Consider the following 57,671-nt stretch of genomic DNA (forward strand, 5'->3'; position numbering starts at 1 on the left):
GCGTCGCCGTCGCCATGGGCGCGCCCGCGCTGCTGTGGGGGCTCGCCGTCGGGGCGCTCCTGATGGTGCGCGGCGCCTTCCGTGCCGGGCCGTCGGGCGGCGCGGGGGCCGGCGCGGCGCGCACCACGAGCCTGTGGGCCGAGGTCGGCGAGGGCCTGCGCTTCCTCTGGCGGCGTCCCGTGCTGCGCACGCTCGCCCTCATGGTCGGCGTCTCCAACCTCGCCGAGTCCGCGATGATGGCTGTCTTCGTGCTGTGGGCCGTCGGCCCCGACTCGCCGCTGGGCCTGTCGGAGCCGGGGTACGGCGCCCTCATGACCTCCGTCGCCGTCGGGGCCGTGATCGGCTCCCTCTGCGCGGCCCGGGTGGCGGACCGCCTCGGCCGCACGCTCGCCCTGGCGCTGTGCATCCTCGTCGCCGCCGCGTCGCACGCCGTCCCGGCGCTGACCACGAGCGTCCTCGTCGTCGCGGGCGTGTGGGCGCTCGCCGGTGCCGGCATCGCCGTGTGGAACGTCGTCACGGTGTCGCTGCGCCAGCGGCTCACCCCCGACCACCTCCTCGGCCGGCTCAACAGCGCCTACCGGCTGCTCGCGTGGGGCACCATGCCCGTCGGCGCGCTGCTCGGCGGGCTGGTCGCGCAGCGCGTCGGGCTCGTGTGGGTGTTCGCCGTCGCCACGGCCCTCGACCTCGTGCTGCTGCTGTGCCTGCCGGTCCTGCGCGAGCGCCACCTGCGCGCGGCCGAGCGGGAGGCCGGCACGGCCCCCCACCCGGCCGACGAGGACGGCCCGGCGCAGGCGCCCCGGCCCGCCGAGGGGACCGTCAGCGCGACCCCGTGAGCGCCGCGTCCACCGCGGCGAGGAAGTCGTCCAGGTCGTCCGGGGTGCGCGACGTGACGAGCGTCCAGCCGCCCGCGTCGTCGCTCACCACCGACCGGTCCACCCACTCGCCGCCCGCGTTGCGGACGTCCGTGCGCAGCGACGGGTACGACGTCAGCGTCTTGCCCCCGAGCACGCCCGCCTCGACCAGCGCCCACGGGCCGTGGCAGATCGCGGCCACCGGGCGACCGTCGGCCGTGAAGGCCTGCACGAGCGCGGGGGCGTCGTCCTGCAGGCGCAGGCTGTCGGCGTTGATGGTGCCGCCGGGCAGCAGCAGCAGGTCGTAGCCGGACGCGTCCACGGCCGACAGGACGACGTCGGGGTCGACGCTCTCGCCCGGGTCCTTGTCGCCGACGAGGGTCTGGATCGGGCCGTCCTCGACGGCGGCGACGTCGACCTGGGCGCCGGCGTCGCGCAGGTGCCGCACGGGCACGACCAGCTCGTCCTGCTCGACGCCGTAGTTGGTGACGACGGCGAGCACGCGGCGGCCGGTGAGGTCGGTGTCGGGCATGTCCTCGCTCCTTCGGGGTGGGGTGCGATGTCCCTGCCACGTTAGGTCGGGGCGGCTCGGGTCGCCGGGCGAGGACGCCCGGCCCGGCCCGGTCGTCGAAATCGGGGACCCTCGCGCGTCAGACCCGTGCGGGGCACAGTGGGTGCCTCCCGACGAGAGGGGACCGCCATGGCCGACGCACGCACGTACCTGGTGATGCTGTGGGGCGACGAGGCGCCGTGGGTGGCCGCGACGCCCGAGCAGCGCGCCGCCGCCTTCGCCGACCACGGCCGCTTCTCGGACGCCTGCGCGGCCGGCGGGCACGAGATCCTCGGTGGCGAGGAGCTGGACACGGCCCGTACCTCGACCCTCGTGCGCCCGGGCGGCGACGGCACCGAGGTCGTCGACGGCCCGTACACGGAGACGGTCGAGCAGCTCGGCGGGTTCTACCTGGTCCGCACGGCCGACCTCGCGGGCCTGCAGGCCCTCGTGCCGATCATCATGGACGGCGGGACGGTCGAGATCCGGCCCGTCGTGCCGTACGTGGAGGAGGGGTCCTGACGCAGGCACGGGCGGACGTCGACGCCGCGCTCGCGGAGGCGTGGCGCGCGCACTGGTCGCACGTCGTCGCGCTGCTCGTCGGGCAGTTCGCGAGCCCGGACCTCGCCGAGGACGGCGCGGCGGACGCGTTCGAGGCGGCGGCGCGCACGTGGCCGGTCGACGGCGTGCCCACCCGGCCCGGTGCCTGGCTGCTCACGGCGGCGCGGCGCCGGGTCCTCGACCGGCTGCGCACCCAGGCGGTGCACCGGCGCAAGGAACCGCTCATGGTCGTCGACGCGCAGGTGCGCGCGCTGGCCGCGGCGGCGGTGGACCCGGGCGCGCACGTCGCCGACGAGCAGCTGCGCCTCGTGCTGGCGTGCTGCCACCCGGCGCTGGCGCCCGCCGACCGCGTGACGCTGACGCTGCGGTTCGTGGTCGGGCTCGGGACGGCGGACATCGCGCGGCTGCAGCTGGTGCAGCACTCCGCGATGTCGGCCCGGTTGACGCGCGCGAAGAAGCGGCTCGCGACGTCGGGCATCCCGTTCTCCGTGCCGGCCGCGGACCGGCTCGAGGAGCGGCTCGACGCGGTCGCGACGGTGCTGTACCTCGTGTTCACGGCCGGCTACCAGCCGGCCGAGGCGCCCGGCGGCCTGCGCGTCGACCTCGCCGACCAGGCGATCCGCCTCACGCGCGAGCTCGACGGGCTGCTCGGCGGGCGGCCCGGCCTGCGGGCGCTGCGCGCGCTGATGCTGCTGCAGCACTCCCGCCGCGACGCGCGCCTCGACGCCGACGGGCGCATCGTCCTGCTGCCCGACCAGGACCGGACCCGCTGGTACGCCGACGAGATCGCGGAGGGGCTCGGGCTCGTGCGCGCGCTGCCGCCGCTCGACGGACTGGCGGAGGACCACCGTCTGCAGGCGCTGGTCGCGGCAGAGCACGCGTCGGCACCGACGGCGGCCGCCACGCGGTGGGACGTCGTCGCCGGGCTGTACGGGGCGCTCGAGCGGCGCACGGGGTCGCCGGTCGTGCGGCTCGCCCGGGCCGTCGCCGTCGCCGAGGCCGCGGGCCCGGCGGCGGGACTCGCCCTGCTGGACGGTCTCGACGACGCCCTCGCGCACCACCACCGGCTCCCCGCGGTCCGGGGTGAGCTGCTGCTGCGCGCGGGCCGGCCGGCGGACGCCGTCGCGGAGCTGACGCGCGCGCTCGCGCTCGTGCCCGACACGGCGGAGCGCACCCACCTGACCGAGCGGCTGGACGCGGCGCGCGCGGCGGCGCGCCGGACGGGCAAGGGCTGAGCGCGAGCCCGGGCCCCCGCGTCGGCCCGCGTCAGCCCGCGACGAGCAGCACCAGCAGGGCGAGGTTGAGCAGGACGACGAGCGCGACCACGACCCACAGCACGGCCTGCAGCCACGGGCCGTTGCGGTCGGCGCCCATGAGCTCGCGGTCGCGGCCGAGCCGCACCAGCGGCACCAGCGCGAACGGGATGCCGAAGCTCAGCACGACCTGGCTGAGCACGAGCGTCCACGTCGGGTCGGCGCCGAGGGCGAGCAGCAGCACGGCGGGGACGATCGTCACCGCGCGGCGCACGAGGAGCGGCACCTTCTTGTGGACCAGGCCCTCCATGATCGCCGCGCCCGCGTAGGCGCCGACGGACGTGGAGGCGAGGCCCGAGGCGAGCAGGCCGACGGCGAACGCGATGCCGATGCCCGGCCCCAGCGCATCGACGATCGCGGCGTGCGCGCCCTCGATCGAGTCGGTGCCCGCGGTGCCCTGCAGCCCGGCTGCGGCCAGCAGCAGGAGACCGAGGTTCACCGCGCCGGCGACCGCGAGCGCCGTGGCGACGTCCCACCGGGTGGCGCGCAGCAGCAGGCGCCGGCCGTCGCCGGCGGGGGCGTGCCCGTGCCGGTCGCGCACGAGCGCGGAGTGCACGTAGATGGCGTGCGGCATGACGGTCGCGCCGAGCATGCTCGCGGCCAGCAGCACGGAGTCGGTGCCGGCGAACCGCGGCACGAGGCCGCCGAGCATGCCGCCCGGGTCCGGCGGGTCGACGGCGAGGCCGCAGAGGAACCCGACCGTGATGACGCCGAGCAGCGTGACGACGACGACCTCGAACCGCCGCTGCCCGAACCGGTCCTGCGTGACGAGCAGCGCCATCGACGCGACCCCGACGACCAGCCCGCCCAGCGGCAGCGGCACCCCGAACAGCAGGTGGAGGGCGATCGCGCCGCCCACGACCTCGGCCACGTCGGTGGCGGCGGCGACGAGCTCGGCCTGGGCCCAGAACGCGAGGCGCGGCCCGCGGCGCAGCCGGCTGCCGAGCACGTCGGGCAACGACCGGCCGGTGACGAGGCCGAGCTTCGCGGACTGGTACTGGACGAGCACGGCCATGACGTTCGCGGCCACCAGCACCCACAGCAGCAGGTACCCGTACCGCGCGCCGGCGGTGAGGTTCGCGGCGACGTTGCCCGGGTCGACGTAGGCGACGGCGGCCACGAACGCGGGGCCGAGCAGCACGGGCACGCCGCGGCCGGGGCGCGCCCGCCCGGTGGGGCGGCTCGGCTCCTCGACGGCGGGCAAGGCCACGGCTCCCCCTGAAGTTCGGTTGACCGAACTCTAGCGCGCGGAAAACCGAAAGTCAGCGGCGAGCGGCGTGGGCGGGACGTCGTTCAGGCGGCCACCGCGCGCTCCCACGCGTCGCCCTCGACGCGCCGGAACCCCACCCGCGCCAGGTACGGCGCCGAGCCCGGCGGCGCCGTCGGCACCACGAGCCGGTCGAGCCCGTGGGCCGCGAACACGTCCGTGCCCCGGTACACGAACTCCCCCGGCGTGAAGTCGCGGAAGCGCGGCGTGACCCAGTCGAGCAGCACGACACCGGTGCCGCCCCCGAGTCGCGCACCAGCACCACGCCGACCGTCTCGTCGCCGCGCACCACGAGGAACGCCAGCTCGTCGCCGTCGCCGGGGCCGACGTCGCGCGCGGGCACGGCCCGGTGCCGGGCGACGTCGTCCGCGTGCACCGCGAGCACGTGCCGCAGGTAGGCGTCGTCGGGTGCGACCTCGACCACCGCGTACACGCGGGCGTCACCGCGCTCGCGGCGCAGGCGCCACAGCCAGTACACGTTGACCAGGGAGATCGCACCGTTCATGGCCACGAACGCCCAGATCCCGAACACCGCGTTGTACGCCGTCGCGAGCAGCGACCCGACCAGGTTCAGCACGCGGAAGCGCCACACGCGCGCCTGCATCAGGGACACCACGACCAGCACGGAGCCGGCCCAGCCGACGACCTCGAGCCACACCACCGGCGCACCCTACGGCGGCGTGACCCGCGCCACACGCCGCCGCGCCCGCACCCGGCGCCGGCCGCGCCGCCGGCCCCGCCGCCGAGTTCGCCCCGTCCGCGCCGAGGTCGCCGGTCCCGGGCGGCGATCTCGGCACCGAACCGGCGAACTCGCGGGCGGGGGTGCGGGGGTGGGGCGGGCGGGGGCGGGAGTGGGGTGGCAAATGGGTCGACGGGGTCGCCGCGGCGCGTGGACAGTGGCAGGCATGGCGAGCACCACCACGACCTGGACCCTCCGCGAGCTGCCGCTCGTCCTCACCCCGCAGGACGCCGACGCCTGGCTGCAGACCGGCCTCGTGCGGGCCCGCAACGCGGTGATCCGCGCGGAGTGGGGCAACGACGACTTCGCGGGCACCGAGCGCGAGGCGTTCTCGGACCTGCAGCACCAGACGTACACGCGCCGCCGCCGGGTCGTCGCCGTGCTCGACGGCGCCGAGGACGACCCCGCGCGCGTCGTGGGCTACGCGCGCCTCGAGCTGTTCCTGAAGGAGAACACGCACACGGGCTACGCCGACGTCGGCGTGCTGCCCGAGCACCGCGGGCAGGGCATCGGCACCGCGCTGCACGAGGCCGCACTGCGCCTCGCCCGCGCCGACGGGCGCACCCGGCTCATGACCGAGACCGACCACGCCGTCGAGCCGCCGGCCGGTCCCGGCGCCCGCACCGCGTCCACCGGCTCGGGTCGCGTCCCCGCCGACGAGCCGTCCGTGCGGTTCGCGCAGGCCCACGGCTGGACCCTGGAGCAGGTGGTGCGGCACTCGCGCCTGCACCTGCCGGTCGACCCCGACGTGCTCGCGACGCACCGGGCGGCCGCGCGCGAGCGCGCCGGCGCGGACTACCGCGTCGTGTCGTGGCAGGACCTGTGCCCCGACGAGTGGGTCGACCAGTTCGCGCTGCTCAACACGCGCATGAGCACGGCCGTCCCGCTCGGCGGCCTGGACGTGCAGGAGGACGTCTGGGACGCCGCCCGCGTCCGCGCCACCGAGCAGCAGCACCTCGGACGCGGCGAGCACCTGGTGAGGTCGGCCGTCGAGCACGTGCCGAGCGGCACGCTCGTCGCGTACTCGAGTCTCGTGGTGCCGGGGCACAGCGACGAGTTCGTGTGGCAGGGCGACACGCTCGTGCTGACGGAGCACCGCGGCCGGCGGCTCGGGATGCTCGTGAAGGTCGCGCAGCTCGACCTGCTCGCGCGCGTGCGTCCGCAGGTCCGGCGCATCAGCACGTGGAACGCCGAGGAGAACAGCTTCATGCTCGCCATCAACGTCGCGCTCGGGTTCCGCCCGGAGGGCTGCGTCGGGGAGTGGCAGGCGCAGCTCTGACCGAGGGCTGAGCGAGGACGCTCGCGCGGGTCAGCTGCTCGCGGGCGGGTCAGCTGCTCGAGCTCCCGGGTGCGCGCAGCTCCTCGACCAGGCGGCGCATGTGGTCGCTGAGCTCGCTGAGCGCGCGGCCGAAGGCGTCGTCGGACTGCTCGGCGGCCGCGTCGAGCCGGTCGATCGCGGACTCGAGCCGGTCGGCGGCGGCGTCGCGGCGGTCCTGCGAGCCTCTCTCGCGCACGTCGAACGCGTCGTCGATGGCGTCCTCCGCGTCGTCGAGGGCCGGCTCGGCGATGTCGCGCACGGCCCGGTCCGCCCCGTCGAGCTCGCCCTCGATCTCGTCGATCCGCGCCTCGAACTCCTCCTCGCGCACCTGGTCCTCGCCCAGGTCCTCGGGGACGACCGTGGACGCCACGGTGTTCGCGGGTGCGGCGTCGTCGTCCGAGCAGCCCGCCAGGAGCAGGCCCCCCGCGGCGACCGCGGTGACGGCGGTGATCATCCCTCGGCGCATGGTGTCTCCTCGGACGGGGTGTACGTCCGAGTCTGGGAGGAGATGCCCGTCTCCGCGCGACGGGGCACGGATCCCCGCCGCGCGCGTCCACCCCGTCGGGCCGCGACGCGGCGGTCAGGAGGTGGTCGGCGCCCCGCCCCACCAGCCGGCCCAGCGGCGGCGCGCCTCCGCGAGCGTCGCCTCGTCGAGGCCGAACGTCGACAGGACCGCGGACACGCGGCCGTGCGGCGGGTGGTGCCCGGCCGGCTCCAGCATGAGCACCAGCAGCGACTCGATGGGGTGCAGGCGGATGCCGACCTGGTGGGCCGTCCGGTACACGACGGTGCCGCCGACGCGTGACCCGTCGGGGCGCGTGACCTCGACGTGCGCGCCGACCGGCAGGCCCCGCACGCCGTGCAGCCCGGCCCGGAAGAGCAGGGGGTCGTGGCGGTCCCCGGCGTCGAGCCCGAGCACCGACAGCGCCACGCGGTCCTCCCCGGGGTGCCGCTCGAGCGCGAACCGCAGCTGCTGGAGGAAGGCGATCCAGCCCTCGTCGACCTCGTCGTAGAGGCCGTCGTAGGGGGCCAGCGCGTCGTGGCCGCGGCGCGTGAGCGCCACCTGCGTGCGGCCCGGCGCGTCCGCCCGCGACGTGACGGTGAGGACCTCGTGGTGCGGCCACGTGAGGGTGCGCGTCGTGACGCCGTCCGCCTCCTCGACGTGCTCGCGGGGGCCGTCGACGAAGATCTGCCGGATCTCGTCGTCGAGCCCGTCGTAGTCCCAGCCGAACCACCGGCGCACGAGCCGCGGGTCACGCAGGTGCGCCCACACGTCCTCCACCGGGGCGGCGACGTCGACGGTCACGGTCTCGCGGGTCTCCAGCGTCATCGCTGCTCACTTCCGTCGCGGGTCACGAACCGGCGTGCTGCTCCGACGTTACCCATGCACCGGGCAGCGACGCGAGGGCGGCGGCGTCGGCACGCAGCGGCACCGGCGTCCCGGGCTCGCAGGACCAGCCGGCGGGGGCGAGCGCCGTCACCCGGCCCACGCCGGGCACGTCGACGACGACCTCCGTGCGGCCACGGCGCGAGCGCAGCACCGCGACCGTGCCGGTCGGCGCCCCGGCGCGTGGCCCGTCGCCCACCGCGACGACGAACGCGCCGGCCGCGAGCGCGAGCGTCGTGCCCGCGGTCGGGGCGGGGTCGAGCACGGCGACGAGCGCCCGGGCCCCCGGTGCCGCCGCGGCGGCGTCGGCGGGCACGTCGACGAACGCCTCGTACCCGAGGAACTCCGCGACGCGGCGCGAGGCCGGCCGCGACCACAGGGCCGCGGGGGCCGCGACCTGCAGCAGGCGCCCGGCGTCCATGACGGCGACGCGGTCGGCCACGGCGAACGCCTCGTCGTGGTCGTGCGTGACGAACAGCGCGGTGGTGCCGGTGGCGACCAGGACGTCGCGCAGGTCGAGCGCCAGGCGCTCGCGCAGGGACCGGTCGAGGGCGGAGAGCGGCTCGTCGAGCAGGAGCAGACGGGGCCGGGGGGCGAGGGCGCGCGCGAGGGCGACGCGCTGCCGCTCGCCGCCGGACAGGGTCGCGACGTCGCGGCGCTGCGTGCCGGGCAGGCCGACGAGGTCGAGCAGCTCGGCGACGCGCGCGCCGCGCTCGGCGCGGGGGCGGCCGGCCAGGCCGTAGGCGACGTTGCCCGCGACGTCGAGGTGCCCGAAGAGCTGCCCGTCCTGGAACAGCAGGCCGAAGCCGCGCCGGTGCACGGGCACGCCGGTCACGCCGACCCCGTCCCAGGCGACGTCGCCGCCGGCGAGCGGCTCGAGCCCGGCGACCGCCCGCAGCAGCGAGGACTTGCCGCACCCGGACGGCCCGAGCAGCGCGACGACCTCCCCGACGGGCACGTCGAGCGACACCGCGTCGACCGCCGGCCGGTCGGCCCCCGGGTACCGCACGACGACGTCGACGACGCCGAGCCCGTCACTCATGACCGCTCCTCCGACCCGCTCACCACGAGCTCCCCACGCCCGGCGGGCGCAGCCGCTCGCACACCGCCACGATCCCCGCGGTCAGGGCCGCGAGCAGCACCGACGCCGCGAGCGCCGTGCCGTAGTTGTCGACGCCCGGCCGCCCGAGCAGCCGGAAGATCACGACCGGCAGCGTCGGGTCCTCGGGCCGGGCCAGGAACGACGTCGCGCCGAACTCCCCCAGCGACGCCGCGAACGCGAACCCGAGCGCCAGGCCGACCGACCGGACCGCGACGGCGAGGTCGACGGTCCGCAGCACCCGGCCCGGCGACGCCCCCAGCGTCGCCGCGGCCTCGCGCAGCCGCGGGTCGATGGCCCGCAGGACCGGCAGGACCGTCCGCACGACGAGCGGCACCGCCACGACGGCCTGCGCGACCGGCACCAGCACGCCCGAGGTGCGCAGGTCGAGCGGCAGCCCGAAGGGCCGGTCCATCGAGACGAGGAAGCCGAACCCGACGGTCACGGCGGACACGCCGAGCGGCAGCATGAACAGCGCATCGAGGCCCGCGACGGCGCGGCGCCCGGCGGTCCGGCGGGGCCGCCGGGAGACGACGAGGGCGACGAGCCCGCCGACGACCAGCGCCAGGACGGTCGCGTCGAGCGCGACGCGCAGGGACGTCACGGTCGCCTCCCAGGGGCTGACGCGCAGCACGTCCGCCGGCTGCGCCAGCCGCGCGTAGTTCGCGAGCCCCCAGCCGTCGGGCGTCCGCAGCGACCGGACAACGAGGTTGACGAGCGGCAGCGCGAGCAGCCCGAGCGCGGTGACCGCCGTGACGACGACCGCGACGCGGTCCAGCGGGTCGCGCAGGCGCACGGGGTGCGCGGCGTCGACCGGCTCGGTGAGGGCGAGCGCCCGCTCCGTCCGGGCCCGCGCCCGGCCCGCGAGCGCGAGGGCGGCGACCACGACGACGAGCTGCACGACCGACAGCACCGCGGCGGCGCGCAGGTCGAGGAACTGCGTCGTCTGCACCCAGATCTCGGTCTCCACGGTCCCGAACTGCCGCCCGCCGAGCACGAGCACCGTGCCGAACGCGGTCGCGCAGAACAGGAACGTCAGGGACGCGGCCGACGCGATCGCGGGTGCGAGCGCCGGCAGCGTCACGGTCCGGAACGCCCGCCACGGCGATGCGCCCAGGGAGCGCGCGGCCTGCTCGGCGCGCGGGTCGAGCCGCTCCCACAGCCCGCCGACGGTCCGCACGACCACGGCGTAGTTGAAGAACACGAGCGCGAGGACGATCGCCGTCCGCGTGCCGTCGAGCCCGAGCCCGCCGAGCAGCCCGCCCTCGACGAGCAGCGAGCGGAACGCGACACCCACCACGACCGTCGGCAGCACGAACGGCACGGTGACGAACGCCCGCAGCGCGCCGCGCCCGCGGAACGTGCACCGGTGCAGCAGGTACGCGCCCGGCACGCCGAGCAGCACCGCGCCGAGCGTGCCGAGCGTGGCCTGCGTCAGGGTCTGCCCGACGATCCGCCACGTGCGCGGGCGGGACAGCACGTCGGCGAACCCGCCGAGGTCGAGCGCGCCGTCGGTGACGAACCCGCGCCCGACGATCGCGGCGACCGGCCAGGCGAAGAACACGCCGAGGAACAGCAGCGGCACCGCGACCGCCGCGGCCCACGCCAGGACGCGCCCGAGCGGCACCCCGCCGACGCCCGGCCGGTGGGCCGGTGCGGCGGGGCGCGTGCGCCCGAGCGTCGTCGTCATCCTCGGTCCGTCCGGTCCGTCAGCCCACGACCGCGTCGGACCACTGCGTCAGCCACTCCTCGCGGTGCGCGTCGACGTCGGCCGCGGGCACCTCGAACGGCTGCTCGGCCAGCGGCGCCCACCGGGCCCACTCCGCGGGGAGCTCGACGGCGGTGCTCACCGGGTACACGTACATCGACCCCGGCAGGTCGGCCTGCACGTCGTCGGAGAGCAGGAAGTCGATGAGCTGCGCGGCACCCTCCGGGTTGTCCGCACCGGCCAGCACGCCGGCGTACTCGACCTGGCGGAAGCACGTGTCGAGCAGGGCGCGCGTCGTCGGCTCGGTGCCGCCGTCGGGCACGGTGAAGGGCGGCGACGACGCGTAGGACAGGACGACGGGCCGCGGCCCGTCGCCCCCGCCGGCGGTGAAGTCGGTGTAGTACGCCTCGCTCCAGCCGTCGGCGACGGCGAGCCCGTTCTCCCGCAGGCCCGTCCAGTAGTCGAGCCAGCCGTCCTCGCCGAACGCGCCGACGGTCGCGAGCAGGAAGGCCAGGCCCGGCGACGAGGTGACGGGGTCGGGCACGACGACGAGGTCGCGGTACGCCGGGTCGAGCAGGCTCTCGAGCGTCGACGGCTCGGGCACCCCGCGCTCGGCGAACCACGCGGTGTCGACGTTCATGCACACGTCGGAGTAGTCGACCGCCACCAGGGCGCCGTCGTCGTCCCCCTCGACCGCGTACGCCGCGGCGTCCTCGGCGGCCGGCGCCGTCACGTCGGCGGGCACGACGACCCCCTCGTCGAGCGCGCGCGTCGCGAACGTCGTGTCGAGGCCGTAGACGACGTCGCCGAGCGGTGCGTCCTTGGTGAGCACGAGCTGGTTGGCCAGCGCGCCGGAGTCGGCCTGCTGCACGACCTCGACGCTCAGGCCGGAGTCCTGCTCGAACTGCTCGAGCAGTCCCTCCGTGAGCGCGAAGGACTCGTGCGTGACGAGCGTGACGGTGTCGGCGCCGGCGCTCGGTCCGGCCGACGCGTCGTCGCCGCCGACGGCCGAGCAGGCGGTCAGCGCGAGGGCCGTGACGCCGGCGAGGGCGGCGCCGCGGGCACCGGTACGGGTGCGGGGGGTCATGTGGTCGTGTCCTCCGTCGTCGGCGGAGGGGTCCCCGCCGACGGGCGCACCCGCGGGCACGCACGACCGGCGGGGAAAGAGATGCCCGACTCCCTACGCCGGTATCAACCGGATCAGGTTCGAGGGTCTGCGGTGGTCCGCACTCTCAGCGTCCAGCCCGTGCGTGCGGCCGACGCTCCCCTGTCGTTCACGGCCGATCCTAGCCCTCCGCCGGACCGCCCGGACGCGCGTCCGGGACCGGCGCGCGGTCACCGGACTGCGGACCGGGCCGCACCCGGTTAGCGTCGTCCCCCTGGGCCGGACACGGCGCACGACCGAGGAGGACGCGTGGCAGAGAAGAACACGTCGATGGTGGCGAAGGTCGTCGGGATGGGCGTGACGCTCGGTGCCGCCTGGCTCGCGCACAAGCTGGTGGACACGGCGTGGGAGAAGGCGCGCGGGCACAAGCCGCCGTCGCCGGACTCGACCGACGAGGACGTGAACTTCTCCGAGGTCGTCGCGGCCGCCGTCATCTCGAGCGCCCTCGTCGCCCTCTCGCGCGTGCTGGCCACGCGCGGCACCGCCAAGCTCGTCGCCCGGTAGGCGCGTCGGCGTCGTCCGGCGTGGTCCGCGTCAGCGTGGTCCCCGTCAGGCGTGGTCCTCCCGCGCGGACCACTCCTGCGTCTGCGTGAGCCGGAACAGGTAGACGAGGGGCGGCGCGACCACCAGTGCCGCCAGGGCGGCCACGAGCACCAGCGCCCGCAGCGTCGCCGGTGCGCCCGCGGCCTCCGCGACGGTCAGCTGGTCGACGAGCAGCCACGGGTACTGCGCGACCGCCCACCCGCCGAGCACCGCCGCGACGGCGACGACGGCCGCCACGCGCGCGGTCGCGAACCGCCGCCGCAGCAGGAGCCACAGCGCGCCGAACCCCGCCACCATCGACAGCACCACGAGCGGGCCGGCGCGTCCGACGAGCCCCTCCGTGAGCGTCGGCGCGTCCGAGGAGATCGGGTACAGCGCGCCGAGGACCAGCGCTCCCGTGACCGCACCGACCACCAGGGCGCGGCGGCGGAGCCGCTCGGTGAGGGCGTCCCACCCCGCGCGCGCGGCGTCGGCGGTGAGGAAGGTCCCCGCGAGGAAGACGCTCGTGCTGACGGCGAGCACGCCGGCGATCAGGGGGGTCGGGGCCACCCACGACGCGACGAGGTCGCCGCGCCCGCCCGCGGGCACCCGCCCGGACGCGATCGCGCCCGCGACGGTGCCGAGGAAGAACGGCGCGATGAGCGAGGACGCGGCGAAGACCGCACCGAACAGGCGCGCCTGCGAGACGGTCGCGGAGTACTTCCGGAACGCGAAGCTCGCGCCGCGCAGCACGATCCCCAGCAGCGCCAGCAGCAGCGGGACGACGAGCGTGGTCATGACGGCGGTGAAGGCGCGCGGGAAGGCGGTCCACGCCATGACGAGCACGTAGATCAGCCAGACGTGGTTGGCCTCCCAGACGGGGCCGATGCTGTGGTCGATCAGCGTGCGCAGCCGCGCTCCGCGCTGCGCCCCGCCGGCGGTGAGGTCGTAGAAGCCGGCGCCGAAGTCCGCCCCGCCGAGCAGCGCGTACGCGACGACGCCCACGAGCAGCGCACCCGCGACCACGTCGGGCAGCGTCATCGCTCCTCCTCGCCCGCGTCGACGGACCGGCGCTGCGGGCCGTACGGGCTCGGCAGGTCCTCCTCGCCCTCGCGCCACCGGCGCGCCATCGACCTGAGCACCACGACGGCCCCGACCGTCAGGCCCGTGTACACGACGACGCTGCCCGTGAGCATCGACCACAGCCACGGGTTGTCGCCGGCGGCGTCGGCGGTCCGCAGCACGTCGTAGACCACCCACGGCTGACGGCCCACCTCCGTCGCGACCCAGCCGGCCTCGAGCGCGACCACGGCGAGCGGGCCGCACACGGCGGCGACGCGCAGGAACCACCGGCGCTGCGTGAGGTCGTGCCCGCGGCGCCGGGCCACCCAGAACAGCAGGACCAGCAGCACGAGCGCCGAGCCGATCCCGACCATCGTCTGGAACGCCCAGTGCGTCAGGTTCACGGGCGGCCGGTCCTCCACCGGGAACGTCTCCAGCCCGCGCACGGGTGCGGTGAGCGAGCCGCGCGCGATCAGGGACCCGAGCACGGGGATGTCGAGGGCACCGCGCACCTGACCGTCGACGAGCACGCCGCCGAGGCGCAGCGGGGCCGGGCTCTCCGTGGTGAGGGCGAGCTCGAACGCGGCGAGCTTCGCCGGCTGGCGGTCGCTCAGCCCGGCGCCCAGCACGTGCCCCACGACCGGCTGCAGGACGGCCGCCACGCTCGCGAAGACGAACGGGACGAGGAAGCCGAGCCGGTGCCGGGCGTCCCGCCGGCCCCGCAGCATGCCCACCGCGTAGACGCCCGAGACGGTGAACCCGACGACCATGAACGCCGCGACCCACATGTGCGCGAACTGCAGCACCGACAGGTCGTTGAACATCGCGGCCCACGGGTCGACGTCGGTGACCTCGCCGTCGACGACCCGGAAGCCCGCCGGCGCGTTCATCCAGGCGTTGACGGCGACCACGCAGAACGTGCCGACCACACCCGCCACCGCCATCGGCACGAGCATGAGCAGGTGCACCCGCGGCGGCAGCCGGCCCCACCCGTACAGGTAGATGCCGAGGAAGATCGCCTCGGTGAAGAACGCGAGCCCCTCGAGCGCGAACGGGAGCCCGAGCACGTCCCCGAACGGGCCCATCAGGCCGGGCCACAGCAGCCCCATCTCGAAGCTCAGCACCGTGCCCGACACCGCGCCGATCGCGAACAGGACGGCCGACACCGTGGCCCACCGGTGCGCGAGCGTCAGCGCGACCGCGTCGTCGCGGTGGACCCCGCGCCAGTGCAGGACCAGGATCATCGACGGGAAGGCGACCCCGAAGCAGGCCAGGACGATGTGCCACCCCAGCGACAGCGCCATCTGCTGGCGTGCCGGGAGCAGACCCGCGGGGTCCGTCGCCGCGAGGAGGACGTCCACCGTCTCCACCCGATCGAACCTACGCCGACGGCGCGGTGCGGCCACCGGCGGGGCGATCGGCGTCCGCACCGCGAGACGCGCGGGCGGTCACGCCACCCGCGCGCCCCCGACGGCCTCAGTGCCCGGCGCCCAGGCGGCCCGCGAGCCGGTCCAGGCGCGCGGCGCTGTCGGCGTTGACGCCGACGAACTCGACCTGGGTCCCGCGCGCGGCGTACCGCTGGCGGATCGCGTCGAGCGCCGCGACCGTCGAGGCGTCCCACACGTGCGCGCGCGACAGGTCGATGACGACGCGCGCCGGGTCGCCCGCGTAGTCGAACCGGTGCACGAGGTCGTTCGAGAACGCGAAGAACAGCGCGCCCTCCACGGCGTAGACGCGCTCGCCGTCGTCGTCGGACGCGTCGAGGCGCGTGACCGTCGTCAGGTGCGCGACCCGCCGTGCGAACAGCACGGTCGCCACGAGCACCCCCACGCCCACGCCGTACGCGAGGTTGTGCGTCGTGACGGTGACGACGACGGTCGCGAGCATCACGGCCGTCTCGGAGCGCGGCATGCGGCGCAGCGTGCGCAGGGAGTGCCAGTCGAACGTGCCGACCGACACCATCACCATGACGGCCACGAGTGCGGCCATCGGCATGATCGCGACCACGTCGCCGAGCCCCACGACGAGCAGGAGCAGGAACACACCGGCGAGGAACGTAGAGATGCGGGTGCGGGCCCGCGACTCCTTCACGTTGATCATCGTCTGGCCGATCATCGCGCAGCCGCCCATGCCGCCGAAGAACCCGGTGACGACGTTCGCCACGCCCTGCCCCCACGCCTCGCGGGTCTTGTCGGAGTGCGTGTCGGTCACCTCGTCGACGAGCTTGGCCGTCATGAGGGACTCGAGCAGGCCGACGACCGCCATCGCGAGCGCGTACGGGAAGACGATCCGCAGCGTCTCCAGGGTCAGCGGCACGTCGGGGACCAGCAGCGAGGGCAGGCTCTCGGGCAGCGCGCCCTCGTCGCCGACGGTCGGCACCGCGATGCCGACGCCGACGGTGAGCAGCGTGAGCGCGACGATCGCCACCAGCGGCGCGGGGACGACGGTCGTGAGCCGCGGCAGCAGCACCATGATCGCGATGCCCGCGAGGACCAGCGGGTACACCACCCACGGCACGTCGACGAGGTGCGGCAGCTGCGACGTGAAGATGAGGATCGCCAGCGCGTTGACGAACCCGACCATGACGGACCGCGGGATGAACCGCATGAGGCGTGCGACGCCGGCCAGCCCGAGCACCACCTGCAGCACGCCCGCCACCACCACGGCGGCGATCAGGTAGTCGACGCCGTGCTCGCGCACGACCGGTGCGACGACGAGCGCCACGGCGCCGGTCGCCGCCGAGATCATGGCGGGCCGCCCACCCACGACCGCGATCGTCACGGCCATCGTGAACGACGCGAACAGGCCGAGGCGCGGGTCGACGCCGGCGATGATCGAGAACGCGATCGCCTCGGGGATCAGCGCGAGCGCGACGACGAGCCCGGCCAGCACCTCGGTGCGCAGCCGCGCGGGCGAGCGCAGCGCGCTGCGGACCGACCACGCCGCGTCCGCCTCGGGGGCGCCCTCGACGGGGACGGGGACGGGCGCGGGGTCGGCGAGGTGGGCCACGCCGGGGTCGGTCGCGGGCGCACCGGCGGGCCCGGTCGCCGTGGTTCGCGGCGCACCGGGCTGGGACGTCGTGTCGCGGGGGGCGTCGGCGGGCACGCGGGATCCGTTCGTTCGGGAGGGCGGCGGTGGGGGGCGGACCGGCTGCGGTCAGCGCGGCGTCGCCGGGCCGTGCGGCCCGGTGTCGTCGGCGGTCGGCGGCTCGGCGGGGCCCAGCTCGTCGGCCGTGCGCGCGTCCGCGGCGTGCAGGTCGCGCGTGAGCTCGTCGACGACGAGCAGGTCGTGCCGCACCTTGCCGGTGCGGTAGCCGGCGCGGCCGACCATGTGCGCCGCGACGGGCGCGGTGAGCATCTGGAAGACCACGACGAGCACCAGCGCCCACACGGCCCCGCCCTCGCGCAGCCGCAGCGCGAGCCCGACGAGCACGAGGATCAGCCCGAGCGTCTGCGGCTTGGTGCCCGCGTGCATGCGCGAGAGCAGGTCGGGGAAGCGCAGCACGCCGACGCCCGCCGCGAACACGAAGAACGCGCCGCCCAGCAGGCAGACGACGGAGACGACGTCCGCCGCGAGCGCCCAGTGGTCCGCGGTCATCCGCGCCTCCCCTCGTCCGTGCGCGTCATCGGACCTCGCCCTTCGCGCCGCCGCCGTGGTGCTCGTCGTCCGGCTCGGCCTCGAGCGTCTCGACGCTGCTCTCCGGCACGTGCGGACGACGGCGGCGCTCCTCCTCCTCGACCTCCTGGCGGCGGCGCTCCGCCTCCTCGGCCGCGACCTCCTCGCGCGTGCGCACGCGGCCCTCGCCCTCGGGCTCCACCGACGCGAACCGCGCGATCGTCACCGACCCCACGAAGCCGACGAGCGAGAGGACGACCAGGACCGGCACGACGTCGGCGCGGCGCTGCACGGACGCGTACAGCGCGACCGCGGCGACCATCGCGGTCACGACGATGTCGAGCGCGACCGTCCGGTCGAGCATGGACGGGCCCTTCTCGGCCCGGACGATCGCGAGCCCCGCACCGATCGTCAGCAGGGCGGCGCAGACGTACACGGTCACGTCGATCGGGGTCATCGCGTCACCTCCGCGGCCCGGGACCGCCCGGCCCCGCCCAGCGCGAGCCCCGCGTCGGCGAGCTCGGCGTCGGACGCCAGCGCACGCAGGATCCGCTCCTCCTGGGCGAGCACCGCACGGCGGGCGGCCTCGACGCCACCGGACGTCCGGACGTCGAGCACGTGCACGTACAGCCGGCCCGTGAGCCGGTGCGCCTCGACGATGAGCGACCCCGGGACGAGCGAGACGAGCTCGCTGGTCAGGGTCAGGTACAGGTCGGAGTGGCTGCGCAGCTGCACGCAGATCACCGCGCCGCGGGGCGTGTGCCGCGGGCGCAGCGCGACGAGGCTCACCTCGAACGACGCCCGCACGAGGTCGAGCAGGAACCGGCCGACCAGCACGGCGAGCGCCCCGGGGCGCACGCGCCCGTGGAAGTCGATGGGCGTCATGCGCAGCCCGGCGGTGACGAGCACGCCCAGCAGCGCGCCGTTGACGAGGTTGCCGAGGCTGATCTCGCCCCACAGCAGCACCCAGACGACGGTCAGCCACAGGACGGTCGGCCACTGGTTGCGCAGGGACGCGCGGCGGGGGTGCAGGCTCACGGGTCCACCTCCACGGCCGCGTCGGACCCGGGCTCGTCGTCGGTCTCGGCGACGTCGGCGGACTCACCCGCGCCGCGCATGCCGTCGGGCAGGACGGCCTCGACGTACGGCGTGCGCTCGATGAGGGTCGCGGCGGCGCGCTCCGTGTAGGAGTACAGCGGACCGGCGAACACGGTGAGCGCGAGCCCGACCGCGACGAGCGCACCCGCGGGCACGGTCATCGACCGCGGGAGGGTCGCGCCGGGCAGCTCCTCGGGCGGGGTCTGCCAGAACGCCTTGTTCCACGCCTTGACCAGCGCGTACAGCGTGAGCAGCGACGTCACGACCGAGCCCACGACGAGCGCGTAGGCCAGCGGCGTCGCCGCCTCGACCCCCGCCTCGAGCAGCCCCACCTTGCCGAGGAAGCCCGACATCGGCGGGATGCCGGCCAGGTTCATCGCGGGCACGAAGAACAGCACGGCGAGCACGGGCGCGAGCTTCGCCAGCCCGCCGAGGCGGTCGAGCGACGTCGTCCCGCCGTACCGCTCGATGAGCCCGACGACGAGGAACAGCGCGGTCTGCACGGTGATGTGGTGGACGACGTAGTAGATCGCGGCGGTCCACCCGGTCTCGGTGCCGAGCGCGATGCCGAACACCATGTACCCGATGTGGCTCACGAGCGTGAACGACAGGAGACGTTTGACGTCGTCCTGGGCGACCGCACCGAGGATGCCGACCAGCATCGTCGCGAGCGCGAGCCACAGCAGGACGTCGTCGACCCGGCCCTCGGGGAACAGCAGGCTCTGCGTGCGGATGATCGCGTAGACGCCGACCTTGGTGAGCAGGCCGGCGAACACGGCCGTGACCGGGGCGGGCGCGGTCGGGTACGAGTCCGGCAGCCACGCGGACAGCGGGAAGACGGCGGCCTTGATGCCGAACGCGAGCAGCAGCAGCACCTGCAGCACGAGCCGGACGCCGGGGTCGATCTCGGGCAGCCGGATCGCGAGCTGGGCGAGGTTCAGCGTGCCGGTCGCGGCGTAGATGCCGCCGATCGCGACGAGGAACAGCAGCGACGACAGGATCGCGACGATCACGTACACCGTGCCCGCACGGATGCGCTCACCCGTGCCGCTGAGCGTGATGAGCACGTACGACGCGGCGAGCAGGATCTCGAAGCCGACGTAGATGTTGAACAGGTCGCCCGAGAGGAACGCGTTCGCGACGCCTGCCGTCAGCACCAGGTACGTCGGGTGGTAGATCGAGATGGGCGCGTGGTCCTCGCCGTCCTGCTGGCCCTGCGCCAGCGAGTACAGCAGGACGCACAGGGTGACGGCGGACGACACCGTCAGCATGAGCGCGGACAGCCGGTCCACGACGAGGTCGATGCCGACCGGGGCGGCCCAGCCGCCGACGTCGACGACCAGCGGGCCGGCGTCCGCCAGCACCAGCAGGCCCGCCGAGATCAGCAGCACGAGCGACAGCACCGTCACGGTGACGATCCGCTGCAGCCGCGGCCGGCGCGCGAGCGCGAGCGTCAGGCCGGCACCCGAGAGGGGCAGCACGACGGGCAGCGGGACGAGCCAGCTCCAGTCGGTCGTCATCGCGCCACCTCGTGGTTGCGTCCGCCGTCGTCGCCGCGGGCGCCGCCGTCCTGCGCGGCCCCGTGGTCCGTGCCGGCGGTCGTGCCCGGTGCGCCCTGGTCGGTCTCGTCGCGCGTGGTCGCGGCCTCCTGGTCCAGGGTCTCGCCGTCGCTCTCCGTGTCGTCGTCGGCGAACGCCCGCTCGTCGCGCGCGGCGAGCCGGGCGATGCGGCGGTCCTCGACGTCGTCCTGCACCTCGTCGTGGCGGTGCAGCTGCCACGAGCGGTACGCCATGGCCAGCAGGAACGCCGTCAGGCCGAGCGTGATGACGATGGCCGTGAGCACGAGCGCCTGCGGCAGCGGGTCGGACATCTCCCCCTCGGGCGTCACGCCGATGAGCGGCGGCCCTCCCGCGGCGCCGCCGGCGACGAGGATGAGCAGGTTCGTGCCGTTGCCGAGCAGGACGACGCCCAGCAGCACGCGCGTGAGGCTGCGCTCGAGCACGAGGTACACGCCCGCGGTGAACAGCGCCGCGATCGTCACGACGAGCACGAGGTTCGGGCTCATGTCGATCACGGCACCACCTCCTCGCCGGACCCCCGGGGGACGGCCGTGCCGGCCGCCCGGACGGACACCGACTCCCCGGCGTCGAGGAGCGCGAGGTCGTCGCCGCCCTCGGCGTCCCCCGCGACGACGTCCTCGCCCGACTCGGCCCGGCGGTCGATCTCGGCGCCCAGGCTGCGCAGGATGTCGAGCACCAGGCCGAGGACCACGAGGTACACGCCCACGTCGAAGAACAGGCTGGTGACGAGCTTGACCTCGCCCCACACGGGCAGCGTGAACTCGACGATCCAGGACTGCAGCACAGTGCCGCCGAAGACGAGCGCGCCCAGGCCGACGCCGGCCGAGAGGAACAGACCCAGCCCCAGCAGCACGCCGGGCTGCACGGGAGCCGCCTCGCCGAGCTCGTACCGCCCGCCCGCGAGGTACCGCACGGCGAGCGCGATGCCCGTGACGAGGCCCGCGGCGAACCCGCCGCCGGGCTGGTTGTGCCCGCTGAACAGCAGGTAGACCGAGTAGACGATCATCGTGTGGAACAGCAGCCGCACGACGACCTCGAAGATGACCGACCGGCGCTGCGGCGCGAGCGTGCGGCCCGCCCGCAGCCACTCCCGGGCCCGCGATCCGGTGCCGACGCCCTGCCCGGGTGTGCCGGACGGGCTCGGCTCGGCGGCGTCGAGCGACGCGGCGGACGCGGCAGGGCGGCGCAGCGACGCCATCGGGTCGGGCACGCCGCCCCACACCGCGCGGTCGGCCGGGGCGTCCCGCTCGCGGAAGATGCGGCCCGAGCGCGCCGAGAGGAACACGAGGGACGCGACGCCCGTCGCCGCCACGAGCAGCACCGAGATCTCGCCCATCGTGTCCCACGCGCGGATGTCGACGAGGGTCACGTTGACGATGTTCTTGCCGCCGCCGAACTCGTACGCCTCCTCGGCGAAGTCGGCCGACACGGGTGCGTGCACGCGCGCCGACGGCGCCACGAGCGCGATGCCCGCGACGGTCACGCCGACCGCGAGGCCGACCGCCAGCCGCACGTACCGCGACACGGCGAGCGGGCGGTTGGAGAAGTACGGGGGCAGGCGCCGCAGCACGAGCACGAACACGACGAGCGTGACGGTCTCGACGAGGACCTGCGTGAGCGCGAGGTCCGGTGCGCCGTGCAGCAGGAACAGGCCGGCCACGGCGTACCCGCCGATGCCGAGCAGGATCACGGCCTTGAGGCGGCGCCGGGCGCGCGCGGTCAGCACCGCGGACGTGATGACGACCGCCGCGAACACGGCCTGCGCGGCGTGGTCCCACGGACGCACGGAGGCGGGCCACGACGTCCCGGACACGAGGGTGACGCCGACCGCGACGACCCACGTCACGAGGATGATCCCGAGGTACACCGGCAGCGACCCGCGCTGCGTGAGCGCGGTGACGTCCGCGGCGACGTCGTCGAGCCGGCGCATCGACCGGCGGTAGACGCGGTCGGCCTCGATGCGCCACCGGACGCGGTGCTGCCACCTCTCGACGCGGTCCCGGGCGAGGAAGAGCAGCGTGCCGACCGTCAGGACGCCGACGGTCAGCCACAGCGCCGGCGTGAGTCCCGCCCACAGCACGAGGTGCCCGGGCTCGCCGTGCGGGTACGTCGACGCGTACGGCAGCAGCAGGTCCTCGCCCAGCCCGGGCAGGAGCGCCACGAGCACGCCGAGCACGGCCAGCACGAGGGCGGGCCAGACCAGCAGCATCGACGGGTGCGTGATCCGCGCGGGCGTCGAGGACTCGGCGCCGCCGTCGGCCAGCGAGGTCGTCGTCGTCGCGCCGTGCGCGTCCTCCGTCTGCGCCGACGTCAGGACCGCGGACTTCGTCGCGAACGCGCCCCACCACAGGCGCAGCCCGTACGCGACGGTCAGCGCCGAGCCGACCACCACCGCGCCGAGCACCACCCAGCCGAGCGGGTCGCCCTCGGTGTGCAGGAGCGCCTCCAGCCCGGCCTCCTTGGCGACGTACCCGGCGAACGGCGGCAGCCCGATCATCGACGCGGTCGCCAGCGCGCCGGCGAGGGCCGTCCACGGCAGCTCCCGCCCCACGCCCGACAGCCGCCGCAGGTCACGCGTGCCGCACGCGGCGTCGACGATGCCGACGACGAGGAACAGGGCGGCCTTGAACATCGCGTGCGCGCCCAGCATCGCCAGCCCCGCGAGGGCCGCGCCCTGCGTGCCCTGGCCGACGAGCAGCACGATGAGGCCGAGCTGGCTGACCGTGCCGAACGCAAGGACGAGCTTGAGGTCGTGCTGGCGCAGCGCGCGGTACCCGCCCAGCAGCAGCGTGCCGCCGCCGAGCACGACGACCGTCCAGCGCCACACCGGCTGGTCGGCGTACGCGGGCGCGAACCGCGCGACGAGGTAGACGCCGGCCTTCACCATCGCCGCGGCGTGCAGGTACGCCGACACGGGGGTCGGCGCCGCCATCGCGGCGGGCAGCCAGAAGTGGAACGGGACGAGCGCGGACTTGGTGGCGGCGCCGGCGAGCAGGCACGCGACGGCCGCCACCACGAGCGGCCCCTCCTGCGGCGGGTCGGCCATGAGCCCGGACAGCGAGTAGGTCCCGGCCTCGTGCGCGAGCAGGAGGACGCCCACGAGCATCGCGAGCCCGCCGGCGGTGGTGATGATGATGGCCTGCATCGCCGCCCGGCGGCTGGCCTTGCGGTCCGCGTAGTGGCCGATGAGCAGGTACGACGTCACCGTCGTGAGCTCCCAGAACACGAACAGCAGGAGCATGTCGTCCGCGGTGACGAGCCCCAGCATGGACCCCGCGAAGGCCGTGAACACGCCGCCGAACCGGCCCAGCCCGGACGCCGTCGCCTTGAAGTAGGCCGAGCAGTAGACGAGCACGAGCGCGCCCACGCCGCCGACCACGATGGTCATCAGCCACGACAGCGTGTCGAGGCGGAACGAGAGGTCAAGCCCCAGCGCGGGGATCCACTCGACGACCTCGACCGGGCCGCGACCGTCCCGCACCGCCACGGTCTGCGTGAGCGCCCAGACCGCCGCCGACGCGGGCGCCAGCGCGAGCACGAGGAAGGCGCGGCGGCCCAGCCAGGTGACCAGCGAGGGCGCGACGAGGGCCGCTGCGAGGTGCACGGTCAGCAGCAGCAGCAACGTCCGGCTCTCCGTCCTGGTCGGGGGCGGCGGTCGGGGTCGGTGGTCGGGGTCGGTCGATGTGGCCCGGCCCGGCCGCACCCGCTCGGGGCGGGCGGCGCGGGGACCGCGCGGGGGGGAGCCGGCGGCCGGGGGTCGAAGGTGCGGCCATGCGCGGCGACGCGCGAGCGCCGTCGTGATGGGCAAGGGAACGTCGCGAGTCTACCAACCGCTCGCCGTGCTCCCGCCCGGGCCGGGCGCCACGCGGGGGCCGGACGGCCCGGCCCGCCGTCGGTGCCGCCCGTTACCGTGAGCCGCGTGAGCCCACTGCAGGTGGTGTGCGTCGTGCTGGCGTCGGTCGCGACGGCCGTCGGCGTCGCCGCGTTCGTGCGCGGCGTCGTCGTGATCGTGCGGACCGTGCGCACCGGCCGTGCCGCGCCCGGGCGGACCGCCCCGGTGGGTGCGCGGCTGCGCACGCTGCTGCGCGAGGTCGTCGGGCACGGGCGGTTCCGGCAGCGGCCGGCCGTGCGGGCGGCGCACTGGGTCGTCATGGTGTCGTTCCCCGTGCTGGTGGTGACGCTGCTGACCGGGTACGGCCAGCTGGTCGACCCGCGGTACGGGCTGCCGCTCGTCGGGCACTGGCTGCCGCTCGAGTGGGCGACCGAGGCGTTCGCGTGGCTCGGGCTCGTCGGCATCGCCTACCTGACGTACGTCCGGCTGCGCGCGCGCCCACGGCCCGCGGTGCCCGTGACGACGGGAGGGCCCGCCGAGGACGGTCCCGGAGCCGTCCCGCACGCGGGCGGCGACCCGCAGCCGGCCACCGCGCAGCAGCGCCGGTCCCGGTTCTTCCGCTCGAACATGCCGTGGGCGTACGTCGTCGAGGCCACGATCTGGCTGGTCGTGCTCGCGGTGCTCGCGCTGCGGGGGCTCGAGTACGCCCTCGGTGCGCAGGACGGCGAGCCGTGGGCGACGGCGCTGCACTTCCCGCTCACCGCGTGGTTCGGCGCGGCCTGGACGGGCGCACCGGCGTCCGCCCTCGAGGCGGCCGTGCTCGTCGTCGCGACCGTGAAGATCCTCGTGTCGATGGGCTGGTTCGTGTTCGTGGGCCTGTCGCCGACGGCCGGCATCGCGTGGCACCGGTTCCTCGCGGTCGTCAACGTGTACGCGCGGCGGGAGCCGGACGGCGCCCCGGCGCTCGGGCCGCTCGCCCCGCTGCGCGGCCCCGACGGGGCGCCGCTCGACCTCACCGCGGCGGACGACCTGCCCGACGACGTGCGCCTGGGCGCGGGCGCCGTCGAGGACCTCACGTGGAAGCAGCTGCTCGACACGTCCACCTGCACCGAGTGCGGCCGCTGCCAGGAGCAGTGCCCGGCGTGGGCGACCGGCAAGCCGCTCAACCCCAAGCTCGTCATGACCGCGCTGCGCGACCACGCCGCGGCCACGGCCCCGTACGTGACGGCGGCCCGCGCGGCCGGCGCCCCCGCCGAGGCGGCCGCGGACCCCCACCTCGGCCTGGACCTCGTCGGTGCGGGCGTCATCGACCCCGACGTGCTGTGGTCGTGCACCATGTGCGGCGCGTGCGTGCAGCAGTGCCCGGTCGACATCGAGCACGTCGACACGCTCGTCGACATCCGCCGCTACCAGGTGCTCATGGAGTCGGCCTTCCCCGCCGAGCTGGGCGGCACGTTCACCAAGATGGAGCGGCGCGGGAACCCGTGGGGCCTGCCGGCCCGGCAGCGGCTCGACTGGGCGAAGGGCCTGCCGTTCGACGTCCCGGTCGTCGGCGCGGACGTCGAGTCGGCCGCCGACGTCGACTACCTCTTCTGGGTCGGCTGCGCCGGCGCCTTCGAGGACCGCGCCAAGCGGACCACCCGGGCCGTCGCCGAGCTGCTGCACGTCGCGGGCGTGTCCTTTGCGGTGCTGGGCGACGGCGAGACCTGCACGGGCGACCCCGCGCGGCGCGCCGGCAACGAGCTGCTCTACCAGATGCTCGCGACGCAGAACGTGGAGACGCTCACCGAGGCCGGTGCGCAGCGGATCGTCGTCTCCTGCGCGCACTGCTTCAACACGATCGCGCGCGAGTACCCCGCGATGGGCGGCCGGTTCGAGGTCGTGCACCACACGCAGCTGCTCGACCGGCTCGTCGGCGAGGGGCGCCTGCGGTTCGCGCCCGGGACCGGCGACGACGGCACGGGCGCGACCGTGACCTACCACGACCCCTGCTACCTCGGCCGGCACAACGAGGTGTACTCCCCGCCGCGCGACCTCATCGCCGCGATCCCCGGCGTCGAGCTCGCCGAGATGCCGCGCAACCGCGAGACGTCGTTCTGCTGCGGCGCGGGCGGTGCGCGGATGTGGATGGAGGAGAGCATCGGCGAGCGGATCGGCACGGTGCGCGCCGCCGAGGCGGTCGCCACGGGCGCCGACGCGATCGCGACCGCGTGCCCGTTCTGCACGGTCATGCTGTCGGACGGCGTGGCGGCGACGACGCGGGCGGCGGAGGCGTCGCAGCCGGTGACGGCGCCCGCGACGGGCGACCCGCGCGGGACGCCGGCCCCGGGCCCGGCCGTCGCGCGCCCGGGCGTCCCGGAGGTCGCCGACATCGCCGTGCTCCTGCTCGACCGCGTCGAAGGCCGCCCGTCCGCCTGACGCCCCCTCTCCCGCTACCGCCGAGCGCACCCCTCGTGGGGCGAGCGCTGCCCTCGTGACGGGCGCGCTCGGCCGACGAGGGGCGCGCTCGTGGTCGTGGGAGCGGCCCAGCGGGCTCAGGCTCAGCGGGCTCAGGCGCGGCGTGTCACCGCCTCCCGGCGGGCCGCCGCCAGCGCGACCGCACCGAGCAGCACCGCGCTGACCAGCACCCACGCGAGGTGCACGGCCACCGGCTGAGTCGCCGCACCCGTGAACACCGCCACGTCCGACGCCGGCATGACGGCTCGGTACGCGAGCTGACCGAAGTGGAACGTGGGCAGGTACACCGCGAGGTCCCCGATCACGTCCGGCAGCTCCGAGAGCGGGAAGAAGAACCCCGATGCGAAGGCGAGCGGCAGGAACAGCAGGTTCGCGACCACCACGGCCGCGCGGGGCCGCGCCAGGTAGGCGATCGCGAACCCGAGCGTGCTGAACACCAGCACCCCGGCCGTCATGATCCCCGCGAACGCCGCCCACTGGGCGACGTCGAGCCGCACGCCGCCGGCGAGCGCCGCGAGCAGGCCCGTGCCCGCCACGACGAGCAGCGCGTGCACGGCCGCGGTCAGCGACGCGCCACCCAGGTACGCCGCCGTCGGGAACGGCGTCGCGCGCAGCGTGCGCAGCCACCCGCGGCCGCGGTCCTTCGCGACGTTCTCGCCGAACGTGAACAGCGCGAGGGACACCACCCCGTAGGCGGTCAGCGACACGAGCATGGCCAGACCGATGCGCGTGCCGCCCGGCAGCCGCGACGACGCGTTCGGCAGCCCGAACATCGCGTACAGCAGCACGGGCACCGCCACGGCGCCGACGGCGAACTCCGCGTTGCGGAACGACGAGCGCAGGTGCACCACGGCGGTGCGGGCCACGAGGCCGGCCGGCCCACCGGTGCGGCGCGGCCCGGGCACTCGCGGGTCGGGTCCGGCAGGCCGTCGCGGGTCGGGTCCGGCGGCCGACCGCCGCGCGGGCCCCGCCCCGTCGGGCTCGGTCGTGCGGTGCGCGGTGCTCATCGGTCCTCCCCGTCCGGTCCTGCGTGCGAGTGCTCCTGCGTGAGGGTCAGGAAGACCTGCTCGAGGTCGTCCCGGCCGTGCCGGGTGAGGTCGTCCGGCGTCGCGTCGGCACGCACGCGCCCGTCCGCGACGACGACGACGCGGTCCGCGACCCCCTGCGCCTCCGTGAGGTCGTGCGTCGCGAACAGGAGCGTGCCGCCGTCGGACACGGCCTCGCGGGCCCGCTCCCAGAACGCGCGCCGGGACGCGACGTCCATCGCCGCGGTGGGCTCGTCGAGCAGCAGCAGGTCGGGCGCGCCGACGAGCGCGAGGGCCAGCAGCAGCCGCTGCCGCTCGCCCCCGGACAGCGCGGTGACGACCTTCCCCGCGTGCCGCGCCAGGCGCGTGCGGTCCAGCACGTCGTCCGTCGCGTACGCCCGCGGGTACGCCCGGCCTACGAGACCGACGAGCTCGCGCACCGTCACCTGCTCCGGCAGGCCCGCGCCCTGCAGCATCGCGCCCACGCGGCCACGGTGCGTCCCCGGTGCCGCACCCAGCACGCGCACCGTGCCCCGCGTCGGTCGCCCCAGCCCGAGCAGCAGCTCGAACGTGGTCGTCTTGCCCGCGCCGTTGGGGCCGAGCAGCGCCACGAGCTCGCCCTCCTCGACCCGCAGGTCCAGCCCGTCGAGCGCGGCCACGCCCCCGTAGTCCTTGTGCACGTCCGTCAGCTCCAGCACCGCGCTCACGGCCCGCCCCCTTCCGTCGTGCGCCCACCCCGGCCGGGTGCGCTGCGTCCCCTCGACGCTAGGGACGCCCACCCCCGCCGCGGACGTGCCGGCGGTCACCGGTGCGGACCATGACCTCCGGCACTGCCGGTGCCGACCGGCCCGCGCTACGGTCACGACGTGGACTCCGCCCGCAGGCAGGCGCCGGCCGGACCGGTCGGTGCGGGGGGTGCCGACGCCCGCGGGGCACGGGACCCGCGCGCCTCGGGGACGCGCCCCGCGTCGACGCCGCCCGCGCCGGCACCGCCCGCAGCGGGTGCGCCCGCAGGCGTGCCGGCCGCAGGCGTGCCGGCCGCAGGCGCACCGGCCGCAGGCGTGCCGGCCGCAGGCGTGCCGCGCACCGCCGGGCCGGCCGACCGCTTCGGCGCCGGTGCCGGCATGGTCGCCGTCCTCGCGGTCGGGCTCGGGCAGCTCGTCGTGGACGCCACCGTCCGGGACGCCCCCACGCCGGGGCGCGTCGTGTGGTGGGCGGCCTTCCTCCTGTACACGGCGACCTTCGCGGTCGACGCCGAGCTCGTCCGCCCGCGCCGGCAGCCGCCGGAGCGGGCCCTCGTCCTCGTGCTCGCGGTGGCCGGGGCCGTGGCGTGGCTGGCCGACCCGGCCGCCGACTGGACGCCCGTGCTGTTCGTCGTGACCGCCGCGTCGGCGAGCGCCACCTTCGGCACGTCGGGGCTCGTCGGGCTCGTCACGGCGCAGGCGCTGGTCACGGCCGTCGGGGCGGCGCTGGGCGGCCGGGGGGTCGTCGGCGTGCCGTTCACCGTGGCGATCTACACGGCGTTCCAGGCGTTCGCGGCCATCACCGTGCGCACGGCCAGGCGCGAGGCCCAGGCCCGGGCCGAGGCGGACGCCGCCCACGGCGCGCTCGCGGCGGTGCACGCCGAGCTCGCGGCCGCGCACGCGGACCTGCGGGCCACGACGGCGCTGCTCACGGCGGCCGGCCGCGACGCCGAGCGGCTGCGCATCGCGCGGGACCTGCACGACGTCGTGGGGCACCAGCTCACGGCGCTCGCCCTCGAGCTGGAGGTCGCGTCGCACTCCGCGGGCGCGGACGAGCACGTCGCCCGGGCGCGGACCGTCGCGAAGGACCTGCTCACCGACGTGCGCACGGTCGTCGGCGAGCTGCGGCGCGCGCCCGGTGGCCTCGAGTCCGCGCTGGAGGGGGTGCTGGCGCTGCCCGGCCTCGACGTCGAGCTCGAGGTGGAGCCGGGGCTCGTCCTGGACGACGCGCGGCTGGTCGCCGTGGTGCGCTGCGTCCAGGAGGCGGCGACGAACGCGCTCCGGCACGCGCCCGAGGCGACCCGGCTCGCCGTGCGGGTGCGCCGCGACGGGGACCTCGTCGAGGTCGCCGTGCACGACGACGGCCCGGGCACGCTCGCGTGGGCGCCGGGGCACGGGCTGCGCGGCATGCGCGAGCGCGTCACCGCGCTCGGCGGGACCCTCGCCGTGGACCCCGGCCCCGGCCGCGGCTTCCGCGTGACGGCGCGCGTGCCGACGTGATCCGGGTCGTCGTCGTCGACGACCAGACGCTCGTCCGGCAGGGCATCCGCGGGCTGCTGGCGCTGACCGACGCCGTCGACGTCGTCGCCGAGGGCGCGGACGGCGACGAGGCGCTCGCGCTCGTCGCCGAGCACCGGCCCGACGTGCTGCTGCTGGACCTGCAGATGCCCCGCCGCGACGGCGTCGCCGTGCTCGAGGCCCTGCGTGCGGCCGGCGACCCCACGCCCGTGCTCGTGCTGACCACGTTCGACGACGACGCGCTCGTCGCACGTGCGCTCGGGGGCGGCGCGCGCGGCTACCTCCTCAAGGACGTCACGCTCGACCAGCTCGTCGACGCGGTGCGGCGGGTGGCCGCCGGCGAGCGGCTCTGGCAGCCCACGATCACCGACCGGCTGCTGCGCGCCCTGCTGGACCGGCCCGCCGGCGTGGACGGGCTCGACCGCCCGGAGCCCCTGACCGCGCGCGAGCTCGACGTCCTGCGGCTGCTGGCCGCCGGCTGGTCCAACCGGGAGATCGCCGACGCGCTGCACCTCGCGCCCGGCACCGTGAAGAACCACGTCTCGGCGGTGCTGCTCAAGCTCGGCGTGCGGGACCGGACCCGCGCGGTGCTGCGCGCGCTCGACCTGGGCCTGCTGGGCGCCTGACCGGCGCCGACCTCGTCACCCGGGTGCGACCTCGTCACGCACGGGTGACGAGGTCGGCGCGTGAGTGACGAGGTCGCGGCCACAGCCACGACCGGTCCGGCGACCGCGGCCCGTCCACACCCCGCCCGTCCGCCCAGTTCGCCGGTTCGGCGCCGAGGTCGCCAGTCGCGAGCGGCGATCTCGGCGTGCGACCGGCGATCTCAGCGTGGAAGCGGCGACCTCGGCGACGGCGGGGTGCCGGACGGAGGGGGCCCGTCGACGCGGGCGGGGCCTCGGCGGCCGGCGTGCCGTAGCGTCCGGTTGTGCGTGCGGTCCGGCGGATGCCCTGGTGGCTGGTCGCGACCGTCGTCGGCGGCGTGCTCGTCGCGTCCGGTGCGCTGCCCGGCGGCGACGCGCGCGACCTGCTCGAGCGCACCGGTCCGGTGCTCCTGCTGCTGCTGGCGCTGACCGTCGTGGCGGAGCTGTGCGCGGCGGCCGGGCTGTTCGAGGCGGCCGCCGCGGCGACGTCCCGGCTGGCCCGCGGGCGCCGGTGGGTGCTGTGGCTGCTCGTCGTGGCGCTCGCGACCGCCTCGACGGCCGTCCTGTCGCTCGACACCACGGCCGTGCTGGTCACGCCGGTGGTCGTCGCGCTCGCCCGCCGGACGGGCTCCGACCCGCTGCGGTTCGCGCTCGTGGTGGTCGCGCTCGCCAACACCGCGTCCCTCGTGCTGCCGGTCTCCAACCTGACGAACCTGCTCGCCGACCGGGCGCTGCGTGCCACCGGCGCCGACTACCTGGCGCTGATGTGGGCGCCCGCGCTCGCGGCCGTCGTCGTCACCGTGCTGCTGCTCGCGGTGCGGGACCGCGGTGCGCTGCGCGGCCGGTACGACGCGACGCCCGCGCGGCCCGCACCGGACGCCCCGCTGCTCGCGGTGGCGGCGCTCGTGACGACGCTTATGGCGGTCGCGTTCGTCGTCGGAGTCGAGCCGGCGGTCGCGGCCGGGGTCGCGGCCCTCGTCCTGGCGGTGGCGACGGTCGCGCGCCGGCGCCCGTGGCCCGCTCCCCTGCCCGACCTCGTGCCGTGGCGCACGCTGCTCGTCGTCGCCGGGCTGTTCGTCGCCGTCGAGACGCTGCGCGTGCACGGCGGTGCGGACGTCGCCGCGGCGGTCGCCGGCGACGGGCACGGGTTCGGGGACCTGCTGCGGCTCGCGGCGGCCGCCGCGCTCACCTCCAACGCGGTGAACAACCTGCCGGCGTACCTGGCGCTCGAGCCGGCGGCCGCGGGCGACCCGCTGCGGCTCGCGGCGCTCCTGATCGGCACGGGCGCGGGCGCCGTCCTCACGCCGTGGGGGTCCCTCGCGACCCTGCTGTGGTGGCAGCGGTGCCGGGCGCTGCTCCTGCACGTGCCGGCGGGCGTGATCGTCCGCCAGGGCCTGCTGCTCGCGGCGCCGGTGGTGGTGGTGCCGGTCGCCGCCCTGGTCCTGACCACCGCCTGACGCCGGGCCAGGGCACCCGCCCTGCGCTCCCGGCGAGCGCGCCCCTTGCCGCACGAGTGCGCCCGTCGTGTCCGGTGCGCTCGACCGAGATCGGGTGCGCCGGTGCGAGATGGGTGCGGGCCGTCGCCTCAGGCGGGCACGTCGAGGAACGTGAGGCGGGCACGCTTGGTCGGCAGGTCGACCTCCGGGCCGAGGACGGCGCCCAGCAGCTCGGCGCGCCGCAGCATCGCGGCGTTGCCGGCGTCCGGCTCGCCGACGACCCGCGTCGCACCCGTGCGGTCCGCGACCACGCGCAGCAGCGCGACCATGAGCCGCTGGGAGAACCCGCGCGCGCGGTCCGGCGGGCGCGCGCCGACCAGCACGTGCATGCCCAGGTCGCCGGGCGCGACGTCGTAGACGTCGCCCACCGGGTCGTGCGCCGGCTCGTAGGCCTGCACGAGTGCGACCGGGAGGCCGTCGACGCGCGCGAGCAGCGCGTGGTGGTGGTCGAGCGACGCCACGAACGCGTAGGTCTCGCGCAGCTCGTCGGCCGTCAGGTGCCCGAGGCCCCAGAACCCGGTGCCGCGCGCGGTGACCCACGCGTGCAGGGTCGCGAGGTCGGCGTCGAGGTCGAGCACGGACGTCGTGAGGACGCCCAGGCCGTCGACGGTGCGCTCGTCGAGGACGGTCCCGCCCCGCAGCCCGGCCCACGCGGCGGTGAGCCCGCGCGCCGCCGGCACGCCCGACCGCACGTCCGCCACCGGCACCGCCGATCCCACGTCCGCCGCCACCGGCACCGCCGACCCCGCGTCCGGCACCGCCGACCGCGCGTCCGCCGTCACTCCCCCGCGCCCGCGGGCAGCGGCTCCGGCGTCAGGGCGTCCCAGTCGGTGACGACCTCGACCGTCCGCGCGACGGCCCACGTGGCGTGCTGGTCGGCGAAGTGGGGGCTGCGCGGGTCCCCGCTCGTGCCGAAGGGCACGCCCCACCGGCTGCGGGCGCGGTCCCCGAGGTCCCACACCCAGCGGGCGACGGAGCCGCGGAACGCACGGTCGGTCACGCCCGGCACGGTGCCCGTGCACCGCACGGTGTCCTGGTCACCGGCGAGCGGCAGGGCGGGCACGGCCGGGACCGCGGCGCCGGGCACGTCGGCCAGCACGTGCGCGGGCAGCACGGTGTGCCGGGCGCCCCAGTGGTCGCCGGGCGTCGCGGCCGCGGCCACCTCCTCGAGGGCGGCGCGCACGTGCGCCGGCCCGTCGATGCCCAGGTCGGTGCGGTCGAGCAGCGCCGCGAGGGCGGCGCCTACCCGGCCCCGGACGCCGAACCACGCGTCGAACGCCGGACCCGCGCGGTGCGGGGCGGCCAGGGCGGCGATCGCGGGCTCGGCGACGAGCCGGCCGACGAGCACCGCGCGCAGGTCGGCGAGCAGCGCGGCCTCCGGGGAGTCGGCGTCCATGTGCAGGTCCCACGCCAGCAGGCGGTCGCGCACCGCCCCGGCCGCGGGCGTGAGGCCGTCGACCCCGGCGACGTGCCGCAGCAGCCGCCCGGCGCCGGCCCAGTGCGTGTCGGCGTGGATCTCCGCCATGTCGCCCGGGCCGAGCGCGCGGTCGCGGCGGTCGGCGAGCAGGGCGCGCAGCCGGACCGCGCGGTCGGGCGCGTAGACGCTGCCGTGGTCGCGGTCAGGTGCGGACGGCCACTCGTTCGCGTCGACCGCGGCGTCGGTGACGACCCGCGGCGCGGCGAGCGTGCGCCACGGTCGCGGCGCGTGCGCGGCTTCCCACGCGTGCAGGGGCAGCAGGCGCTCCTCCCGGGGGCGGTCCGCGACGCGGCCGGCGTCGAAGGTGAGCACCGTGCCGTCCGCGTCCGCGGCGACGACGCGGTTGACCGGGTCGACCCAGCCCGCGAGCGCGGCGGCCACGTCCCGCGCCGTGCGGGCACGCAGCAGCGGACGCAGGGACGCGAACCCGAGGTCCGCGTCCACCCGCGTCTGCATCCGCACCGACCGGGCCTCCTCGACCGTCGCGCGCGGCACCGCGCCCGTCGTCACGTCGTCCTGGCCGGCCCCCGCGCGCAGGTCCGGGGCGGGGCCGGCGTCCTGCCCCGGCCCGTCGCGGCGCTCCCCGGCGGGCGCGCCGTCCGCGTCCGCCGGCATCCCGCGCACCACGACCGGCCCCCGACCGGTCTCCAGGACGTCGACCGTCAGCGGCTCGCCGCCCCGCACGCGCACCCGCGCGCTCGCGTGCTCGACGGGCTCCCAGCCGTCGGGCCCGAGCGCCTCCCACGCGCCCCCGCCGGTACGCCGCAGCCGCTCGCGGAAGACCTCGGCGGCGTGCGCGGCGGCGTTGGTGATGCCCCATGCCGCGGACCCGGCGTGCCCGAAGTGCGGCAGCCCGGGAACGCCGGGGAACGCGAGCCCCAGCACGTCGTACTCCGGGCAGGCGAGGCGGATCTGCTGGTAGACGCCGGGCAGCTCCAGCACGCGGTGCGGGTCGCCCGCGAGCAGCGGCGCGCCGGACGCGGTGCGCGAGCCGTGCAGCGCCCACGCGTTGGACCCGCTGGTCGGCCCGTCGGACGCGGGGTCGAACAGCCGCACGAGGTCGAGCGGGTCGACCGCCGCCAGCCCGGCGTGGCCGGACTCGCGCGCGGTGCGGGCCACGTGGTCGTGCCACAGCACGCGCGGGAACGTCGAGAACAGCGCGTGGTTGACGAGGAAGACGCCCAGCGGTGCCCACGCGGGCCACGGGTCGTCGGGCGTCGTGCCGCCGAGGACGCGGTCGAGCTCCGCCACCTCGGCGGGGGGCCCGGCCGACGCCAGGCCGGCGTTCACCCCGGCCGTGTACGCGTCGACCCACGCCCGGTCGTCGGCGCCGAGCGCCGCGTACGCGCGCTGCGCGGTGTCCGGCAGGCGCAGCCGGTGCGCGACGACGTCCCACGCGACGCCGGCGTCGCCGAGGTGCTCGGCGAGCCGGCCCTCCGCGCGCCACCGGTCCGTCTGCACCTGCCACGCGCGGTCGCGCGCCGTCACCCACCCCTGCCCGTGGGCCAGCGCGAGCTCGTCGGACGCACGCACGTGCGGCACGCCCAGCGCGTCCCGGAAGACCTCGAACCCCACGTCAGGCAGTCTCACACGTCAGGCAGTCTCGCCCGTCGCGCCGCGGGCGGCCCGGCCGGCCCGGTCGCCCGTTCCGGCGTCGCCCGCCCGGTCGTCGCCCGGCCGGCCGTCACCCGGTCGGCCGACGCCCGCAGGGGCGACACCGACCGGGCTGCCACCCCCGGCGACCGCCCCGCGGGCCACCGGGTTCGCGAGCGTCCCCGCGTAGATGAGCGACGACGACTGGTCCGCCAGGTCGACCATCTGCAGCGTGTTGCGCAGCTGCAGCCGGTTGAGGCAGGAGTGCGCGAACCGGGCGGCGCGCAGGTCGACGCCCGACGGCAGGTCCGGGTGGTCGGCCGCGTGCGCGTCGATCGTCTCCGCGACGACGCCCCAGAACACGCCCTCGGTGAGCACGCCGTCGGTCACGAGCACGGCCGCGAGGTGCCGCAGCACGCCGTCGAACACGTCGGTGAACACGGCCAGCGCCTTCTCGTCGTCGTCGACGACGGCCCGGATGCGCTCCACCTCCGGCGGCAGGGGACGGTCGGACAGGACGGCGACCTCCTCGCCGATGTCCTTGAGGAACGCGCCGACGGGCACGTGGTCGGCCCACACGAGGATGACGTTCTCGCCGTGCGGCATGAACGCGAGGTCGTGCGCGCGCAGGCAGTGCACCAGCGGGCGCAGGTAGACGCGCAGGTACGCGCGCAGCCAGTCGGCCGGGTCGAGGCCCGACGCGCGGACCGCCGCGGTGGCGAACGCGTCGCCGGCGGCGTCGCGGTGCAGCAGGGCCGCCATCGTCGTCGCCCGCTGCCCGGGCGCCAGCAGCGTGTGCGGCTGCTCGCGCCACAGCGCGGCGAGCATCTTGCGGTGCGCGTTCGGGCGGGGCGTGCGGTGGTAGACGTCGCCCGTGTACCCGATCGACGCGCGCTCGCGCAGCACCCGCACGCCGCACGCGGCGAGCTCGGGGTCGGTGTCGACGAGGTCCGCCACCCAGTCGTTGATCGCCGGGGTGGCGCGCATGTACGCGGGCGACAGGCCGCGCAGGAAGCCCATGTTCTGGATCGCGACGGCCGTCTTGACGTAGTGCCGGTCGGGGCGGTCGGCGTTGAGGAACGTGCGCACGGACTGCTGCGCTCGGTAGGTGTCGTCCGACTCGCCGAGCAGGACGAGGTCGCGGCGGGCGACGTCGGGCGCGAACGTCACCGCGACGCGGTGCTCCCACTGCCACGGGTGCACGGGCAGGTACCGGTAGTCGGCGGGGTCGAGGCCGAGGTCGCGCAGCCGGGCCGCGAAGCGGTCGCGCGTCGCCGGGTCGAGCTCGTGCCGGTACAGCGCGTCCTCGGTGAGCCCCGCGCCCGTGGCGACGTGGCTGACGGCGCGGCGCGCGGCGAGCCACACGAGGCGGACGGACCGCCCGGCCTCCGGCGCGTAGGCGTCGTGCTCGCCGACGCCGTAGCCGATGCGGCCGTTGTTCGCCACGAACGACGGGTGCCCCTCCGTCATCGCCTGCTCGACGTCGGCGAGGCCGGCGTGCAGCAGCTCGGCGCTGCTCGGCCCGCCGCGCGCGCGCCGGTACGCCGCGCTCGCGAGCGTCGAGGACAGCTCCTCGAGGTACAGCGCGAGCAGGTCGTCCGGGATGCGCAGCAGCGGCTGCAGCTCGAGCACGAGGTCCAGCACGTCGAGCGGCGCCGGGCGGCCGTCGCGCTCGCGGGTGAGCGTCGCGCGGTCGACGGCCCAGTGCTCGAGCGCCAGCCGCCGCGCCCGGAAGCGGTAGACGGCGCGGACGCCGCCGGGGGCGTCGAGCGTCACGACGTACGGGCGCTCCTGGCCCTGCCGGGCGGGCAGCGACCGGTCGAGCGACGGTGCGAGCAGCCGCTCGTGCGCGAACTCGGCGAGCGCCTTCGCGACGAGGTGGCGCTGCGCGGCCTCCAGGTGCTCGGGCGTGAGGTGCTCGGCGGGGTGCGGCGAGCGGGCGACGGTGGGCGCGGGGGCCAGGGCGGTCGACGTCATCGGGCGTCCTCGTGGGTCGTGGCGGCGCCGAGCCGGCTGGCGGCGAAGTCGTCGCGTGTGCACACGGACAACGCGGCCCGCTTGCCGGGCAGGTCGACCTCGCGCACGACGCGGAAGCCCGCGGCGGCGTTCTTGGCGGCGATGGCGGTGTTGCGGACGTCCGGCTCGACGACGACGCGCTGGGCGCGCAGCGTGCCGAAGCAGAAGCGCATCGTCGCGGCCATGACGGCGTCGGTGAGGCCGTGCAGGCGCGGCCCCTCGGGCGGGGCGACGAGCAGGTGCATGCCCACGTCGCCCGTGCGGGCGCGGTAGAGGCCCGCGAGCAGGACGCGCGACGGGTCGTACGTCTCGACCATGAACGCCGGGCGCCCGGCGACGCGGCCGATCCACGCGTGCTCGTCGGTGGCCGCCGCGAGCCGCTGCTCGTACGCCAGCACCTCGTCGAGCCCGAGGTCCGTCATCCGCCAGGACGCGGACGCCGGGTGCGTGAGCCAGTGGTGCAGGACGAGGGCGTCACGCTCGGGGACGACGCGGTCGAGCCGGACCGGCCCGATGCGCTTCCACGCCTCGTCGCGCACGGTCTGCGCGGACAGCGGCTCGGTCGCCTGCGAGCGCCAGCCGGTCACCGGCCGCCCTCGTCGGCGAGGGCGGCGGCGGGCGCCGCGAGGGTGGCGGCGGGCGCGGCCGGCGCCGGCACCGTGCCGGCCGGGGGCGGCTCGTGACCGGTCGGCACGCCGAACTCCTGGAACGCGATGCGCCGCTCGCGCGGGTACACCTCGCGCCCGCACACCGCCGCCAGGATCGCGGACGACCGCCACGGGCCGAAGCCCAGGTCCGGCGCGGTGAGCCCGTGCGTGTGCTCCTCGCCGTTCTGCACGAACACGCGGCCGCGGCCGCCGTCGACGGAGTAGTCGCGGGCCACGTCCAGCCGCCCGCGCTCGTCCCAGGCGAGCCGGTGCGCGATGCCGAGGACGACGTCCGGCACCTGCGCCGCGTACCCGGTGGCCAGCACGAGCGCCTCGGTCGTGCGCTCGTGCTCCGTGCCGAGCTGCGCGTGCCGCAGCCGCAGCGTGTACCGCGCGCCGTCCCACGACGCGCCCAGCACCTCGGTGTCGGTGAGCAGCGTGGTGGGCACGGGTCCGGCGGCGCTCCTGCGGTAGAGGGCGTCGTAGATGTCGTCGACGAGGCCGGCGCTGATGCCCTTGGAGAGGCCGCGCTGCTCGCGCGCGAGCCGGTCGCGGACGTCCACCGGCAGGGCGTGGAAGTGGTCGGTGTACTCCGGCGACGTCATCTCGAGGGTCAGCTTCGTGTACTCCATCGGGAAGAAGCGGGGCGAGCGCGTGACCCAGTCCAGGCGCGGACCGCCCGGGCCGGTGGACTCGAGCAGGTCGCGGTAGACCTCCGCGGCGGACTGGCCCGATCCGACGACGGTGACGGAGGCGGCGGCCCGGAGCCGGTCCCGCTGCGGCAGGTAGTCCGACGAGTGCACGACCGGCCCGCCGAGCCCGCGCAGCGCCGCCGGGACGACCGGCTGCGTGCCGACGCCGAGCACCACGTGGCGCGTCCGGTAGGACTCCACGCCGCCGTCCGTCGTGCGCGCGTGCACGACGTACAGGTCGTCGTCGTGCGGGTCGACCTCGACCGACGTCACGGTCCGGCCCCACCGGAGCGCGGGCAGCTGCGCGGCCACCCACCGGCAGTACGCGTCGTACTCCGCGCGCAGCGGGTAGAAGCTCTCGCGGATGTAGAACGCGTAGAGCCGGCCCGTCGCCTTGAGCCACGCGAGGAACGAGTACGGGCTGGTCGGGTCGGCCATCGTCACGAGGTCCGCGAGGAACGGGACCTGGGTCGTCGCGCCCTCGAGCATCATCCCGGGGTGCCAGCGGAACTCCGGGGCCGTGTCGAGGAAGACCGTGTCGAGGTCGAGCGGCGCCGCGAGAGCCGCCAGGCCGAGGTTGAACGGGCCGATGCCGACGCCGACGACGTCGTGCACGCGCGCGTCGGTGGGGCTCGCCGCCCCGCTCACCGCGCCACCGCCGCGTCCGCGGCCAGCAGGTCGCCGCCCTCGACCAGCGCGGCCGCCGCCTGCCGGACCAGCTCGAGCACGCGCCGCACGTCCGCGACCGTCGTGGCCGGGTTGAGCAGCGTGAGCTTGAGGCACGGGCGGCCGTCGACGGTCGTGCGGGCCACGAGGGCGCGGCCGGAGTCGAACAGCACGCGGCGCACCTGCGCGACGAGGGCGTCGGCGCGCGCGTCGTCCAGCCCGTCGGGCTGGTACCGGAACATCACGGTGGACAGGTCGGTCGGGGACAGCAGGCGCAGGTCGGGGTCGGCGCCGACGACCCGGTGCACGGCGGCGGCCAGGTCGATCGTCGCGTCGACCATGTCCCCGATGCCGTCCGCGCCGAGCGCACGCAGCGTCGCCCACAGCTTGAGCGCGTCGAACCGGCGGGTCGTCTGCAGGGACACGTCGACCTGGTTCGGCTCCTGCTCGCCCGCGGGGTTGAGGTAGTCCGCGTGGTGCGCGACGAGCCGCAGGTCGGCGGCGTGCCGCACGACCAGCGCGGACGACGACACGGGCTGGAAGAAGGCCTTGTGGAAGTCCACCGTCACCGAGCGGGCGCGCTCGACGCCGTCGAGCAGGTGCCGGCGCGTGCGGCTGACCAGCAGCCCGCAGCCGTACGCCGCGTCGACGTGCAGCCACACGTCGGCGGCGTCGCACGTGTCGGCGATCGCCGCGAGCGGGTCGACGCACCCGCGGTCGGTCGTGCCGGCGGTCGCGACGACGACCATCGGCAGGCGCGCGTCCTCCTCGACGTGCCGCAGCGCGATGGCCAGGGCGTCGGGGCGCATCCGGCCCTGCTCGTCCACGGGGACGAGCCGCACCGCGTCCGGCGCGAGCCCCAGCAGGCGCGCGGACTGCTGCACCGAGAAGTGGCTGGAGGCGGTCGCGAGCACGACCAGGTCGCGGCCGGCGGCACCCGGCGCGGACGCCAGCGCGTGCTCGCGCGCCAGCAGCAGCGCCTGCAGGTTCGACTGCGTGCCGCCCGACGTGAAGATGCCGCCGCCGGCGAGGAAGCCGATGCGGCCCGCGGTCCACGCGACGAGCCGGCGCTCCATGAGCGTGCCGACCGTCGACTGGTCGTAGGTGTCGACGCTCGCGTTCACCGCGGCGATCACGGCCTCCGCGGCGACCGCCGGCACGGCCACCGGGCAGTTGAGGTGCGCGGTGTACGCGGGGTCGTGGAACCACACGGCGTGCTGCGCGAACAGCTCGTCGACCTCTCGCAGCGCGGCGGCCGTCCCGCGGCCGGGACCGTCGAGGTCGACCGCGTCGACGAGCGCCTGCAGGTGCTCGCGGCTCGCGCCCGAGAAGGGCTGGGTGGTGGTGCGGAACCGAGCCGCGACCCGGTCGACGGTGCCGCGCATCGCGTCGACGTAGGCGTCGGCGGTGGCGGCGGACAGCAGCTCGTGCACGCGTGGTACTCCCCCTGCGGCGGGCACGTCCCGCTGCGGGACGCGCATGTGAGGCGGACCTCAGTTAGGCGTGCCTAACGTACGCGAATCGGACGATCCGTCAAGGAGCGTCCGCGCGGTCGCCGGGGGGCCGCGACCGGGCGTTCGGCCGTCCGCGCAGGTCAGCGCGTGCGCACCGGCAGCCAGTCGAGGACGTCGCGGATGTGCTCGTCCCAGAACCCCCACTCGTGGTCGCCGGGGTGGACGTGCGCGTCGACCTCGACGCCGCGCGCTGCGGCGTGCTCGACGAAGAGGTGCTGGGCGTCCAGCAGGAAGTCCTGCGACCCGCACGTCGCGTACAGCGCGGGCAGCGACGCCGGGTCGGCGCGGTCGAGCAGCGTCAGCAGGTCGTCGTCCGTGCCCGCCGGGTCCGCGCCGGCCCACACGTGCGGCACCCGCACGTGGAGGTCCGCCGCCCGCGGCCCGCCCACCACGAGCGCCCCCGAGAGGCTCGCCGCCGCCGCGAACCGCTCCGGCTGCCGCAGCGCCCACTTGAACGCGCCGTACCCGCCCATCGACAGGCCCGCGACGAACGTGTCTTCGCGCCGGTCCGACACGCGGAAGAAGTGCTGCACCACCCGCGGCAGCTCCTCCGACAGGTACGTCCAGTACCGCCCGCCGTGCGCCTCGTCGGTGTAGAACGACCGCGCCACGCGCGGCATCACGACCGCGATCCCGCGCTCGGCGACGTACCGCTCGATCGACGTGCGCCGCAGCCAGATCGTCTCGTCGTCGCTCAGCCCGTGCAGCAGGTACAGCACGGGCGGCGGCCCGGCGAGGTCCGAGCCGCCCATGCCGATCTGGCCGCGCGCCGCCTCCGGCAGCAGCACGGTCACCGACGTGTTCAGCTCGAGCGCCTCGGAGAAGAAGTGGCAGGTCAGCAGCGCCATCGCGGCATCCTTCCGGTGGTGGGGTACGGCTCGACGCTAGCCGGGCCGCGAGGCGACGGCGCGGCCGGTGGGGTCCGTCAGGCAGTGCGCGTCAGGCGGTGCGTGTCAGGCGGTGCGCGCCGCCAGCAGCGCGTCCAGGACGACGGCCGCCGCCTCCGCGAGCGGGGCATCGGTGCGCTCGGCGTCCGGGGACGGCCGGTCCGTCAGGATCGCGAGCACGACCGGCGCGCCCTCGGGTGTGCCGAGCGGCCCCGGCCAGACGACGGCGACGTCGTTGCGGGTGGCGTACGCGCCGGCGCCCGTCTTGTCGCCGACGGTCCACCCGGGGCGGGCGGCGGCGCGGACCAGCGCGTCCCCGGTGGTGTTGCGGACCAGCCAGTCGGCGAGGACCTCGCGCTCGCGCGCACCGAGCGCGTCGCCGACGACCAGGGTGCCGTACGTCGCCGCGAGCGCGCGGGGCGTGCTGGTGTCGCGCTCGTCGCCGGGTGCGGTGGCGTTGAGCCCGGGCTCCCAGCGGTCGCTGCGCGTGACGTCGTCGCCGATGCCCCGCACGTAGGCCGTGAGGCCCGTGGGCCCGCCGGCATCCCGCAGCAGCAGGTTGCCCGCGGTGTTGTCGCTGTACCGGACCGCCGCGTCGCCGAGCTCGCGCCACGTCATCGTGCCGCCGATCCGCTCCCCCGTGACGGGCGAGAAGTCCACGAGGTCGTCGGCCGTGACGGGGACCGCCTCGTCGAGTCCCGCGACCCCACGTGCTGCCAGGACCGCGGCCGCCGCGAGCGGCTTGACCGTCGAGCAGAACGCGAACCGCTCGTCGGCGCGGTGGCCGGTCGTGCGGCCCTGCGCGGTGTCGACCGCGTGCACCCCGAGGCGCACGCCGTGCCGCGCCTCGACGTCCGCGAGCGCGGCCGTGAGGTCGAGGGCGGGCGGGGCGGTGGGCGTCGCGGACGGCGTCGGGGTGGACGTCGCGGTCGCGACCGACGACGTGGCGTCACGTGGCGCGGTGCACGCGGCGACGAGCAGCGCGAGCGCGCCGACCTGCAGGACGGCGCGGCGGCTCGGGCCGGACGCGTGCGACATCGTGAACCTCCGTGCGGGGGACGGCCGGGACGTGCACCGCCCGCCGACGCCCATCATGCCCGGGCGGAGTGCGCCGGGCGCCGATGGGTGGGGCGAGGACGCGTCGGCCGCTGCCGCCCGTCCCCGCGCGTCAGACGAACAGGCAGAACGGGTGGGCGTCGAGGTCGAGCATGACCCGGACCTCGTCCTGCGGCTGGACGTCGGCCTCCCGCGCGCCGCACTCCAGCGCCCACGCGACGGCCGCGTCGAGGTCGTCGACCTGGATGTCGAGGTGCTGCGTCGACCGCTGCTCCCCGGCCCGGGCGGGCCACACCGGCGGCGTCCACTCGCGCTCGTGCTCGACGTTGATGGTCATCCCGGCCTCGCCCGCGGGCGGCTTCACCTGCGCCCACGTGATGCCGTTCGGGTCGCCGGGGTCGGCCTCCTCCTCGACGGTCACGCGCCCGCCGAGCAGCCGCGCGTAGAAGTGCGCCTGCTCGTGCGGGCGCGCGGTGCTGATCGTCATGGAGGTCGCCCGCAGCCGCGGCCGCGCGGCGCCCCCGCCGGACGGGGAGGTGCCGGACGAGGAGGTGCCGAAGGCGTCGTCGCTCATCCTCGGGATGCTGCCACGCCCCACCGACACCCTCCCCCGCCCCCTCCCCCGCTCCCCTCTCCCCACCCGCCACTCCCCCACGAACCCGGACTTCCTCAGCACCCCCGCGCCCACGCCCTGACGAAGTCCGGGTTCGACGGGGGGTGAAGGGGTGGGACGGGCGGGGTCGGCCGCGGGCGACGAGATCCGGGTTCGACGCCCGGTGACACCGGGCCTGGCGGCGTGGAACGTCGTCACGAGGCCGCCACGCCCGGGTTCAACCGCCCGGGTAGGTGCCGGTCAGCCGCGGGCGACGCGGGCCGGGTTCGATGCCCGGTGACACCGGGCCTGGCGGCCGGGAACGGGGTCACGAGGCCGCCGGGCCCGGGTTCACCGCCGGGCAGCGGGCCGGGTCAGCCGCGGGCGACGCGGCGGAGGAGGGTCAGCAGCTCGGTCTGCTCCGCGGGGGTCAGGACGTCGAGGCGGGCGCGCGCGCCCTCCTGGCGGCGCTCCGACAGCCGCGCGAGCTGCGCGCGGCCCGCGTCGGTGAGCTCCACGAGCGTCGCGCGGCGGTCCGCCGGGTCGGGGACGCGCCGCACCCAGCCGTCCTCCTCGGCCTGGTCGACCTTCGACGTGACGGAGCGGGGCGCCACGTCGAGGACGTCGGCGAGCTCGCCCAGCCGGCGCGGCCGGTCGCAGCGGTCGAGGGTGCGCAGCAGCCGCAGCTGCCCGGGCGTCATCTCGTGGCCGAGCAGCTCGGACGCCTCGCGCCGGACGTTGCGGAGCACGTCGTGCAGGAGCTCGAGGAACTCCTCGGACGGGCCGGTCGGCCCGCCGTTGCGGGGCGCGCCGTCGGCCGGCGGGGCGTCGTCCTCGTGCAGCGGGGCGTCCACGGGTCGAGGCTAGTCGGGAATGAAACCGAAGTGAATCGCGCTCATGGTGAGGTAACCTCACTAATCGCGGTCGCACCGGCCGCCCACCTCCGGACCCAGGAGGCCCCATGACTCCCCCCTCGATGCCCAGCGGCGGCAACGCCGTCCGCGGCTTCACGCGCGACCCCGCGGTCAAGGCCCAGCGCCTGCACCGCGGCTCGCTGCGCCGCATCCTCGCGTTCGCGCGCCCCTACCGCGCCCAGCTCGCGGTCTTCCTCGTCCTCATCGCGCTCGGCGCCGCCGCCGGCGCCCTCACCCCCTGGCTGCTGCAGCGGCTCATCGACGACGGCATCAACCGCGGCGACACCCGCGTCGTCGTCGGCGTCGCCGCCACGGTCGCCGGCCTCGCGGTCGTCTCCGCGATCCTCGGCGTCGCCGAGCGGTGGGTGTCGGCGCGCATCGGCGAGGGCCTGATCCACGACCTGCGCACCGCGGTGTTCGACCACGTGCAGCGCATGCCGCTCGCGTTCTTCTCCCGCGCCCGCACGGGCGCGCTCGTGCAGCGGCTCAACGGCGACGTGCTGGGCGCCCAGCAGGCGTTCACGTCCACGCTGTCCAACGTCGTGAGCAACTCGCTCACGGTCGCGTTCGTGCTGGCCGCGATGCTGTCGATGTCGTGGCAGCTCACGCTGCTCTCGCTCGTCCTGCTGCCCGTCTTCGTGCTGCCCGCCCGGTGGTTCGGGCGCAAGATCGCCGCGATCACGCGCGAGTCCTACGAGCTCGGCGCCGACGCCTCGCAGACGATGACCGAGCGGTTCAACGTCGCCGGCGCGCACCTGGTGAAGGTCTTCGGCGACCCGGCGGTCGAGTCCGCCGCCTACGCCGAGCAGACCGCGCGCGTGCGCGACATCGGCGTCAAGCGCGCCCTGTACTCGACGTGGTTCCGCATCGGCCTGACCACCGTGGCGTCCATCGCGACCGCGATCGTCTACGGCCTCGGCGGCCTGCTCGCCATCCGCGACGAGCTCACCGTCGGCGTCGTCGTCGCGCTCGCCGCCTACCTCGGCCGGCTCTACGGCCCGCTGACCGCGATGTCGAACGTGCAGGTCGACGTCATGACCGCGCTCGTCTCCTTCGAGCGCGTGCTCGAGGTGCTCGACCTCGTCCCGACCGTCGGCGAGAAGCCCGACGCCGCGGACCTGCGCACGGCCGTCGCCGCGCGCGGCGCGAGCGTCGAGCTCGACCACGTCGCCTTCCGGTACCCCTCCGCCGGCGAGGTCTCGCTCGCGTCGCTCGAGTCGGTCGCGACCCTCAGCCACGACCCCGTCGCCGACACCCTCCACGACGTCACGTTCTCCGTGCCCGCGGGCGCGATGGTCGCCCTCGTCGGCCCCTCGGGCGCCGGCAAGACGACGATCTCGCAGCTCGTCACGCGCATGTACGACCCCACGCGGGGCGCCGTCCGGATCGCCGGGCAGGACCTGCGCGACGTCACGGCCGAGTCGCTGCGTGCGACCGTCGGCGTCGTCAGCCAGGAGGCGCACCTCTTCCACGACACGATCGCGGGCAACCTCCGCTTCGCCCGGCCCGACGCCACCGACGCGGACATCGAGCGGGCCCTGCGCGCCGCGCACGTGTGGGACCTCGTCGCGTCGCTGCCGGACGGCATCGGGACCGTCGTCGGCGACCGCGGCTACCGCCTCTCGGGCGGCGAGCGCCAGCGGCTCGCGATCGCGCGGCTGCTGCTCAAGGCGCCCGACGTCGTCGTGCTGGACGAGGCCACGGCCCACCTCGACTCGGAGTCCGAGGCGGCCGTGCAGGCCGCCCTCGACGAGGCGCTCACCGGGCGGACCTCGCTGGTCATCGCGCACCGCCTCTCCACCGTCCGGCAGGCCGACCTCATCGTGGTCGTCGAGGCGGGACGCGTCGTCGAGCAGGGCACGCACGCCGACCTGCTCGCCCGCGGCGGCCTGTACGCGGACCTGTACCGCACGCAGTTCGCGCAGGCCGCGGTCGCCTGAGCCGCCCGCCCCGCGCCGATCCCCGGAGGCGGGCGTACCGTCGATGAGATGGGGGCTAACAGGGGCAGGACGGGCATCCGCGCATGCCTGGTGGCAGCGGCGGCACTCGCGGTGGGGGCGTGCGGCACGGGGACGACGGAGCCGACGGCGACGTCGTCGTCGACGACGACGACGCCGACCGGGTCCGCGTCACCGAGCGCGACGAGCAGCGCGAGCGGCACCGCCACGGGCGACGCCGTGGCGAGCCCGTCGCTCGAGAGCCTGCAGGAGCAGGTGGTGGACCAGTTCGAGCCGATGGAGTACGACGACGCCGAGGCCGGCCTCACCATCCGGTACCACCTGTTCCTCCCGGAGGGCTACGACGGCGACGAGTCGTACCCGATGGTCGTGTTCATCTCCGACTCCAGCCGCGTCGGCGACGACGTCGGCGCGCCGCTCGCCGACTACGGCGCGCTGATCTGGGCGAGCGAGCAGCAGCAGGCGCGCCAGCCCACCCTCGTCCTCGTCCCGCAGTACCCCGAGGTGATCATCGACGACCTCGACGGACACACCGTCAGCGACTACGTCGACATGACGGCCGGCCTGATCCGGGCCGTGCAGGAGGACTACGAGGTCGACTCCGACCGCATCTACGGCACCGGCCAGTCCATGGGCGCGATGACGGTCATGTACCTCGCCGCCCAGCAGCCGGACCTGTTCGCCGCCGAGCTCCTCGTCTCCGGCCAGTGGGACACGGCCGACCTGCAGGGCCTGACGGAGGAGACGTTCGTGTACGTCGCCGCCGGCGGGGACGAGCGGGCCACGCGCGGGCAGGACGACGTCGAGGCGATGCTCGACGAGGCGAACGTGCCCTTCGGGACCGCGACGTGGGACGCCACGTGGTCGCCGACGCGCCTCGAGGAGGCCGCGGACGAGCTGCTCGCCGACGACGACCGGATCTACTTCGTCACCTTCGAGGCGGGCACGGTCCTGGAGGCCGGCGGGTCGGACGACGGGCGCACCAGCGAGCACATGGCGTCGTTCCAGCCGGCCTACGAGATCGCGGCCCTGCGCGACTGGCTGGTCGAGCAGGAGGACTGACGGACCGTCCCCCGCCGCCCCCACCGTCAGCGGGGCAGCAGGCGGGGCGCGCCGATGCGGACGTCCACGCCCGGGGACCACGTCACGTGCGGCGCCCCCGACGGCGCGGGCAGCCCGCACCACGTCAGCAGGTCGGTGTCGAGCTCGGTCACGCCCGCCGCGTGCAGGGGCCACGCCGCGTGGTCGACCGGCACGCGCCACAGCCGCCCCGCGCGCTGCGTGTACGCGTTCCACCGGCCCGTCACGGAGTCGAGCCAGCGGTCGGGCGCCACGCGGCCGCCGGGCACCACGGTCGCCCGCAGCGCGCCGCCCGCGGCACCGCGCGCCGCGTACGTCGTCAGGCCCGCCGCGTCGCGCACCGCCCCCTGCGCGCGCCGGTACGGCAGCCCGATGGAGCGCAGCCCCGCGACCACGGCCGCGCGCGAGCACAGCAGCGTGAGGAACCACAGCCCGTCGGTCCCGCTGGCGGGGTGGCGCACGTACGTGCGCACGTTCACCTCGACGACGCGTGACCACGGCGGCGGGGACGGCAGCCCGGGCGCCCGCAGGTCCCGCAGCAGGAACGGGGTCACCGCGACCCACGCCGCACCGTCGACGACGTCGGGCACGAGGCCGTCGGGCAGCAGCGGCGCGATGTCGTCGGGACGGCACGGCCAGTGCAGGAACGTCAGGGACTCCCAGCGCATGAGGCTCACGGGCACGCGCACCCGGGCGTCGGGCAGCCGTCCGCTCACCGTCGCGCCCCGATGCGCGCGGTGCGGTCCACGCCGTCCGCCGGCTCGCCGACCCCTACCCGTCCCACGTCACCGCCCGGTGCTGACCCGGCTGGGCGGCCCTCCCGGGCCGCCCCCGCCTCACGACCATCCTGTCCCGGGTGGCGCCCGCGGTCGCGCCGAGGGCCGGTACGCGGCGCGTCAGTGCGTGAGCTTGAGCCCGACGACGCAGCCGACGATGCCGAGGATGAGCAGCACCTTCACCAGCGACGCCGGCTCGGCGCCGGTCGCCATCGCGTACAGCACGGTCAGCGACGCGCCGATGCCCACCCACACGGCGTAGGCGGTCCCGGTCGGCAGCTCGCGCATCGCGTACGCGAGGCCGCCCATCGACGCCAGCAGGGCGACGCCGAACACGACCGTCGGGCCGACCCTCGAGAAGCCGTCGGAGCGCCCGAGGGCGGTCGCCCACACGGCCTCGAGGACACCGGACAGGGCGAGCACGAGCCAGGACATGCGGACCCCCGTGGCCGCCGTCTTGTCGCCCTCCGGGTACGGCGCCGCTCGTCCGGGGGGCCGCTCACGACGCGGCGCACGTCACGACACGGTGCGCACGGGCGCGGCCCCGCGGCCATCGTGGCACACGGGGCGCGCCCGCCCGTCAGCAGCCGCCCGGCTGCTGCTCGCCCAGCTGCTGCTCGCCCGGCTGGACGTCGCCCGGCTGCTCGTAGCCCCGGATGGCGTCGACCTTGGCGGCCGACGACGACGCGGTGTCGAACTCGTGGTCCAGCCACTCGCGCACGAGCACCTTCGCGAGCTCGAGGCCGATCACGCGCTGCCCCAGGCACAGGACCTGCGCGTCGTTCGACAGCACCGAGCGCTGCACCGAGAACGTGTCGTGCGCGGTCACGGCGCGCACGCCGGGCACCTTGTTCGCCGCGATCGCCATCCCGAGCCCCGTGCCGCACACCAGGAGGGCGCGGTCCGCCTGCCCGCCCGCGACGCGACGGGCCGCCGCGACCGCGACGTGCGGGTACGCGGTGTCCTCCCCGGCGTGCACGCCCACGTCCTCCACCAGCTCGACCCGCGGGTCGGCCCGCAGCAGGTCCGCCAGGGCGTCCTTGTACGCCAGCCCCGCGTCGTCGGCTCCGACGACGATCCTCGCCACGCTCATCTCGTCCCCTCCTCGTCCGGTCCGTCCGCGGCGCGCGCCGCGGACCACACCGCTGTGAGCACCGCCGCGAACGACACGGCGCCGGGGTCGGGCGTCCCCACGCTCCGCTCGGCCAGCGGCCGAGCGCGCCCGAGCCGCGGCCGCAGGCCGGCCGTGGCGCTCGCCGCGGCGTCGGCCGCCGCGAGCGCGTCCCGCCACGCCACGTCCAGGGGCACGCCCGCGGCGGCGGCCCGCTCGAGCTCGCCCGCGAACGGCTCGGCGGCGTCGAGCATCGTCTTGTCGCCGGGCCGCGCACCGCCGAGCGCCGCGACGGCGTCGACCCCCGCGCGCACCGCCCGGGCGGCGCGGGTCAGCGGGTCGGCCGCGGGCCGCGCCCCGAGCGCGTCGGCGGCCGCGGAGACGCCCGCGCCCCACAGCACGCCCGACGTGCCGCCCGCGCGGTCCGCCCAGGCCTGGCCCGCGTCGCGCAGGCACGCGGCGGCGCCGTGTCCCGCGTCGGCGGAGGCGGTGGCGGCGTCGGACGCGGCACCCGCGCCCCGCACCATGCCGCGCCCGTGGTCGCCGTCGCCCGCGACCGCGTCGAGCCGGCCCAGCTCGCCCTCGAGCTCCCCGAGCACCGCGACGACGCGCTGCAGCGCCGCGACCAGCACGATCGCCTCGGCGGCGTCGGCCGGGTCCACCACGCGCGGCTGCGCGTCGGCGGGGTCTGCGTCGGCGGGGTCTGCGTCGGCGGACGCTGCGTCGGCGGGCGGTCCGGTCACCGCCGACGACGCGGCCCCGGCGCCGCCGGCCCCCTCCGACCCGTCGGCCACCGGGACGTCACCGCGCCGGTAGGCGGGCGTGTGCGCCGGCGCGCACCACAGGCGCTCCAGCTCGTCGTCGAGCCACACGAGGGTCAGCGAGCACCCGGACATGTCGAGGCTCGTGACGAGCTCCCCGGCCTCGGGCGCCACGACCTGCAGGCCGGCCGCGTCGAGGCGTGCGCGCACGGCCCGCCACAGCACGAACAGCTCCTCGTACTTGGTCCGCCCCAGCCCGTTGAGCACCGCCGCGACCCGGGTCGCCGCACCGGCGGGCCGCTCCGCCAGCAGCCGGTCGACGAGCAGGGTCGCGAGCTCCGTCGCGCTGCACGCCGGCACCTCGCCGATGCCGGGCTCGCCGTGGATGCCCACGCCGATGCCGAACATGCCCTCGGGGACGGTGAACAGCGGCGCGTCCGCGCCGGGCAGGGTGCAGCCGTCGAACGCGACGCCGAGCGTGCGCGTGCGGTCGTTGGCGTGCGTCGCGGCCGCGACGACCTCCTCGAGCGACGCACCCGCGGCCGCGGCCGCACCGGCGGCCTTGAACACGACGAGGTCACCCGCGATCCCGCGGCGGCGGTCCGCCTCGTCCGCCGGGGCGGACGCGATGTCGTCGGTCACGACGAGGAACTCCGCGGGCACGCCGCGGCGGCGCAGCTCGTCGCGCGCGAGCGTGAAGTTCATGACGTCACCGGCGTAGTTGCCGGTGAGCAGCAGGACGCCGGCGTCGCCCGCCGCGGCCGCGCCCACCGACACCGCGTCGGCGGTGGACGGCGACGTGAACACGTTGCCCACCACGGCGCCGTGCGCGAGCCCGGGCCCGACGAGGCCGCAGAACGCCGGGTAGTGCCCGGAGCCTCCCCCGACGACCACGGCGACCTGCGAGCGCGCCGCGGGGACGGCCCGCACCACGCCGCCCGGCACGCGCCGCACCTGGTCGGCGTACAGGTCGACGAAGCCGTCGAGCACGTCGTCGGCGAAGCGGGCCGGGTCGTCGGCCAGCGGGCTCACCACGCGGGCCCCCGCGCCGCGAGGAGCGTCGCGACGACGGAGTCGTCGGCCGCCTCGAGGCCCGCGGCGGCCCCGGTGCGGTAGAGCTGCTCGGCGGCCGCCGCGACGGGCGTGGCGACCTTGAGGCGCCGCGTCACGTCCCCGACGATCCCCATGTCCTTGCCGATGACGTCCAGCCGCGAGCGCAGCGGGGGCTCCTCGCCGCGCAGCTGCGCGGCGATCCGCGGCCCGCGGTCGCCGAGCATGAACGAGGCGGCCGCGCCCTGCGACAGGACCTCGATGCAGGCGTCGAGGTCGAGGCCGAGGCGGTGCGCGAGGGCGAGCGCCTCGGCGGCGGCGGCGGTGTGGATGCCGCACAGCAGCTGGTTGACGGTCTTGAGCTGCTGCCCGGCGCCGATGCCGCCCACGACGGTGAGCGACGACGCGAGGGCGTCGAGCACCGGGCGGGCGAGGGCGAGCGCCTCGTCGTCGGCGCCGACCATGATGAGCAGGTCCCCCGCCCCGGCCCGCACGGGCCCGCCGGACACGGGTGCGTCGACGGTGTGGATGCCGCGTGCGGCGAGCGCGCCGGCGACCGAGCGGACCGCCTCCTCGCCGACGGTGGAGGTCACGACGACCACGGCGCCGGCCGGCAGCGTGGCCGCGAGCCCGTCGGGGCCCAGGACGAGCGCGTCGAGCTGCGCGCCGTCCCGCACGCCCACGACCGCGACGTCGGTGCCGGCACACGCCTGCGCGACCGTCGCGGCGCCGGTGGCGCCCGCGGCGACCGCGAGGCCGACGCGCTCGGGCGCGACGTCGAAGCCGACGACGTCGTCGAACGCGCGCGCGAGCGTCGTCGCCATGGGCAGGCCCATCGCGCCGAGGCCCAGCACGGCGACGCGCGGGCTCATCGGGCGGCCCCGACCGCGCGCAGGACCGTCGCCCGCGCCTCGCCCGTGGCGACCGCGAGCATCCGGCGCAGGTAGCGCGCGTTGCGCGCGGCGACCGACAGGCCGTCGCCGCCGTAGTGCTCGACGCAGAACGGGCCGGTGTAGCCGACCTCGACGGCCGTGCGCAGCGCCTGGCGGTAGCTGACCGAGCCCATCTCCATCGGGGCCGGGAGCGCGACGACCGTGCCGCTCGCGCGGTCCTCGTCGCGGAAGTAGCTCTTCACGTGCCAGTAGTTCGAGACGGGCAGGCACGCGGCGACGGCCGCCTGGAAGTCCTCGACCGGGCGGTGCAGGCGGATCAGGTTGCCCAGGTCGGGGTTGAGGCCGACCGCGTCGTCGCCGATGTCGTGCACGAGCCGGACCGCGGACTCCGCGGTGCCCAGGAGCGTGTCCTCGTACATCTCGAGCGACAGGACGAGGCCGACCTCGCGGGCGTGCCGCCCGAGCTCGCGCAGGCGCGTGACGGCGAGCTCCCAGGTGTCCGCGTCGGTCGAGTCGACCGGGCCCTGCTCGGTCCAGAACCAGAACGCGCCGCGCTGCGCGGGCAGCAGCGGCCGGTGCAGGCCCACGCTGACGACGCGGCAGCCGAGCTCGGCCGCGGCGTCGAGGGTGCGGTGCGAGTACGCGAGGTTCTCGTCGCCGGTCTCCGGGTCGATGACCGAGCGACGGATCGCGGAGAGCGCGACGGGGTCGAGCCCGACCGCGGTCAGCGCCTCCCCCAGGTCCGTGAGCCGCGACGGCGACAGGTCGCCGGGCCGTACCCAGGAGTCCGTGACGTCCACCTCGGTGAACCCCTCGTACGCGACCTCCGCGAGGTGGTCGACCCAGGTGTCCACCGGCGCGTCCTGGGACGCGGGGAAGGGGAGCATGGCGGCCGCGATGGGCCACTCCTCGCTCGGGGGACGTCTCATCGTCGAGCCTCCGTCATCATCGAAAAGTTTCGGGCACCTTCACCCTCCCTGGGACGGTAGTTTCGGCGCACCGGGCTGTCAACGCCGGTCCACGGGCAGGTCACGGCGCCCCGCCACCTGGCCGAACCACTTGAAGTTTTCGGTCGCGCCCCGTTACGGTCGCGGCGACGAAGGGGGCACCGACATGCCTGCAACCGAGCGGCGGCCCACGCTGACGGCCGTGGCCGAGCGCGCCGGGGTGTCCGTGGCGACCGCGTCCAAGGTGCTCAACCGGCACGCCGACGTGGCCCCCGGCACCCGGGTGCGCGTCGAGGCGGCCGTCGCCGAGCTCGGCTACCGCACGCCCGGCACGCGGCGCGTGGAGGTGCGCCGCACGGTCGAGCTGCTGGTCGACAAGCTCGACAGCCCGTACGCGATGGAGGTGCTGCGGGGCGTCACGCTCGCGGCGGAGGACGTCGACGTCGACGTGACCGTCTCGCGGCTGCGCCGCGGCGGCGGGGACCGGCCCGAGCCGCCGTCGACGTGGACCCGCCGCCTGGTCGCGGCCCGTCGCACGGGCGCGGTCGTCGTCACCGCGCAGGTCACCGCGACGACCTACGAGAGCATCGCCCGGGCCCGCCTGCCCGTCGTCGTCGTCGACCCGCTGCACCTGACGACGCCCGCGCTCGTCTCGGTCGGCTCGACGAACTGGACCGGGGGGCGCAGCGCCACCGAGCACCTCCTCGCCCTCGGGCACACGCGGATCGCGGTCATCGGCGGTCCGGAGGCGTCCATGAGCGCCGTGGCGCGCGTGGACGGCTTCCGCTCCGCGTGCCAGCGTGCCGGCGTCCCCGTCGACCCGGCCCTCGTGCGCCACGTCGCCTTCGACCACGACGCCGCCCGCGCCGCGGCCGAGGCCCTGCTCCGGCTCGACGACCCGCCCACCGCCGTGCTCGCCAGCAACGACGTGCAGGCCCTCGGCGTCCTCGAGGCGGCCCGCCGGCTCGGCCTCGCCGTCCCGCGGGACCTGTCGGTCGTCGGCTACGACGACACGTACGTCGCCGCGTGGACGAACCCGCCGCTGACGAGCGTGCACCAGCCCTTGCAGGACATCGGACGGGTCGCGCTGCGGACCGTCCTCGCACTCGCCGAGGGCCGCGCGCCCGACGCCCACCACATCGAGCTCGCGACGTCGCTCGTCGTGCGCGACTCGACCGCCCCGCCGCCGCCCCGGCCGGCACGCCCGGAAGGACACCGGTGAGCACCACCGCACCCCACCACCCCTGGCACGACGCGGGCCGCCCCGCGGCCGAACGCGTCGGGCTGCTGCTCGACGCCATGAGCCTCGAGGAGAAGCTCGCGCAGCTCGGCAGCCACTGGTTCGACCGTCGCGGCGCCGGCGAGGTCGTCGCCCCGATGCAGGACACGTTCGGCGCGCGCCGCCCGGACTTCGCGACGGCGTCGCGGCACGGCCTCGGCCACCTCACGCGCGTGCTCGGGACCGAGCCGGTGCCCGCCGACGAGGGCCGCGCGAAGCTGGCCTGCACGCAGCGCGAGCTGGTCGCGCACCACCGCCTCGGCCTGCCGGCGATCGCGCACGAGGAGTGCCTCACGGGCGTGACGTCCTACGGCGCCACGGTGTACCCGACGCCGCTGGCGTGGGGCGCGGCGTTCGACCCGGAGCTCGTGCACCAGGTCGGCTCCGCGATCGGCCGCGACCTGCGCCGCCTCGGCGTCCACCAGGGCCTCGGGCCGGTGCTCGACGTCGTCCGCGACTACCGCTGGGGCCGCGTCGAGGAGACCGTCGGCGAGGACCCGTACGCCGTCGCCACGATCACGACCGCGTACGTGCGGGGCATGGAGGAGCAGGGCGTCGTCGCGACGCTCAAGCACTTCGTGGGGTACTCCGCGTCGCGCGGCGGGCGCAACCACGCGCCCGTCTCGGTCGGCCCGCGCGAGCTCGCCGACGTCCTGCTGCCCCCGTTCGAGATGGCCGTCCGCGAGGGCGGCGCCCGGTCGGTCATGAACTCCTACGCCGACCTCGACGGCGAACCGGTCGCCGCGTCGGCGTCCCTGCTCACGGGCCTGCTGCGGGACACGTGGGGCTTCGAGGGCACGGTCGTCTCCGACTACTGGGCCGTCGCGTTCCTCGCCACCGCGCACGGCGTCGCGGCCGACGCCGCCGACGCCGGGGCACGCTCGCTGCGCGCCGGCATGGACGTCGAGCTGCCCAACACGATGTGCTTCGGCGAGCTCGCGCCGCTCGTGCGCGACGGCCGGCTCGACGAGGCGCTCGTGGACCGGGCCGTGCGCCGGGTGCTCCTGCAGAAGGCCCAGCTCGGCCTGCTCGACGCGCCCGCCGCCGACGGCACGCCCCCCGGCGGCGCCCCCGACGACGACCCGATCGACCTCGACCCGCCCGCCAACCGCGACCTCGCGCGGCGCCTCGCGGAGGAGTCGGTCGTGCTGCTCGCCAACCCGGACGGCGTGCTGCCCCTCGACGCGCGCCCCGGGCGCTCGCTGCGCCGCGTCGCGGTCGTCGGGCCGTCCGCGGCGGACCCGGGCGTGCTGCTCGGCTGCTACTCCTACCCGATCCACGTCCTGCCCCGGCACCCGGAGCTCGGCATGGGGGTCGACGTCCCGTCGCTGCTGGACGCGCTGCGCGCGGAGCTGACCGGCGTCGAGGTCGTGCACGAGCCCGGGTGCGCCGTGGTGGACGACGACCGCAGCGGCTTCGACGCCGCCGTGCGGGCCGCGCGCGACGCGGACGTGTGCGTGCTGACCGTCGGCGACCGTGCCGGCATGTTCGGCCGCGGCACCTCCGGCGAGGGCTGCGACGCCGCGGACCTGCGGCTGCCCGGCGTGCAGCACGAGCTCGTCGAGGCGGTCCTGGCGACCGGCACGCCGGTCGTGCTCGTCGTGGTCTCGGGGCGCCCCTACGCGCTCGGCGCGTACACCGGGCGGACCGCCGCGGTCGTGCAGGCGTTCATGCCGGGCGAGGAGGGCGCGGGCGCCGTCGCGGGCGTGCTCAGCGGCCGCGTGACGCCCAGCGGCAAGCTGCCCGTGCAGGTGCCGCGCGACCCGGGCGGCGGCCCGCAGACCTACCTCGGTGCCCCGCTCACGCGCCGGCTCGACCGCATCAGCAACCTCGACCCGAGCCCGGCCTTCCCCTTCGGGCACGGGCTGTCGTACACGACGTTCCGCTACGAGGACCTCACGGTCGCCGCCGGCCCGGTGCCGACCGACGGCTCCTTCGAGGTCGGCGTGACGGTCGCCTGCACCGGGGAGCGCGGCGGCACCGAGGTCGTCCAGCTGTACCTGTCGGACCCGGTCGCCGACGTCGCGCAGCCCGTCCGCCGGCTCGCCGGCTACGTGCGCGTCCCGCTCGCCGCGGGGGAGTCGCGGCGCGTCACGTTCACCGTCCCGGCCGACGTCACGGCTTACACGGGCGCCGACCTGGTGCGCGTCGTCGACCCGGGGACGATCGGGGTGCAGGTCGGTGGCTCGAGCGAGGGCGACGACGTGCTGCGGGCGCAGGTCGAGCTGACCGGCCCCCGCCGCCGGCCCGGCGCCGACCGCGCCCTGCGCACGACGGCCACCGTCACCGACGCCCCCTGACGTCACCCGCTCCCGCACCGACCCGCGAGCGCACCCCTCGTCGCACGAGCGCACCCCTCGTCGCACGAGCGCACGTGACAGGAGGGGCGCGGTCGACCGACGACGGGCGCGCTCGACGGTGCGCCCGGGCCGCCGGCGGCACCGGTCAGGTGCCGCCGGCGGCACCGGTCAGGACCGCGGTGCCGTCGGCGCCGCCGAGGTCCACCGGTCGTCCTCGCGCGTCTGCGGGCGGGACGGGGGCTCGTCGGGGAGCGGGTAGGGCGCCTGCTCGGGGTCGACGACGTGCGCGTCCTGGTCGCCGCCGACCGCGAGCGCGGCGTGCACGAGGGCGAGGTGCGACAGGGCCTGCGGCAGGTTGCCGAGGAACTCCCCGGTGCGGGCGTCGATCATCTCGGACCAGATGCCGACGTCGTTCGCCTGCGCGAGCAGCTCGTCCATCCACTCCCGCGCCTCGTCCACCCGGCCGAGCAACGCCGCGGCGCGCACGCCCCAGAAGGCGCACGCGACGAACGTGCCCTCCTCCTCCTGCATGCCGGAGTAGCGCCACAGCAGGGGCCCCGAGCCCAGCTCGGCGCGGATCGCGTCCAGCGTCGCCGCCAGCCGCTCGGGCGTGTCGAACTCCTGGTCGACGAAGAGGAGCACCGAGGCGTCGAGCGCCTCGCTGCCCGGGTGCATGACGTACGCGCCCCTCGCGTCCGACCAGCACTCGGCGCGCAGCCACGCCGCGATGGCCTCCGCCTCGCCACGCCACCGCTGGGCGTCGCCCGGCAGGTGCCCCTCGTCGGCGAGGTGCGCCGCGCACAGCAGCGCGTGCCGGCAGCCGAGCGCCGAGGACGTGTACCGGTGCTCGTCCGTCAGCTCCCAGATCCCCGCGTCGGGCTTGCGCCACGCGTCGCACGCGTGGTCGGCGATGCCGGCCAGGACGCGTCCCGTCTCGGCGTCCAGCAGGTTGCCCGCGTCGACGTAGGTGCGTACGACGCCCATGAGGTCGCCGTACGTCCCCAGCTGGAGCTGGCGCGACGCGCGGTTGCCGTCGACGACGGGACCGATGCCCCGCCAGCCCGGCACGTCGCGGTGCGCCGGGCCGTCCCCGGGCTCGCCGTCCGCGGGACCGTGCGCGAGCTCGCCGTCGAGCGTGAAGAACACCGACGGCGGGTGCTTCGCGACCGTGCGCAACGTCCACGCCATCGCCGCGTGCGTCTCCTCGCGCAGGCCGAACCGGGTGAGCGCGTCCACCACGTACGCGACGTCGCGCACCCACGCGTAGCGGTAGTCCCAGTTCTTCCCGCCGTCCCACGACTCGGGCAGCGCCGTGGTGCCCGCGGCGGCGATGGCACCGGTCGGCGCGTGCACGAGCAGCTTGAGCGCGAGAGCGCTGCGCTGCACCGCCTGTGCCCACGGGCCGTCGTAGTGGAACTCGCGGGTCCAGGCGCGCCAGTTCTCCACGGTGCGCTCGACGCCGGCGTCCATGAGCGCCGGGTCGGGCACGAACACGGGCTCACGCGCCGTCCCGGCGAGCCCGAGCACGTGCCGCGAGCCGGGCGTGGTCGTCAGCACGCCCGCCACCTCGCGGTCGGCCACGTGCGTCGTCATCTCGCCGAGGGTCGTGACGACGACGGACACCCCGTCGACCGTGAGGACCGGGCCGCGGCGCGTGCGGCGCACCCACGGCGACGCGGTGCCGAGCATCGTGCCGGGGGCGACGCGCCACGCCATCGGCACGCTCCCGCGCACCCCCTCGACGCGGCGCACCAGCTCGCACCAGGGCAGCCGGCCGGCCACGCCGGTCGTCATCGCGTCGGTCAGGCGGACCTCGCCGGTGTCCGTGACGAACCGCGTGACCAGCACGTTCGTGCCGGGGACGTACTCGCGCGCCATCTCGAACGGCACGGTCGGCGCCATCTCGACGCGT

49 protein-coding genes and 2 riboswitches (2 of these 51 running past the window's edge) are annotated in these 57,671 nt (G+C 76.3%); of the genes, 13 read left to right on the forward strand and 36 right to left on the reverse strand.

Annotated features, from left to right (window positions below):
* On the forward strand, positions 1 to 833 hold the 3' portion of the coding sequence (locus E5225_RS15930; RefSeq protein ID WP_135972104.1) for an MFS transporter. It extends 493 nt beyond the left edge of the window; the window shows 833 of its 1,326 coding nt (coding positions 494-1,326); the start codon falls outside the window, past its left edge; its stop codon occupies positions 831 to 833.
* Here the strand turns inward: E5225_RS15930 and E5225_RS15935 are convergent.
* Entirely contained in the window at positions 817 to 1,383 is a 567-nt protein-coding gene (locus tag E5225_RS15935) for a type 1 glutamine amidotransferase domain-containing protein (protein ID WP_135972105.1), read from the reverse strand. The two genes, E5225_RS15930 and E5225_RS15935, sit on opposite strands and share 17 nt — an antisense overlap.
* 168 nt (positions 1,384 to 1,551) lie before the next feature.
* On the opposite strand from E5225_RS15935, the gene E5225_RS15940 reads away from it, so the two are divergent.
* Both E5225_RS15940 and E5225_RS15945 read left to right on the forward strand, forming a co-directional pair.
* Positions 1,552 to 1,923 carry a YciI family protein gene (locus E5225_RS15940; protein WP_135972106.1) on the forward strand — a complete coding sequence of 124 codons (372 nt, stop codon included), beginning with the start codon at positions 1,552 to 1,554 and terminating at the stop codon, positions 1,921 to 1,923.
* Positions 1,920 to 3,197 (forward strand): RNA polymerase sigma factor, encoded by a 1,278-nt coding sequence (locus E5225_RS15945; protein WP_135972131.1) that lies wholly within the window; start codon positions 1,920 to 1,922, stop codon positions 3,195 to 3,197. Before E5225_RS15940 ends, E5225_RS15945 begins: the two co-directional genes overlap by 4 nt.
* A 31-nt stretch (positions 3,198 to 3,228) precedes the next feature.
* Here the strand turns inward: E5225_RS15945 and E5225_RS15950 are convergent, their stop codons facing one another.
* Positions 3,229 to 4,479 (reverse strand): Nramp family divalent metal transporter, encoded by a 1,251-nt coding sequence (locus E5225_RS15950; protein WP_135972132.1) that lies wholly within the window; start codon positions 4,477 to 4,479, stop codon positions 3,229 to 3,231.
* A gap of 58 nt (positions 4,480 to 4,537) precedes the next feature.
* The gene (locus tag E5225_RS15955; RefSeq protein ID WP_341867941.1) at positions 4,538 to 5,203 is read right to left on the reverse strand and encodes a hypothetical protein; all 666 of its coding nucleotides are present in this window, start codon (positions 5,201 to 5,203) and stop codon (positions 4,538 to 4,540) included.
* A 244-nt stretch (positions 5,204 to 5,447) separates the two neighbouring features.
* Here E5225_RS15955 and E5225_RS15960 point away from each other — a divergent pair, with 244 nt between their 5' ends.
* Positions 5,448 to 6,560 carry a GNAT family N-acetyltransferase gene (locus E5225_RS15960; RefSeq protein ID WP_135972108.1) on the forward strand — a complete coding sequence of 371 codons (1,113 nt, stop codon included), beginning with the start codon at positions 5,448 to 5,450 and terminating at the stop codon, positions 6,558 to 6,560.
* A 49-nt stretch (positions 6,561 to 6,609) separates the two neighbouring features.
* On the opposite strand, the gene E5225_RS15965 is transcribed toward E5225_RS15960, so the two are convergent.
* The 5 genes from E5225_RS15965 to E5225_RS15985 form a co-directional block, all read right to left on the reverse strand.
* Positions 6,610 to 7,065 (reverse strand): hypothetical protein, encoded by a 456-nt coding sequence (locus E5225_RS15965; RefSeq protein ID WP_135972109.1) that lies wholly within the window; start codon positions 7,063 to 7,065, stop codon positions 6,610 to 6,612.
* Positions 7,066 to 7,179: 114 nt separating this feature from the next.
* Positions 7,180 to 7,929, reverse strand: a complete 750-nt coding sequence (locus tag E5225_RS15970) for an SRPBCC family protein (RefSeq protein ID WP_135972110.1) — start codon at positions 7,927 to 7,929, stop codon at positions 7,180 to 7,182.
* A gap of 22 nt (positions 7,930 to 7,951) precedes the next feature.
* Complete coding sequence (locus tag E5225_RS15975) at positions 7,952 to 9,028, reverse strand: ABC transporter ATP-binding protein (protein ID WP_135972111.1); 1,077 nt, start codon at positions 9,026 to 9,028, stop codon at positions 7,952 to 7,954.
* Positions 9,029 to 9,047: 19 nt separating this feature from the next.
* Positions 9,048 to 10,775 carry an ABC transporter permease gene (locus tag E5225_RS15980; protein ID WP_135972112.1) on the reverse strand — a complete coding sequence of 576 codons (1,728 nt, stop codon included), beginning with the start codon at positions 10,773 to 10,775 and terminating at the stop codon, positions 9,048 to 9,050.
* Positions 10,776 to 10,794: 19 nt separating this feature from the next.
* Positions 10,795 to 11,880: a thiamine ABC transporter substrate-binding protein gene (locus tag E5225_RS15985; protein WP_135972113.1), complete on the reverse strand. Its 1,086-nt coding sequence runs from the start codon at positions 11,878 to 11,880 to the stop codon at positions 10,795 to 10,797.
* A gap of 73 nt (positions 11,881 to 11,953) precedes the next feature.
* Positions 11,954 to 12,072, reverse strand: a riboswitch (TPP riboswitch).
* Positions 12,073 to 12,207: 135 nt separating this feature from the next.
* Between E5225_RS15985 and E5225_RS15990 the strand changes: the two genes are divergently transcribed.
* A complete protein-coding gene (locus E5225_RS15990) occupies positions 12,208 to 12,462 on the forward strand; it encodes a DUF4235 domain-containing protein (protein ID WP_243738060.1) in 255 nt (84 codons plus the stop codon).
* Positions 12,463 to 12,507: 45 nt separating this feature from the next.
* Here the strand turns inward: E5225_RS15990 and E5225_RS15995 are convergent, their stop codons facing one another.
* The 9 genes from E5225_RS15995 to E5225_RS16035 form a co-directional block, all read right to left on the reverse strand.
* Complete coding sequence (locus E5225_RS15995) at positions 12,508 to 13,521, reverse strand: cytochrome d ubiquinol oxidase subunit II (protein WP_135972114.1); 1,014 nt, start codon at positions 13,519 to 13,521, stop codon at positions 12,508 to 12,510.
* Positions 13,518 to 14,912 (reverse strand): cytochrome ubiquinol oxidase subunit I, encoded by a 1,395-nt coding sequence (locus tag E5225_RS16000; RefSeq protein WP_243738062.1) that lies wholly within the window; start codon positions 14,910 to 14,912, stop codon positions 13,518 to 13,520. Before E5225_RS16000 ends, E5225_RS15995 begins: the two co-directional genes overlap by 4 nt.
* Before the next feature lie 106 nt (positions 14,913 to 15,018).
* Complete coding sequence (locus E5225_RS16005) at positions 15,019 to 16,551, reverse strand: SulP family inorganic anion transporter (RefSeq protein WP_135972135.1); 1,533 nt, start codon at positions 16,549 to 16,551, stop codon at positions 15,019 to 15,021.
* 147 nt (positions 16,552 to 16,698) lie between these two features.
* Positions 16,699 to 17,139, reverse strand: a complete 441-nt coding sequence (mnhG, locus tag E5225_RS16010; RefSeq protein WP_135972115.1) for a monovalent cation/H(+) antiporter subunit G — start codon at positions 17,137 to 17,139, stop codon at positions 16,699 to 16,701.
* A gap of 25 nt (positions 17,140 to 17,164) precedes the next feature.
* Positions 17,165 to 17,614: an MrpF/PhaF family protein gene (locus E5225_RS16015; protein ID WP_135972116.1), complete on the reverse strand. Its 450-nt coding sequence runs from the start codon at positions 17,612 to 17,614 to the stop codon at positions 17,165 to 17,167.
* Entirely contained in the window at positions 17,611 to 18,195 is a 585-nt protein-coding gene (locus E5225_RS16020) for a Na+/H+ antiporter subunit E (protein WP_135972117.1), read from the reverse strand. Before E5225_RS16020 ends, E5225_RS16015 begins: the two co-directional genes overlap by 4 nt.
* Positions 18,192 to 19,775: a Na+/H+ antiporter subunit D gene (locus E5225_RS16025; RefSeq protein WP_135972118.1), complete on the reverse strand. Its 1,584-nt coding sequence runs from the start codon at positions 19,773 to 19,775 to the stop codon at positions 18,192 to 18,194. Before E5225_RS16025 ends, E5225_RS16020 begins: the two co-directional genes overlap by 4 nt.
* Complete coding sequence (locus tag E5225_RS16030) at positions 19,772 to 20,320, reverse strand: Na(+)/H(+) antiporter subunit C (RefSeq protein ID WP_135972136.1); 549 nt, start codon at positions 20,318 to 20,320, stop codon at positions 19,772 to 19,774. The genes E5225_RS16025 and E5225_RS16030 overlap by 4 nt, the downstream gene beginning before the upstream one ends.
* Positions 20,321 to 20,325: 5 nt before the next feature.
* Entirely contained in the window at positions 20,326 to 23,457 is a 3,132-nt protein-coding gene (locus tag E5225_RS16035; RefSeq protein WP_135972119.1) for a Na+/H+ antiporter subunit A, read from the reverse strand.
* Positions 23,458 to 23,754: 297 nt separating this feature from the next.
* On the opposite strand from E5225_RS16035, the gene E5225_RS16040 reads away from it, so the two are divergent.
* Positions 23,755 to 26,085 carry a (Fe-S)-binding protein gene (locus E5225_RS16040; RefSeq protein WP_135972120.1) on the forward strand — a complete coding sequence of 777 codons (2,331 nt, stop codon included), beginning with the start codon at positions 23,755 to 23,757 and terminating at the stop codon, positions 26,083 to 26,085.
* Between the two features lie 131 nt (positions 26,086 to 26,216).
* Here the strand turns inward: E5225_RS16040 and E5225_RS16045 are convergent, their stop codons facing one another.
* Together E5225_RS16045 and E5225_RS16050 are read right to left on the reverse strand one after the other, a co-directional pair.
* Positions 26,217 to 27,131, reverse strand: a complete 915-nt coding sequence (locus E5225_RS16045) for an ABC transporter permease (RefSeq protein WP_135972121.1) — start codon at positions 27,129 to 27,131, stop codon at positions 26,217 to 26,219.
* Complete coding sequence (locus E5225_RS16050; protein ID WP_166435872.1) at positions 27,128 to 27,856, reverse strand: ABC transporter ATP-binding protein; 729 nt, start codon at positions 27,854 to 27,856, stop codon at positions 27,128 to 27,130. The genes E5225_RS16045 and E5225_RS16050 overlap by 4 nt, the downstream gene beginning before the upstream one ends.
* Positions 27,857 to 28,210: 354 nt before the next feature.
* Here E5225_RS16050 and E5225_RS16055 point away from each other — a divergent pair, with 354 nt between their 5' ends.
* From E5225_RS16055 to E5225_RS16065, 3 genes are all read left to right on the forward strand, one after another.
* The gene (locus E5225_RS16055; protein WP_135974328.1) at positions 28,211 to 29,392 is read left to right on the forward strand and encodes a sensor histidine kinase; all 1,182 of its coding nucleotides are present in this window, start codon (positions 28,211 to 28,213) and stop codon (positions 29,390 to 29,392) included.
* On the forward strand, positions 29,389 to 30,036 hold the full coding sequence (locus E5225_RS16060; RefSeq protein WP_135974329.1) for a response regulator: 648 nt from the start codon (positions 29,389 to 29,391) through the stop codon (positions 30,034 to 30,036). Before E5225_RS16055 ends, E5225_RS16060 begins: the two co-directional genes overlap by 4 nt.
* Positions 30,037 to 30,356: 320 nt before the next feature.
* Complete coding sequence (locus tag E5225_RS16065) at positions 30,357 to 31,511, forward strand: SLC13 family permease (RefSeq protein WP_135974330.1); 1,155 nt, start codon at positions 30,357 to 30,359, stop codon at positions 31,509 to 31,511.
* Between the two features lie 128 nt (positions 31,512 to 31,639).
* Here E5225_RS16065 and E5225_RS16070 read toward each other — a convergent pair whose 3' ends face one another.
* The 10 genes from E5225_RS16070 to E5225_RS16115 all read right to left on the reverse strand — a co-directional run bounded on the left by E5225_RS16070 (position 31,640) and on the right by E5225_RS16115 (position 43,544).
* Positions 31,640 to 32,257 (reverse strand): GNAT family N-acetyltransferase, encoded by a 618-nt coding sequence (locus E5225_RS16070; protein ID WP_167306027.1) that lies wholly within the window; start codon positions 32,255 to 32,257, stop codon positions 31,640 to 31,642.
* 71 nt (positions 32,258 to 32,328) lie between these two features.
* Positions 32,329 to 34,602 (reverse strand): penicillin acylase family protein, encoded by a 2,274-nt coding sequence (locus tag E5225_RS16075; RefSeq protein ID WP_135974332.1) that lies wholly within the window; start codon positions 34,600 to 34,602, stop codon positions 32,329 to 32,331.
* 18 nt (positions 34,603 to 34,620) lie between these two features.
* Entirely contained in the window at positions 34,621 to 36,597 is a 1,977-nt protein-coding gene (locus E5225_RS16080) for an IucA/IucC family protein (protein WP_135974333.1), read from the reverse strand.
* Positions 36,594 to 37,223, reverse strand: a complete 630-nt coding sequence (locus tag E5225_RS16085) for a GNAT family N-acetyltransferase (protein ID WP_135974334.1) — start codon at positions 37,221 to 37,223, stop codon at positions 36,594 to 36,596. The genes E5225_RS16080 and E5225_RS16085 overlap by 4 nt, the downstream gene beginning before the upstream one ends.
* Positions 37,220 to 38,623, reverse strand: a complete 1,404-nt coding sequence (locus E5225_RS16090) for a lysine N(6)-hydroxylase/L-ornithine N(5)-oxygenase family protein (RefSeq protein WP_135974335.1) — start codon at positions 38,621 to 38,623, stop codon at positions 37,220 to 37,222. The genes E5225_RS16085 and E5225_RS16090 overlap by 4 nt, the downstream gene beginning before the upstream one ends.
* Complete coding sequence (locus tag E5225_RS16095) at positions 38,620 to 40,122, reverse strand: pyridoxal phosphate-dependent decarboxylase family protein (RefSeq protein ID WP_135974336.1); 1,503 nt, start codon at positions 40,120 to 40,122, stop codon at positions 38,620 to 38,622. Before E5225_RS16095 ends, E5225_RS16090 begins: the two co-directional genes overlap by 4 nt.
* Positions 40,123 to 40,235: 113 nt before the next feature.
* Entirely contained in the window at positions 40,236 to 41,003 is a 768-nt protein-coding gene (locus E5225_RS16100; RefSeq protein ID WP_135974337.1) for an alpha/beta hydrolase, read from the reverse strand.
* 105 nt (positions 41,004 to 41,108) lie between these two features.
* A complete protein-coding gene (gene bla / locus E5225_RS16105) occupies positions 41,109 to 42,080 on the reverse strand; it encodes a class A beta-lactamase (RefSeq protein ID WP_135974338.1) in 972 nt (323 codons plus the stop codon).
* A 130-nt stretch (positions 42,081 to 42,210) separates the two neighbouring features.
* On the reverse strand, positions 42,211 to 42,672 hold the full coding sequence (locus E5225_RS16110; protein WP_243738338.1) for a VOC family protein: 462 nt from the start codon (positions 42,670 to 42,672) through the stop codon (positions 42,211 to 42,213).
* Between the two features lie 392 nt (positions 42,673 to 43,064).
* The gene (locus E5225_RS16115; RefSeq protein ID WP_243738339.1) at positions 43,065 to 43,544 is read right to left on the reverse strand and encodes a MarR family winged helix-turn-helix transcriptional regulator; all 480 of its coding nucleotides are present in this window, start codon (positions 43,542 to 43,544) and stop codon (positions 43,065 to 43,067) included.
* Between the two features lie 107 nt (positions 43,545 to 43,651).
* Here E5225_RS16115 and E5225_RS16120 point away from each other — a divergent pair, with 107 nt between their 5' ends.
* Together E5225_RS16120 and E5225_RS16125 are read left to right on the forward strand one after the other, a co-directional pair.
* Positions 43,652 to 45,544, forward strand: coding sequence for an ABC transporter ATP-binding protein (locus E5225_RS16120; RefSeq protein ID WP_424945144.1), 1,893 nt, complete (start codon positions 43,652 to 43,654; stop codon positions 45,542 to 45,544).
* A 90-nt stretch (positions 45,545 to 45,634) separates the two neighbouring features.
* Positions 45,635 to 46,624, forward strand: coding sequence for a carboxylesterase family protein (locus E5225_RS16125; protein WP_166436014.1), 990 nt, complete (start codon positions 45,635 to 45,637; stop codon positions 46,622 to 46,624).
* Positions 46,625 to 46,650: 26 nt separating this feature from the next.
* Here the strand turns inward: E5225_RS16125 and E5225_RS16130 are convergent, their stop codons facing one another.
* The 6 genes from E5225_RS16130 to E5225_RS16155 form a co-directional block, all read right to left on the reverse strand.
* On the reverse strand, positions 46,651 to 47,358 hold the full coding sequence (locus E5225_RS16130; protein WP_135974340.1) for a YqjF family protein: 708 nt from the start codon (positions 47,356 to 47,358) through the stop codon (positions 46,651 to 46,653).
* Positions 47,359 to 47,538: 180 nt separating this feature from the next.
* The gene (locus tag E5225_RS16135; protein WP_135974341.1) at positions 47,539 to 47,853 is read right to left on the reverse strand and encodes a DMT family transporter; all 315 of its coding nucleotides are present in this window, start codon (positions 47,851 to 47,853) and stop codon (positions 47,539 to 47,541) included.
* Between the two features lie 11 nt (positions 47,854 to 47,864).
* Positions 47,865 to 47,934: riboswitch (guanidine-III (ykkC-III) riboswitch) on the reverse strand.
* A gap of 64 nt (positions 47,935 to 47,998) precedes the next feature.
* The gene (locus E5225_RS16140) at positions 47,999 to 48,511 is read right to left on the reverse strand and encodes a ribose-5-phosphate isomerase (RefSeq protein WP_135974342.1); all 513 of its coding nucleotides are present in this window, start codon (positions 48,509 to 48,511) and stop codon (positions 47,999 to 48,001) included.
* Positions 48,508 to 50,322 (reverse strand): dihydroxyacetone kinase family protein, encoded by a 1,815-nt coding sequence (locus E5225_RS16145; protein ID WP_136225568.1) that lies wholly within the window; start codon positions 50,320 to 50,322, stop codon positions 48,508 to 48,510. Before E5225_RS16145 ends, E5225_RS16140 begins: the two co-directional genes overlap by 4 nt.
* Positions 50,319 to 51,212 carry an NAD(P)-dependent oxidoreductase gene (locus tag E5225_RS16150; protein ID WP_135973264.1) on the reverse strand — a complete coding sequence of 298 codons (894 nt, stop codon included), beginning with the start codon at positions 51,210 to 51,212 and terminating at the stop codon, positions 50,319 to 50,321. Before E5225_RS16150 ends, E5225_RS16145 begins: the two co-directional genes overlap by 4 nt.
* Positions 51,209 to 52,162 (reverse strand): sugar phosphate isomerase/epimerase family protein, encoded by a 954-nt coding sequence (locus E5225_RS16155; protein WP_135973265.1) that lies wholly within the window; start codon positions 52,160 to 52,162, stop codon positions 51,209 to 51,211. The genes E5225_RS16150 and E5225_RS16155 overlap by 4 nt, the downstream gene beginning before the upstream one ends.
* A gap of 184 nt (positions 52,163 to 52,346) precedes the next feature.
* Here E5225_RS16155 and E5225_RS16160 point away from each other — a divergent pair, with 184 nt between their 5' ends.
* Positions 52,347 to 53,402, forward strand: a complete 1,056-nt coding sequence (locus tag E5225_RS16160; RefSeq protein WP_135973266.1) for a LacI family DNA-binding transcriptional regulator — start codon at positions 52,347 to 52,349, stop codon at positions 53,400 to 53,402.
* Complete coding sequence (locus E5225_RS16165; RefSeq protein ID WP_243738193.1) at positions 53,399 to 55,759, forward strand: beta-xylosidase/alpha-l-arabinosidase; 2,361 nt, start codon at positions 53,399 to 53,401, stop codon at positions 55,757 to 55,759. Before E5225_RS16160 ends, E5225_RS16165 begins: the two co-directional genes overlap by 4 nt.
* 168 nt (positions 55,760 to 55,927) lie before the next feature.
* On the opposite strand, the gene E5225_RS16170 is transcribed toward E5225_RS16165, so the two are convergent.
* Positions 55,928 to 57,671 carry the 3' portion of a glycoside hydrolase family 15 protein gene (locus E5225_RS16170; RefSeq protein WP_341765632.1) on the reverse strand. 257 nt of this gene lie beyond the right edge of the window, so only the last 1,744 of its 2,001 coding nucleotides appear in the window; its start codon lies off the right edge, out of view — the gene reads right to left on this strand; its stop codon occupies positions 55,928 to 55,930.

It is taken from the genome of Cellulomonas shaoxiangyii, from assembly GCF_004798685.1.
Taxonomy (GTDB): Bacteria; Actinomycetota; Actinomycetes; order Actinomycetales; family Cellulomonadaceae; genus Cellulomonas; species Cellulomonas shaoxiangyii.

Bases quoted from the DNA above. Each gene is read 5' to 3' on its own strand.
- E5225_RS15935 (WP_135972105.1), bottom strand. From the start codon at position 1,383: ATGCCCGACACCGACCTCACCGGCCGCCGCGTGCTCGCCGTCGTCACC.
- E5225_RS16120 (WP_424945144.1), top strand. From the start codon at position 43,652: ATGACTCCCCCCTCGATGCCCAGCGGCGGCAACGCCGTCCGCGGCTTC.
- E5225_RS15985 (WP_135972113.1), bottom strand. From the start codon at position 11,880: ATGACCCCCCGCACCCGTACCGGTGCCCGCGGCGCCGCCCTCGCCGGC.
- E5225_RS15995 (WP_135972114.1), bottom strand. From the start codon at position 13,521: ATGACGCTGCCCGACGTGGTCGCGGGTGCGCTGCTCGTGGGCGTCGTC.
- E5225_RS16110 (WP_243738338.1), bottom strand. From the start codon at position 42,672: ATGAGCGACGACGCCTTCGGCACCTCCTCGTCCGGCACCTCCCCGTCC.
- E5225_RS16160 (WP_135973266.1), top strand. From the start codon at position 52,347: ATGCCTGCAACCGAGCGGCGGCCCACGCTGACGGCCGTGGCCGAGCGC.
- E5225_RS16135 (WP_135974341.1), bottom strand. From the start codon at position 47,853: ATGTCCTGGCTCGTGCTCGCCCTGTCCGGTGTCCTCGAGGCCGTGTGG.
- E5225_RS16015 (WP_135972116.1), bottom strand. From the start codon at position 17,614: ATGACCCCGATCGACGTGACCGTGTACGTCTGCGCCGCCCTGCTGACG.
- E5225_RS16095 (WP_135974336.1), bottom strand. From the start codon at position 40,122: ATGCGCGTCCCGCAGCGGGACGTGCCCGCCGCAGGGGGAGTACCACGC.
- E5225_RS16065 (WP_135974330.1), top strand. From the start codon at position 30,357: ATGCCCTGGTGGCTGGTCGCGACCGTCGTCGGCGGCGTGCTCGTCGCG.
- E5225_RS15940 (WP_135972106.1), top strand. From the start codon at position 1,552: ATGGCCGACGCACGCACGTACCTGGTGATGCTGTGGGGCGACGAGGCG.
- E5225_RS16030 (WP_135972136.1), bottom strand. From the start codon at position 20,320: ATGAGCCCGAACCTCGTGCTCGTCGTGACGATCGCGGCGCTGTTCACC.
- E5225_RS16045 (WP_135972121.1), bottom strand. From the start codon at position 27,131: ATGAGCACCGCGCACCGCACGACCGAGCCCGACGGGGCGGGGCCCGCG.
- E5225_RS16100 (WP_135974337.1), bottom strand. From the start codon at position 41,003: ATGGCGCTGCTGACCTGCCACTTCTTCTCCGAGGCGCTCGAGCTGAAC.
- E5225_RS15960 (WP_135972108.1), top strand. From the start codon at position 5,448: ATGGCGAGCACCACCACGACCTGGACCCTCCGCGAGCTGCCGCTCGTC.
- E5225_RS16080 (WP_135974333.1), bottom strand. From the start codon at position 36,597: ATGACGTCGACCGCCCTGGCCCCCGCGCCCACCGTCGCCCGCTCGCCG.
- mnhG (WP_135972115.1), bottom strand. From the start codon at position 17,139: ATGACCGCGGACCACTGGGCGCTCGCGGCGGACGTCGTCTCCGTCGTC.
- E5225_RS16155 (WP_135973265.1), bottom strand. From the start codon at position 52,162: ATGAGACGTCCCCCGAGCGAGGAGTGGCCCATCGCGGCCGCCATGCTC.
- bla (WP_135974338.1), bottom strand. From the start codon at position 42,080: ATGTCGCACGCGTCCGGCCCGAGCCGCCGCGCCGTCCTGCAGGTCGGC.
- E5225_RS15970 (WP_135972110.1), bottom strand. From the start codon at position 7,929: ATGACGCTGGAGACCCGCGAGACCGTGACCGTCGACGTCGCCGCCCCG.
- E5225_RS15980 (WP_135972112.1), bottom strand. From the start codon at position 10,775: ATGACGACGACGCTCGGGCGCACGCGCCCCGCCGCACCGGCCCACCGG.
- E5225_RS16025 (WP_135972118.1), bottom strand. From the start codon at position 19,775: ATGACGACCGACTGGAGCTGGCTCGTCCCGCTGCCCGTCGTGCTGCCC.
- E5225_RS15975 (WP_135972111.1), bottom strand. From the start codon at position 9,028: ATGAGTGACGGGCTCGGCGTCGTCGACGTCGTCGTGCGGTACCCGGGG.
- E5225_RS16140 (WP_135974342.1), bottom strand. From the start codon at position 48,511: ATGAGCGTGGCGAGGATCGTCGTCGGAGCCGACGACGCGGGGCTGGCG.
- E5225_RS15965 (WP_135972109.1), bottom strand. From the start codon at position 7,065: ATGCGCCGAGGGATGATCACCGCCGTCACCGCGGTCGCCGCGGGGGGC.
- E5225_RS16150 (WP_135973264.1), bottom strand. From the start codon at position 51,212: ATGAGCCCGCGCGTCGCCGTGCTGGGCCTCGGCGCGATGGGCCTGCCC.